The organism is Corallococcus sp. bb12-1 (assembly GCF_026626765.1).
Lineage (GTDB): Bacteria > Myxococcota > Myxococcia > Myxococcales > Myxococcaceae > Corallococcus > Corallococcus terminator.
This window is the reverse complement of the sequence record NZ_JAPNJZ010000016.1, coordinates 228,745-286,415: the sequence shown is the minus strand read 5'-3', so window position 1 is coordinate 286,415 and position 57,671 is coordinate 228,745. Positions and strand designations below refer to the sequence as shown.

Annotated in this window: 43 protein-coding genes (2 of these 43 only partly in view); 16 read left to right on the top strand and 27 right to left on the bottom strand. The window is 69.2% G+C overall.

The window, feature by feature from the left end:
• From OV208_RS20295 to OV208_RS20280, 4 genes are all read right to left on the bottom strand, one after another.
• Positions 1-316, bottom strand: partial view of a hypothetical protein gene (locus tag OV208_RS20295; RefSeq protein WP_267575496.1) — the 5' portion only. Its footprint begins 245 nt before the window's first position; 316 of the gene's 561 nt are visible here — the first part of the coding sequence; it begins with the start codon at positions 314-316; the stop codon falls past the left edge of the window.
• 156 nt (positions 317-472) lie between these two features.
• On the bottom strand, positions 473-2,275 hold the full coding sequence (locus OV208_RS20290; protein ID WP_267575495.1) for a tetratricopeptide repeat protein: 1,803 nt from the start codon (positions 2,273-2,275) through the stop codon (positions 473-475).
• Between the two features lie 523 nt (positions 2,276-2,798).
• A complete protein-coding gene (locus tag OV208_RS20285; protein ID WP_267575494.1) occupies positions 2,799-3,398 on the bottom strand; it encodes a hypothetical protein in 600 nt (199 codons plus the stop codon).
• On the bottom strand, positions 3,395-4,042 hold the full coding sequence (locus tag OV208_RS20280; protein ID WP_267575493.1) for an RNA polymerase sigma factor: 648 nt from the start codon (positions 4,040-4,042) through the stop codon (positions 3,395-3,397). The genes OV208_RS20285 and OV208_RS20280 overlap by 4 nt, the downstream gene beginning before the upstream one ends.
• A 130-nt stretch (positions 4,043-4,172) precedes the next feature.
• Here OV208_RS20280 and OV208_RS20275 point away from each other — a divergent pair, with 130 nt between their 5' ends.
• Complete coding sequence (locus OV208_RS20275; RefSeq protein WP_267575492.1) at positions 4,173-5,213, top strand: hypothetical protein; 1,041 nt, start codon at positions 4,173-4,175, stop codon at positions 5,211-5,213.
• Between the two features lie 64 nt (positions 5,214-5,277).
• Here OV208_RS20275 and OV208_RS20270 read toward each other — a convergent pair whose 3' ends face one another.
• Together OV208_RS20270 and OV208_RS20265 are read right to left on the bottom strand one after the other, a co-directional pair.
• The gene (locus tag OV208_RS20270; RefSeq protein ID WP_267575491.1) at positions 5,278-6,036 is read right to left on the bottom strand and encodes a DUF1338 domain-containing protein; all 759 of its coding nucleotides are present in this window, start codon (positions 6,034-6,036) and stop codon (positions 5,278-5,280) included.
• Positions 6,037-6,102: 66 nt separating this feature from the next.
• Positions 6,103-7,656, bottom strand: coding sequence for a hypothetical protein (locus OV208_RS20265; RefSeq protein ID WP_267575490.1), 1,554 nt, complete (start codon positions 7,654-7,656; stop codon positions 6,103-6,105).
• Positions 7,657-7,852: 196 nt separating this feature from the next.
• Here OV208_RS20265 and OV208_RS20260 point away from each other — a divergent pair, with 196 nt between their 5' ends.
• A complete protein-coding gene (locus OV208_RS20260) occupies positions 7,853-8,773 on the top strand; it encodes a PAS domain-containing protein (RefSeq protein ID WP_267575489.1) in 921 nt (306 codons plus the stop codon).
• Positions 8,770-9,036 carry a hypothetical protein gene (locus OV208_RS20255; protein ID WP_267575488.1) on the top strand — a complete coding sequence of 89 codons (267 nt, stop codon included), beginning with the start codon at positions 8,770-8,772 and terminating at the stop codon, positions 9,034-9,036. The genes OV208_RS20260 and OV208_RS20255 overlap by 4 nt, the downstream gene beginning before the upstream one ends.
• 80 nt (positions 9,037-9,116) lie before the next feature.
• Here the strand turns inward: OV208_RS20255 and OV208_RS20250 are convergent, their stop codons facing one another.
• Positions 9,117-11,756 (bottom strand): M16 family metallopeptidase, encoded by a 2,640-nt coding sequence (locus tag OV208_RS20250; RefSeq protein ID WP_267575487.1) that lies wholly within the window; start codon positions 11,754-11,756, stop codon positions 9,117-9,119.
• Positions 11,757-12,407: 651 nt separating this feature from the next.
• Between OV208_RS20250 and OV208_RS20245 the strand changes: the two genes are divergently transcribed.
• On the top strand, positions 12,408-12,983 hold the full coding sequence (locus OV208_RS20245; protein ID WP_267575486.1) for a hypothetical protein: 576 nt from the start codon (positions 12,408-12,410) through the stop codon (positions 12,981-12,983).
• Here the strand turns inward: OV208_RS20245 and OV208_RS20240 are convergent.
• The gene (locus tag OV208_RS20240; protein ID WP_267575485.1) at positions 12,980-13,735 is read right to left on the bottom strand and encodes a ferritin-like domain-containing protein; all 756 of its coding nucleotides are present in this window, start codon (positions 13,733-13,735) and stop codon (positions 12,980-12,982) included. The genes OV208_RS20245 and OV208_RS20240 overlap by 4 nt on opposite strands.
• Before the next feature lie 184 nt (positions 13,736-13,919).
• A complete protein-coding gene (locus OV208_RS20235; protein ID WP_267575484.1) occupies positions 13,920-14,846 on the bottom strand; it encodes an AraC family transcriptional regulator in 927 nt (308 codons plus the stop codon).
• A 155-nt stretch (positions 14,847-15,001) separates the two neighbouring features.
• Here OV208_RS20235 and OV208_RS20230 point away from each other — a divergent pair, with 155 nt between their 5' ends.
• A complete protein-coding gene (locus OV208_RS20230; protein ID WP_267575483.1) occupies positions 15,002-15,742 on the top strand; it encodes an SDR family oxidoreductase in 741 nt (246 codons plus the stop codon).
• Between the two features lie 78 nt (positions 15,743-15,820).
• Positions 15,821-17,464 (top strand): hypothetical protein, encoded by a 1,644-nt coding sequence (locus tag OV208_RS20225; protein ID WP_267575482.1) that lies wholly within the window; start codon positions 15,821-15,823, stop codon positions 17,462-17,464.
• 54 nt (positions 17,465-17,518) lie between these two features.
• Here OV208_RS20225 and OV208_RS20220 read toward each other — a convergent pair whose 3' ends face one another.
• The 12 genes from OV208_RS20220 to OV208_RS20165 form a co-directional block, all read right to left on the bottom strand.
• Positions 17,519-20,986, bottom strand: coding sequence for a methylmalonyl-CoA mutase family protein (locus OV208_RS20220; protein ID WP_267575481.1), 3,468 nt, complete (start codon positions 20,984-20,986; stop codon positions 17,519-17,521).
• A 75-nt stretch (positions 20,987-21,061) separates the two neighbouring features.
• On the bottom strand, positions 21,062-22,045 hold the full coding sequence (meaB, locus tag OV208_RS20215) for a methylmalonyl Co-A mutase-associated GTPase MeaB (RefSeq protein WP_267575480.1): 984 nt from the start codon (positions 22,043-22,045) through the stop codon (positions 21,062-21,064).
• On the bottom strand, positions 22,042-24,231 hold the full coding sequence (gene scpA, locus OV208_RS20210) for a methylmalonyl-CoA mutase (RefSeq protein WP_267575479.1): 2,190 nt from the start codon (positions 24,229-24,231) through the stop codon (positions 22,042-22,044). Before scpA ends, meaB begins: the two co-directional genes overlap by 4 nt.
• A complete protein-coding gene (locus OV208_RS20205) occupies positions 24,231-26,114 on the bottom strand; it encodes a methylmalonyl-CoA mutase family protein (RefSeq protein WP_267575478.1) in 1,884 nt (627 codons plus the stop codon). The genes scpA and OV208_RS20205 overlap by 1 nt, the downstream gene beginning before the upstream one ends.
• A gap of 135 nt (positions 26,115-26,249) precedes the next feature.
• The gene (locus tag OV208_RS20200; RefSeq protein WP_267575477.1) at positions 26,250-27,533 is read right to left on the bottom strand and encodes an agmatine deiminase family protein; all 1,284 of its coding nucleotides are present in this window, start codon (positions 27,531-27,533) and stop codon (positions 26,250-26,252) included.
• 235 nt (positions 27,534-27,768) lie between these two features.
• Positions 27,769-30,186, bottom strand: a complete 2,418-nt coding sequence (locus OV208_RS20195) for an arylsulfatase (protein ID WP_267575476.1) — start codon at positions 30,184-30,186, stop codon at positions 27,769-27,771.
• Between the two features lie 112 nt (positions 30,187-30,298).
• Positions 30,299-31,765, bottom strand: a complete 1,467-nt coding sequence (locus OV208_RS20190; RefSeq protein WP_267575475.1) for an efflux transporter outer membrane subunit — start codon at positions 31,763-31,765, stop codon at positions 30,299-30,301.
• Positions 31,766-31,781: 16 nt separating this feature from the next.
• Positions 31,782-34,883 (bottom strand): multidrug efflux RND transporter permease subunit, encoded by a 3,102-nt coding sequence (locus OV208_RS20185; RefSeq protein WP_267575474.1) that lies wholly within the window; start codon positions 34,881-34,883, stop codon positions 31,782-31,784.
• Positions 34,880-37,978: a multidrug efflux RND transporter permease subunit gene (locus tag OV208_RS20180; RefSeq protein WP_267575473.1), complete on the bottom strand. Its 3,099-nt coding sequence runs from the start codon at positions 37,976-37,978 to the stop codon at positions 34,880-34,882. Before OV208_RS20180 ends, OV208_RS20185 begins: the two co-directional genes overlap by 4 nt.
• Positions 37,979-39,322, bottom strand: a complete 1,344-nt coding sequence (locus tag OV208_RS20175; protein ID WP_267575472.1) for an MdtA/MuxA family multidrug efflux RND transporter periplasmic adaptor subunit — start codon at positions 39,320-39,322, stop codon at positions 37,979-37,981.
• 159 nt (positions 39,323-39,481) lie between these two features.
• Positions 39,482-40,336, bottom strand: coding sequence for an NmrA family NAD(P)-binding protein (locus tag OV208_RS20170; RefSeq protein ID WP_267575471.1), 855 nt, complete (start codon positions 40,334-40,336; stop codon positions 39,482-39,484).
• Positions 40,333-40,761: a nuclear transport factor 2 family protein gene (locus OV208_RS20165; protein ID WP_120582650.1), complete on the bottom strand. Its 429-nt coding sequence runs from the start codon at positions 40,759-40,761 to the stop codon at positions 40,333-40,335. The genes OV208_RS20170 and OV208_RS20165 overlap by 4 nt, the downstream gene beginning before the upstream one ends.
• Positions 40,762-40,876: 115 nt before the next feature.
• On the opposite strand from OV208_RS20165, the gene OV208_RS20160 reads away from it, so the two are divergent.
• The 5 genes from OV208_RS20160 to OV208_RS20140 all read left to right on the top strand — a co-directional run bounded on the left by OV208_RS20160 (position 40,877) and on the right by OV208_RS20140 (position 45,398).
• Positions 40,877-41,821 (top strand): AraC family transcriptional regulator, encoded by a 945-nt coding sequence (locus tag OV208_RS20160; RefSeq protein WP_267575470.1) that lies wholly within the window; start codon positions 40,877-40,879, stop codon positions 41,819-41,821.
• A 318-nt stretch (positions 41,822-42,139) separates the two neighbouring features.
• The gene (locus OV208_RS20155) at positions 42,140-43,144 is read left to right on the top strand and encodes a beta-ketoacyl synthase N-terminal-like domain-containing protein (RefSeq protein ID WP_267575469.1); all 1,005 of its coding nucleotides are present in this window, start codon (positions 42,140-42,142) and stop codon (positions 43,142-43,144) included.
• A gap of 13 nt (positions 43,145-43,157) precedes the next feature.
• Positions 43,158-43,976 carry an AHH domain-containing protein gene (locus OV208_RS20150; RefSeq protein WP_267575468.1) on the top strand — a complete coding sequence of 273 codons (819 nt, stop codon included), beginning with the start codon at positions 43,158-43,160 and terminating at the stop codon, positions 43,974-43,976.
• 7 nt (positions 43,977-43,983) lie between these two features.
• Positions 43,984-44,607 carry an imm11 family protein gene (locus OV208_RS20145; RefSeq protein WP_267575467.1) on the top strand — a complete coding sequence of 208 codons (624 nt, stop codon included), beginning with the start codon at positions 43,984-43,986 and terminating at the stop codon, positions 44,605-44,607.
• Positions 44,604-45,398 (top strand): hypothetical protein, encoded by a 795-nt coding sequence (locus OV208_RS20140; protein ID WP_267575466.1) that lies wholly within the window; start codon positions 44,604-44,606, stop codon positions 45,396-45,398. The genes OV208_RS20145 and OV208_RS20140 overlap by 4 nt, the downstream gene beginning before the upstream one ends.
• A 3-nt stretch (positions 45,399-45,401) precedes the next feature.
• Here the strand turns inward: OV208_RS20140 and OV208_RS20135 are convergent, their stop codons facing one another.
• Both OV208_RS20135 and OV208_RS20130 read right to left on the bottom strand, forming a co-directional pair.
• Complete coding sequence (locus OV208_RS20135; RefSeq protein ID WP_267575465.1) at positions 45,402-45,806, bottom strand: hypothetical protein; 405 nt, start codon at positions 45,804-45,806, stop codon at positions 45,402-45,404.
• A gap of 88 nt (positions 45,807-45,894) precedes the next feature.
• A complete protein-coding gene (locus tag OV208_RS20130; RefSeq protein ID WP_267575464.1) occupies positions 45,895-46,482 on the bottom strand; it encodes a TetR/AcrR family transcriptional regulator in 588 nt (195 codons plus the stop codon).
• Positions 46,483-46,578: 96 nt separating this feature from the next.
• Between OV208_RS20130 and OV208_RS20125 the strand changes: the two genes are divergently transcribed.
• Positions 46,579-47,436, top strand: coding sequence for an oxidoreductase (locus tag OV208_RS20125; RefSeq protein WP_267575463.1), 858 nt, complete (start codon positions 46,579-46,581; stop codon positions 47,434-47,436).
• Between the two features lie 2 nt (positions 47,437-47,438).
• On the opposite strand, the gene OV208_RS20120 is transcribed toward OV208_RS20125, so the two are convergent.
• Positions 47,439-47,813, bottom strand: coding sequence for a GFA family protein (locus tag OV208_RS20120; RefSeq protein ID WP_267575462.1), 375 nt, complete (start codon positions 47,811-47,813; stop codon positions 47,439-47,441).
• A 171-nt stretch (positions 47,814-47,984) separates the two neighbouring features.
• Between OV208_RS20120 and OV208_RS20115 the strand changes: the two genes are divergently transcribed.
• Genes OV208_RS20115 through OV208_RS20105 form a run of 3 tightly spaced genes read left to right on the top strand, consistent with a single transcriptional unit; the run spans position 47,985 to position 50,109 of the window.
• On the top strand, positions 47,985-48,272 hold the full coding sequence (locus OV208_RS20115) for a hypothetical protein (protein ID WP_267575513.1): 288 nt from the start codon (positions 47,985-47,987) through the stop codon (positions 48,270-48,272).
• A complete protein-coding gene (locus OV208_RS20110; protein ID WP_267575461.1) occupies positions 48,269-48,556 on the top strand; it encodes a hypothetical protein in 288 nt (95 codons plus the stop codon). The genes OV208_RS20115 and OV208_RS20110 overlap by 4 nt, the downstream gene beginning before the upstream one ends.
• Positions 48,553-50,109 carry a PepSY-associated TM helix domain-containing protein gene (locus OV208_RS20105; RefSeq protein ID WP_267575460.1) on the top strand — a complete coding sequence of 519 codons (1,557 nt, stop codon included), beginning with the start codon at positions 48,553-48,555 and terminating at the stop codon, positions 50,107-50,109. The genes OV208_RS20110 and OV208_RS20105 overlap by 4 nt, the downstream gene beginning before the upstream one ends.
• Positions 50,110-50,112: 3 nt before the next feature.
• On the opposite strand, the gene OV208_RS20100 is transcribed toward OV208_RS20105, so the two are convergent.
• Together OV208_RS20100 and ileS are read right to left on the bottom strand one after the other, a co-directional pair.
• Positions 50,113-52,368 carry a TonB-dependent siderophore receptor gene (locus OV208_RS20100; protein WP_267575459.1) on the bottom strand — a complete coding sequence of 752 codons (2,256 nt, stop codon included), beginning with the start codon at positions 52,366-52,368 and terminating at the stop codon, positions 50,113-50,115.
• A gap of 195 nt (positions 52,369-52,563) precedes the next feature.
• A complete protein-coding gene (gene ileS, locus OV208_RS20095) occupies positions 52,564-56,307 on the bottom strand; it encodes an isoleucine--tRNA ligase (RefSeq protein WP_267575458.1) in 3,744 nt (1,247 codons plus the stop codon).
• A 165-nt stretch (positions 56,308-56,472) separates the two neighbouring features.
• On the opposite strand from ileS, the gene OV208_RS20090 reads away from it, so the two are divergent.
• Positions 56,473-57,657 (top strand): glycosyl hydrolase, encoded by a 1,185-nt coding sequence (locus tag OV208_RS20090; protein WP_267575457.1) that lies wholly within the window; start codon positions 56,473-56,475, stop codon positions 57,655-57,657.
• A gap of 10 nt (positions 57,658-57,667) precedes the next feature.
• Here OV208_RS20090 and OV208_RS20085 read toward each other — a convergent pair whose 3' ends face one another.
• On the bottom strand, positions 57,668-57,671 hold the 3' portion of the coding sequence (locus OV208_RS20085; RefSeq protein WP_267575456.1) for an SDR family NAD(P)-dependent oxidoreductase. Its footprint extends 1,604 nt past the window's final position; the window shows 4 of its 1,608 coding nt (coding positions 1,605-1,608); its start codon lies beyond the right edge, outside the window — the gene reads right to left on this strand; the stop codon is at positions 57,668-57,670.

Below are 57,671 nucleotides of genomic sequence, written 5' to 3'. Positions count from 1 at the left end.
CCTGCGCCAGGTCCATGGGCGTCTGCGAGCGCGCGTACTGGGCCTGCGTGGCCATCATCTTCCGGCCGCGCATCTGGAGGTCCGTGACCTGTGAGGGATCCGACGTGGTGAAGATGAGCGCCACGCCGTCCGACGTCTCCTGCGAGCGGACCTGGGCGCCCGGCACCGCCATGGGGCAGCTTGAGTCCTTGGACGCGGATTGGGCGGACGCGGAAGTCGCCTTCGTCGATTCGGACTTGTGCATCCCCTGCTTGGAACAACCTGCCGTGAAGCACAGCGCCGCGGATGCGGCGAGGGCCAGCGAAAGTCTGGACATGGGCACGGTGAGCCTCCTCTGTCGTGAGTTATTCGTGCGCAAGGTGGGGATGGGGCTTCCGGCTTCGCAAGCAGGGAACTTCAGGGCCACGCCTGAAGGCCCCACCCCATGGGGTGCTGCCTTCATCCGGCGGCGGACATGCGTGAGCGGCGCGGCTCACCACACGGCTTCGAGTTGGAGCAGCACGCCGTGCTTCTCGTAGTTGCCATTCGTGTAGTCATACACGTGGCACAGGTGCTCCGCGCCCTCGCACGCGGCGGTGTCTTCGTCCGTCAGCCGCATGTCGATGTTGGAGCGGTTCACCAGCAGGTCGTAGCGCGCGGAGAGCCGGAAGTGGTCCGACAGCCGCGCGCTCACGGCGGGGCCCAGCGCGAAGCGCACATCCTGGCGGCGGCGTTCGTTCCACGTCTCCGTGGCTCCGTCGGTCGTCACGACGCGCAGGGAGCTGTCTTCAAGGTAGCGGCGCCACTCCACCTCCGCGTCCAGGCTGGCGGTGAGCCAGGGCAGGGGCCGCCACCGTCCGGAGGCGCCAACAGCGTGGCTCGCGAAGGCGAAGGGAATGACATACGCCTGCGATGCGATGGCGGTGTCCTCGCTCGCGATGGCCTGCTCCAGCGTGCCGATGCGGTCCTGCCGGTAGCGGTACCACGCCGTGAGGCTGGAGGCGTGCAGGCGCCACTCCTCGGACAGCGTCGCATCCAGACGCGGTCCGGTGAGGTAGGCGAACTCCTCTCCCAGGCCGTCCTTGCCGGCGACGCCCAGGTCCAGTCGGGTGCTGGTGTGCTCGGTCGCATCCCACGCGAGCCACGCGTTCGCGCTCACCGACGCCTGCAGCCCGCGGAAGTCCGCGAGGCCGGTGAAGAACAGGTCTCCGCCCGCGAGCAGGCCCACGCGCACGCGGCGCGCGGCCTCCCACTCCACCGCCACCGTCGCCCGGTGGAGCTGGAGCGAGTAGTCCCGGACCGCGCTCTGGGCGTAGGCCCGCTGGCTGCCGCTGTAGGTGAAGGCCGCGAAGAGCCGGTCCGACAGACGCATGCGCGCGGTGATGCCCACGCTCGCTTCCGCGAAGGTGCTCGCGGTCTCCTGATCCGCGCTCGCGCCGGACACGTCGCGGGCGGCGATGCCTACCTGGAGCACGTTGCTGTCGAAGCCCGGCCCCACACTGGCGGAAGCCCAGACGCCGGGCCCGCTCACGCGCAGGCCGGGGGCCAGCAGGTCCAGGTATTGGTGCGCGGTCCTCCGGTCCAGCGGCCCCAGGGGAAGCTTGAGCGCGGACGTGAGGTCCTCGCGGGCCTCGGTGCGTGCGCCCAGGCGATAGGCCGAAGCGCCCGCCATGAGCCGGGCCCTTCCGGAGTCGGGCTGCTGCGTCGCGGCCCTCAGGAAATGGGCGCGGGCTTCCTCGAAGTGGCCGGTGTCGAAGGACGCGAGTCCCTGTTGGTAGGCTTCGTCTGCCTCGTTCGCGGGAGGGGCTGGTGTGAGGAGCGCGCGCAGCTCCTCGACCTGAAGGGCTTCGTCGGTGGAGGCACCGGGCGCGGCGCGCTCCGCCCACATCCTGGCGCGCTCGGGGGCGCCCGCGTCGAGGGCGGCGAAGCCCGCGTTGATCCACGCAAGGCGGGCGAGCGGGGCGTCGGCGCGGACGTTGGCGAAGGCGCGCTCGGCCTCCTCGAAGCGGCCCAGGGCGTAGAGACAGGCACCCCGGTTGAAGTTCCACGCATCGGGTTCCGGGGCATCCGGCGCGCGGCCCGCGGCGTCGAGCGCTTCCAGGGCCTCGGCGGGGCGGCCGGTGCGAAAGCGCGCCAGGCCCACGAGGTAGAGCGCGGCACCCGACGGTGAGGTCGCGGCGGCCTGGAGGGCCTGCTGTTCCGCCTCCGCGTACCGGCCTTCGGCGAAGGACTGGCGCGCATCCTCCAGCGGCTCACCGGCCGCGAGCGCCACCATGAGCAGGAGACCCGTCCACACATTTCCGGACGTACCTCATTCCGTGAATGGGAGCGAGGGCGGGGCTTCCTGCACCACGCTCATCGCCGTGGCTGCTGGTTGGGTGGCTGTGACGGTGGCGGTTGTTGATGGGGCGGCGGTGGCGCGCCGTCGGTCCTCGGTGACGGCGAGCGCATCTGCCCCTGATCCCCTGGGGGACGCGGCGCATTGGGCCGACCCGGAGGACCCCGACCGTCCCCGGGGCCTCGCGTCTCCTGGCCTGGAGGCGGGCGGACCGCCTCACCCCGAGGGGGCGGCGCGGGGCGGTCCACCTTCATGCGTCCCAGGATGGTGTCTACCTTCTCTCCCGGGGCGATGACGTCCACCGTGTGCGAGCTGCGCACGTGCGCCGGTTGCGCACTGGAAGGCGGGGGCGGCACGGGCGCGTCGGGAGGACGCGCGGCCTGCGTTGGCGCGGGCGCCGGGGGCTGCTGCGCGCTCGCGGTGCCCGTCCCCACGCACAGGAGGACGAGGAGCGCCGGTGTCAGGCGTGAGCTACAGGTGTTCATCCGCCCGTGACCTCCAGCACCACATCGTGCTCGATGCGTTGGTCTCCCGCGCGGGCCAGGGCCGTCACCAGATAGCGCCCCGGCCGTTGTCCGCGCACCGCGATGGGTATCACGTTGCTGCCCGCGCTCAGCGCCTGCGTCCACTGGAACGAGCGCAGCGGCAACTCCTCACCGTCCGCCCAGAACGACAGCCCCTCCGGCAGGCTCACCTGGAAGTCCGCCTGCTCCACGGCCACGTCCGCGGTGAAGTCCAACTTGATGACCGCGACCTTGCTCACCGGCACCTGCGTGCCCGGCCTTTCGAGCGCGCTCGCCGCCACCGTCTCCGGAACCGTGGCGCCGGGCATTCCGCGCACCGCGCCCAGCACCCAGAAGGTGGCCACTCCCGCCGCGACGCCCACCACCGGCCAGAGCACCGGCGCGCGCCGTCGCCAGAAGGAACGCACCGCATCCCACCCCGGTGCCGGTGTCGGCGGACCGGCCTCCACCAGCCGCCGGTGGAGCGTGGCCTGGAAGTCGGGCCCGGGCGCGTCGTCTCGCAGCGCCGCCAGACGCTCGCGCAGCGCACGGTCCTCGCTCTCCTCGGGCTCACTCATTTCCCACTCCTTGCAGCATGCGACGAAATGTCCCGACTGGATGTTCCCGCCGGATGTTCATCGGCCGGGGCTCCGGGCCCCTGTCCCCCCGCCAGCAGGACCTTCAGCTGGGCCCGACCGCGCGACAGGCGCGACTTCACCGTGCCCACCGGCACGCCTTCGATGGCCGCCACCTCTTCATAGGTGTGCCCTTCCACATCGAAGAGCACCACCGCCGTGCGGAACTCCTCCGGCAGCGCTCGCAGGGCCCGCCACAGCCGGTCCCGCTCCTGGGCGCGCATCAGCCCTTCGTCCGCGGATTCGGCGTTGGAAGGAGCGCGGATGTGGTCCTGCTCCAGCGGTTCCTCGCGGGAGCGCTCGCGGCCGGCGCGGCTGCGGGTGGCGTCGTAGAACGCGTTGCGCACCACCGTATAGAGCCAGGTCTCGAACGCGGACTGGAAGCGGAACGAGCGCAGGCTCCGGTACACCTTCACCAGCGCTTCCTGCGCCAGGTCGTCCACGTCCGCGTCCGACGCGGCGAAGGCCCGAGCGAAGCGGCGCACGCGGGGCAGGTGCGAGGCGATGAGCAATTCAAAGGCGCGCACGCTGCCGTCCTGGGCTTCGAGGATGAGGGCGCGCAGCGCGTCGGTCACGGTGGAGGGCACTGTAGCCGGCTCCCCGTCGCGCTCAAAAAGCAGCGGGAAAATCCCCGCCGGGAACACGGCGGAATTTCATTTCGTCTCACGGAGGCAACGGGAAGCGGCCGGGCACCGGATGGCAAGGGAGCACGCACACATGAGGCACTGGAGCTGGGGCAGTCAGTGGCTTGGGGCAGTCGCGTTGGTGGTGGGCACCATGACGGTGGGCTGCGGTTCCGAGACCGCCAGCACCGACACCACGTCGGATGTCTCCCAGGCGGTGGAAGCCACCTCGGATTCGAGCGACGCGGTGGAGGTGTCCAGCCTGCTGCACGGCCTGGACAAGCTGCGGCCCCAGGCCGTGGAGGGCTTCCACTGTGACGCGAGCCCCGACATCACCACCGTGGAGGTGTGCGGGAAGAGCCTGCCCGCCACCGTGCACCTGGAATGGACGGACTGCGCGGCCCCCGCACGTCCCGAAGGCCCGGGTGGCGGTGGCGGCGGCGGTGGCGGCGGTGGTGGAGGCGGCCGGCCTCCTCCGGACGGCGATGGTGCGCCGCCCCAGGACGGTGCACCTCCTCGGGTGGGTGGCCAGTCGTTGGATGGCGGTGGAGACGCGGGCAGGCCCGGCGGTCGCGGCCCCAAGGGGCCGTCCAGCGGCACCGTGGACATCGTGAATGCCTATGAGGCGGCGGAGGACTGCACCGGCGCGGTGACGCAAAGCCAGACGGTCACCTTCGAGGTCTCCAGCACGAACTCCGACGGCGAAATCTCCACCGTGAAGGGCCTCACGATGTCCACCGCGGAACTGGTGGACGGCGCGCCGCCCCGGCGCAAGAGCACCACCGCGGACGTGACGCGCACGCGCACGGATGCGTCCGGCGCGGTGGTGAAGTCGGTGCACCTGGCGGGCGAGCTGTCCGTCGCGTTCTCCAGTGACACGCCTCCGGTGCGCACCATCGACGGCGCGTACACGGAGACGCAGCTCGACGGTTCGGAGGGCACCGTGACGTTGGCGGCCATCGTCCGGCCTTCGCGCGACGTATGCCCCTGGCCCACCGGCGGCACGCTCACGCGCACCACCGCGGACGGGGAGAGCCACGTGCTCACCTTCGGACCGGAGTGCGGCGACGGCACGTTGGATGGTGCCGAGGTGAGCCTGCCCGACCGCTGCGAGCGCGGCGGCGGTCGCCACTAGCTTCACGAGGCGTCGCGGTCCGGGGGAACCACCCCTCCCCCGAACCTCCCCCGGGCCGCGAGCCTCAACTCCGCTTCGTCATGTCGAACAGCGCGCGGGCCTGCGGGCCCAGGAAGCCGTCGAAGCCTCCCGTGCGCTGGGCGATTTCGAAGTACGCATAGGGCCACGTGCGCGTGCTCCCGTCCCGAAGTCGCAGGGGCAGGGGGGATGCGTGCGTGGCCGTCTGGCGCAGCGATGTGCCGGGTGCGCCCTCGATGTCTGTCTTCATGGGCACCCCCGCCTCGCGCATGCGCCGCTGCCATGCCTCCACGTCGTCCACCGCGCCGGTGAAGTGGTTCACCTTGCGGCCGAACGCGAGCAGCCACGCGCCGTACTGTGTCTCCTTCTCCAACTCCAGCAGCGCGGCCTCGTCCGGCGGCGACGGAGGTGAGAACCAGGCCGCGAGCGCCTCCATGTCCTCCGGAGGCGGTGGATCCACCGGGAGCGCGGCGAGCAGCTCGCGGGCCCTCGGTGACAGTTCCTCCGACTTCAGCTCGGAGAGGAAGACGCGCGGCAGTCCGTCCGGATGGGCCAGGTAGATGGCGGACAGGTGCGCATCCGGGAAGGTGTACGTCCCCGCCGGACGCCAGCCGAACCGCTCGAACACCCGTGAGAACAGCGCGATGCCGCCCTCGGGCCGCGCGAGCGTGCGGAACGCGACGTGGTCATTGCGGAAGTGTCCCCCCGACAGCGCCACGAAGGTGCGGGCGAAGGGGACTTCGGAGGCGTAGCGCTCCCACAGCAGGTCCAGCAGCCGCGAGGCGTCGGAGGCGGAGGTCGTCATTCGCGCCAGTGTAGTCCGCGCGGTGCCTGGGATTGGAGTGGCATCCGCATGGAGTCCAGGCGTGCTTCAGCGCAGCTCCACGGTGAGCCCCCCGAAGGTCATGGCCGCCGTGTTCCCGCCGTCCCCCGAGTGCGTCATCGGCGCCTCCGCGAGGCCCACGGCCACCAGTGAGTCCCCGTCCGTGTCCACGCCCAGCAGGTGGAAGTGACGGTCCTGACCCTCGGGGCCCGCGTGCTGCGTGCGCACCGTCTGTCCATCGGAGGAGGCCAGCGCGAGGAGCGCGCCCGCGCCGCGTGAGATGCTCATGCCGCCGTACCACCGGTCCCAGCCGGAGCCTCCCACCGCGAGCAGCCCCGCGTCCGTCCAGCGCAGCGCGGAGAAGTGATCCGCGCGGCCCGTGTCCACCCGGTGCTCGAAGCGCAGGGCCCCCGTGTCGAGCGACAGCACGCCCAGATAGCCGTCATACGGTGTCATCAGGGCCGCCTCCCCCGGCGCGGCCGGGTAGTACCCCACCGTGCCGTCCGCTCCTTCCGTCACCACGGTGCCGGCGAGCGCCAGCTCTCCCTCGCGCACCGCCATGTCGAAGACGACGAACTCCGCGGCGCTCGCGGGAACGAAGACGTGCGTTCCCGTGCGTGCACCCGCCGGGGTGAAGGTCGTCACGGCGAAGGGCTGGCGTTCGGTGTCCGCGGTGGAGGTGACGTCGTCGCCCGTCCTGCAGTGCAGGCTGGTGAACTCGTTGAACGTGCGGCTCGCGGCCAGACAGCGGGACGTGTTCCACGTGCGGCCCACCACCAGCCGCCCATCGCCGTCCACCGCGAGCAGCGGTCGCAGCGGGGCCTCGCGCCAGCGGAACTCGTCGTAGGCCCAGGCCGCTGGCTGCGTGGAATGGCCTCCGTCGACGACGCGCGTCCATTGCTCGTGGTAGCGACCGTCCATCCACTGGAGCGTCATGAGTCCCGACGCCAGTTGCGGTGTGTCGGGGGCGCCTTGCTCGGTGGCGACCCGCGACAGGAAGGCCACGGCCACGTCCTCACCACGCGCCTCCGTGCGAAGCCAGCCGTCGGTGAGTGCGTCCACCCATGACGACTTCATGCGGAAGGGGGAGGGGAGCAGCGTGCCCCCCAGGTCGGAGGGCGGCACCGTCGCGGGGCCAGGCAGCGGCTGTCGTGACAGGACCTGCCCTTCGGCCGACAGTCGCACCAGGTCGAACGCGCCGGTCGCAGCGTCGGTGCGTTCGACGCCCAACGTCGTCTCCCCGGACGGATGCACGGTGAAGTCGCTGAAGTGTTCCCCGGCCGCTTCTTCGATGCGCCAGAGGACCGCGCCCTCCGGGGTCCGCAGCGTGAGCCGGCGGCTTGCGCGCCCGTCCGCGTCCCGCGCCGTCTCCAGCACGAGGGGGCGTCCGGCGATCCTCCGGACCTTGAGCCCTCCGAAGTCCGTGCGCGGCTCCACGCGCGATGACAGCGCACAGCGCTCGAACGCCTGCGTGAGTCGCTGCCCGGCAGCCCCGCGGTCCACGCCGTCGCACGGTGTCGGGACGACATCGGTTCCATGGCAGGCGGAGGCTCCCAGCCACCCCAGGGTGCCCAACAGGAAACGGGTCCGACGGAGGCTCATGGCTCGCATGTTCCTCATACGGACGCATGCCTCGAACCGGGTCGTCGCTGGGTGCGGTCGTTCCTACGGCTCCGGACATTCTCCTCTCTTGGGCGGCGGTGGTGTTTCGTGGCCGGCCGCGTACAGTGAGACACCCCCTGTCGTTCGAAGTGAGCTGACCCGAGTGCCCCCCACTCCTCTACGTCCGAGTCCCTCCGTGACCTCCCTGGCCTGGCCGGAGGTGGACGCGGTCGCGCGCACCCTCGCCGAGAGCACTGAACTCGCGCTGTTCATGACGGATGCCCGGCTGCGGTGCACCTACATGAACGCGGCGGCGGAAGCCCTGACGGGTCGCACGCTCGCGGAGGTCGTCGCGCGCGGACCGTCGCTGCTCGACCTGGTGCACCGTCCGTCTCCGGAAGGGCAGCCCACCCCGAGCGTGGACAGCCCCCTTGCCCAGGCGTTGGCGAAGCAGGGGCGCGAGCGGGGCGAGGATGTCTTCGTCCACAAGGACGGCCACGCCCATCCCGTCGGCTTCACTGTCCACCCGCTGCATGACGCGGATGCCGTGGTGGGCGCCATCATCGAGGTCCGCGACCTGACGGCGGAGCGGCAGGCGGTGGCGGCCCTGCGCGTCAGCGAGGCGCGCTACCGCTTCCTGGCGGAGACCATCCCGGTGCAGGTGTGGACCGCGAAGCCGGACGGCCTGCTGGACTACGTGAGCTCCCGCGCGGTCATCGAGTTCGGCGTGCCGCTGGACACCCTCCTCTCCGAGGGCTGGCTCAACGTCCTGCACCCGGAGGACCGGCAGCTGGCCATCGAGCGTTGGACGACCGCGCTGCGCACGGGCGAAGGCTACGAGGTCGAGTTCCGGCTCAAGCTCGCCAATGGTCAGTACGCCTGGTACCTGGCGCGGGCGGTGCCTGAGCGGGACGCGAACGGCCACGTCCTCCAGTGGTTGGGCACCAACACGAACATCCACGAACAGCGCGAAGCGCGTGAGCGCACCGAAGCGCTGCTCCTGGAGGTGGGCAAGCAGGCGCGGGAAACCGAAGCCACGCTGGTGCGCCTGCGCGCGGAGAAGCTCGCCGCCGAACAGCGGACCGCGGAGCTCGAAGCGAAGCCCTCCTCGCGATGAACACCCAGCCCAGAGACTGGCACGGCGTCGCGGTCGCGAAGCTGAGCTCCGTGCTGGGGCCTGCCCGGGGCCCTGTCGTCCTCGAGGAGGCCTTGCGCGCCACGGGCCTCGTCCACATCAACAGCGCGGATGAACTCCATCGCTTCGCGCAGGTCCTCATCACCACCGGAGGCTTCGCGGGCGCCGTGGGAGGCCTGCTCAGCGTGCACGCCGTGATGCACGGGGCGAGCGGAGACGCCTCCGCCCGGCCCGGTTCCCGCTGACGCAGGCGAAGGCGTCGCCCCCCTCCTCGCCAGCGTGACGGGGCCGTGTCACGTGACACGGCCCCACCGCACGCTTGCCGCTACGGCGCCGACACCGCCTGAAGCGCGGCGCGGCTCCGGGCCTCATCGCCCGTGACGCTCACCACGAGGCGCTGGAGGCAGCCGTCGAACTCCTGCTTCAGCTGATCCGTCGTCACCGCCTGGAGGTGCGCGGGACGCTGGGCCACCGCTTCCACCGGGAAGCCCTTCACGCGCGCGGCGAGCAGCGCGTCCACCCACTCGTTCGTGGTGATGAACGACACCGCCTGCTGCGCGAGCAGTCGCGACCGGGCCTGCTCCAGGTCCGCGGTCGAAACGTTCTTCACGAACCCCGCCAGCGTCGAGCGCAGGGCACTGATGCCCTCCTCCAGGCGCTGCGCGTCCAGCATGCCCCGCACAATCAGGTGCGCCGCGCCGCCCCGGGCGATGAACGGCGAGGCCCCGAAGCCGTAGGACGCTCCCGTCCCAGCGCGCGTCTCCTGATACGCCTTCACCTCCAGCAGCTCCGCCATCAGTGCGTACCGCGCCTCCAGCTCCGGCGTCGCCGTGGGCAGACGGCAGGCCAGCTGCACCTGTCCCTGCGTCGCCCCGGGGCGCGGGGTGAAGAGCGTGCTGACGCGCGGGGACGCGGCGGGCAGCGCCGGCGCCGGCGGCACCCCCACGGGCTGGGGCTTGCCCCGGCTCCAGCCGCCCAGGTACTTGCGCACCAGGGGTTCGACCTCCTTCACGTCGAACTCACCCGCCACCACCACCACCGTGTTGCCGGGGCGGTAGACATCCTCCAGCCAGGACTGCGCCTCGGACCAGGACACCTGTCCCCTCTGGGCCCCGGTCGCCTCGCTGGCGTAGGGGTGGACGCCGTAGAGCGCGCGCATCAGCTCCCGGTTCGCCACCACCTCCGGGCGCGTGTCCACCGCTTCGCGCCACGGCAGCACCTGCTCGCGCAGGAAGCGCACGGCGTCCTCCGACGTGCGGGTGGTGGAGAGCTGCTCGGCGAGCATCGCCAGCATGTTGCCCACGTTGCCCGCCGTGCCGGCCAGGTCCACGCGCACGTGGTCCAACCGGCTTCGGGCGCCGCCATGCAGGCCCCAGTCACTCAGGTGGCCCTCGAAGTAGGATTCGCGGAAGGAGCCCCAGTTGGCCAGGTCCGCTACGCCCGGCTTCGCCCCATACGTCAGGCCGCCGCCCATCGCGGCGCCTACCCGCACCACGGGCAGGCCCGGCCGGGGCGCGAGCAGCACCTCCATGCCGTTGTCCAGCTTCAGCACCTGCACCGGGGTGGTGGTGGCCGTGAGCATGGACGGGGTGATGCGCTGGCCCGGCTCCAGGCCGGACTCCTCCCCGGAGACCTTCGCCAGCGGGGCCACCAGCGTGGGGATGCCGCTCTCCCCCGGCTTCACGAAGACAGCGTGCGCCCGGCTGCGCTGGAGCCATTCATAGGCGAAGTCCGTCACCTTGCCGCCGCCCAGCCCCATCAGCGCCTGCTGCCTGCGCGTGTAGGAGCGCACGTCGAGCGTGAAGTGGGTGAGCAGCGCACGCTGCTTCGTGCGCGCCAGCAGACGCTCCGACTCCAGCGCCATGCCTGTCACCACCTGGCGGCGCAGGGACTGGAAGCTGAACTCCTGTCCCAGCACGCCCCCGGCGTTGATCTCCTGGCTCCAGGCCTTGTGCACCTGGTCCAACACCTTCTCCGCCGTGCGCTCCGGGTGGTCGCCATGGGACAGCTGCACGCTCACGATGAGCATGGAGGACCGGGTGCCCGGCACGAGTTCGGTCCGGATGCCCGCGATGTCGCCGTCATTGCGCATCGACTCCCACAGGTTGCTGTCCAGGCCTTCGCCCACGAAGTCGTGCACGGCGCTGGACTCATCGAAGCCGCGCGGCAGCACCCAGGACAGGTACAGCTCCGGCGTCGGCACGGCGGCCGCGTACACCGGCATCGTCTTCGGGACGGGCGCGACGGCGGGCGCCGCGGGATTCGCGGGCAGGCGCGTGTCCGGTGCCAGGGGCAGGCCGGTGCCCACCCACGCGGGCGGCAGGTTCTGCGTGAGGATGGCCTCCACCGCCGCCAGGTCCACGTCGCCGGCGATGACCAGGGTGACGTTCTCCGGACGGTAGTGCGTGCGCGCGAAGCGCTGCGCGTCCGCGAGCGTGAGGGCACTCAGCGAATCATGCGAGCCCACCACCGGCCGCGAGTACGGGTCCCCCTTGGGGTAGGACGCCGCGCTGATCCAACTGAACACCTGCCCCACGTAGCCCGTCTCGTTGCGCTGGCGCAGTTCGTTGCGCACCACCTCGCGCTCCACCGCGAACACCTCCGGGCTGATGCCGGCGATGGGCGCGGACAGCCGCTGCCCTTCCATCTTCACCAGCGTGGCCAGCGCCTCCTTGGGGGCCAGCGTTTCGTAGGCGGTGTAGTCCAGGCTGGTGGAGGCATTGGAGTGGCCCGCGCCCGCGGCCTCCAGTCGCGCCGTCGCGGACGGGGCTCCGGCCGGGTGCGAGCGGAAGGCCAGGTGCTCCACCAGGTGCGCCAGGCCCTCCCGGCCGCCTGGATCGCTGGAGCCGCCCGCGCCCACCACCGCGACCACCGCCACCACGGGCGAGCGCGCGTCGTGCTCCACCACCACGCGCAACCCCGACGCCATGCGGAAATCCCGCAGGGGGAAGGACACGTCGCGCATGACGACCTGCCCTCGCGGCGGAAGCGTGGCGCACCCCCCCAACGTCAGGGAGAGGGAGGTCAGGGCACCCACGGCCAGACGCGGCCAGCGGACGGAACGAAACGGGGACATACGGCTCCAGGCGGCATGCCGGAAGGAGCCCACGAAGGGCACGATGGCCCCACGCCTCCCCCAGGCGGATTGAAAGGTGATGTCGGGACGGCCGGGGAGACACAACGCCTGACGGGACAGACAGGCAGGCCGGTAACGGCAGACAACGCCGGGACTCATAGCACCCTGGCTTGCCTTTCGTCACCTCTCTCCCCGTATCAGGGCGGGTGCCAGCAATTGCGTGGAGCCCCCAGCTCCGGGCGCCCTGGCAGAAGACCGGAAATCGAGGACGGGACGCCGAGCACGTTGATTGACCTGGCCTACACGCCGGACGGCGTCGAGGGCCTCCAGGAGTTCGGGGGGACATCCAACTGGTGCGCGGCGCCTCGGTGGAGGAGGACGCGGCGAAGACCGTGAAGCTGCTGTCCAGGGAGGGCGGACTGCACCCCGAGGAGACGTCGCTGGTGTCCCGGAGCTGGTGCTGGCAGGTGGGGGTGAAGGCGATGGGGACTGGGACGACGACGACTGAAACAAGGGGGAGGGGACTGCTAGCATCCGGGCATGGGCGTTCATGACTACCGGTGCAGTGTCTGCGGTCCTCCCACGTCGTACGCGTGCGGTGAGAAGACGGGCGAGGAGTGCGAGGAGGAGGGGATGGGCGACGACCAAGCCATCCTGGACCTGTTCTTCTTCGCCGAAGGGGAGGCCCCCGAGGACACGGCGTCCTTCGAGCAGAACCGGGGCCGCGCCCGGCGCATGGAGACGCGGCCGTATGGCTATGACTGGGGAGACTGGGAGTTCGTCCCCAGCCTCAACTACCGGGAGATCCTCATGGGCTCCGATGACGAGACCGGCGTCTGGTGCATCGAGCCCCATGAAGAGGGCGTGAGCGACGGCAGCCCCGTCTCCCTGGAGATTCCCGAGGGCGAGCGCGTCTGGGTGGTCAACTACTGTCCCACCTGTCATCCGGTGTTCGTGGAAGGCAGACGCTCCGGCGATGAACCCTGTCTGGAATACCTGCGGGCCGTCGCGGAGAACCTGGGGATGGACTTCAAGGGCGTGCGCACGAGCGCGGACAAGCCGGCCTTCATCGAGGCCGTCCGCGCGAAGGTCGCGCTGCGGCGGCCCCTTCCCTAGTAGCTGACGGGGTGGGGTTCGCTTTCGGGGGCCGGGTCCGCGTACGCCCCGTTCGCGACCCAGAGGGTGACCTCCGCCAGGTGCCGGGACTCCACGTGCAGGACCTCGCGGAACGCCTGCTCCAGGTCGGGCGGGCCCAGCTCCGAGGCCAGGTCGACGAGCATCGCCCAGCCCGCGTTGTTGATGAGCTCCGAGACGAGCGTCACGCGCAGGGCGTCCATGAGCGTGGCGCCCGGCGCGTCGATGGCCTGGATGAGCCCCCGGCACTGCGAGTCCGCGATGTCGCCGGAGGGCGTCCGCACCGAGGGCGGGGCGCCGAGCCGCAGCAGGCCCTCGCGCACCTGGCCCAGATGCTCCAGCTCCTCGTTGTGGAGTTCGAGGAGTCGTTCAGGCGTGGGGCCCCCGTCGTAGGTGCCCAGCGCGTGGGTCTTGATGAGGAGTCCCGCGTAGAGCCGGGAGCTGGTCCGCTCGAAGGCGAGCCGCTCGCACAGCCTGTCGATGAAGAGCGCGGGCGAGCCCCCCTTCAGGACCTGGAGCGCGCTGCTCATCCGCTCCCGGAAGGCGGTGGTGGGCCGCACGTCCGAGGCCTCGGCGATCCGCGACAGGTGGATCCGCAGGGATTGCACGGCGCCTTCCGCGGGCGGCAGGACGGTGTTCCGCACGGGGCCGTGGGTCAGGTGCTCCAACTCCTGCGCGCTGAGCAACATGGCCGTGCGCTTCAGTCCCTGCTTCACGTCTTCATCCCACGACATGGCGGCCCTCCTACCGGGCACTCCCCCCTGTTCGACGGAGAGCATCCGGGGATGGGAGGAGGGCTCAAGCTGGGGACGGGAGGCCAGGGTGTCCATGGGACCTCGGGGCGGCTGGTCAGCCGGACGGGGCCATGACTGTCATTGCGAGGACGGACGGGCCATCCCCGGGGGCCGTGCGGCTTCGCTAGGCCGTGACGGCCAGCGACTCCCGGAGCCGCGCGATGTCGCGCGAAGGCGGCGCCCCGAACAGCCGGCTGTATTCGCGGCTGAACTGGGACGAGCTCTCGTAGCCCACGGAGTGTCCGGCCATCGCCGCGTCCATGGCCTGCGCGAGCATCAGGCGGCGGGCCTCCTGGAGCCGCAGTTGCTTCTGGTATTGCAGCGGGCTCATCGCCGTGACGGATTTGAAATGGTGGTGCAGCGCGGATGGGCTCATGTGGACGGTGCGCGCCAACCGTTCGATGCGCAGCGGCGCGGTGTAGTGCGCCTTGAGCCAGTGGATGGCGCGGGTGACGGACTCCAGGCGGCTGTCGGCCAGGGCGATCTGCCGCAGCCGCGCGGAGTTCTCACCCGACAGCAGGCGGTAGAGGATTTCGCGGATGACGAGCGGCGCCAGCACGGGGATGTCTCGCGGCGTGTCCAACAGCCGCACGAGCCGCGCCGTCGCATCCAGCAGCGGCGCGCCCACCGGGCCCAGCGCGAGTCCCCGGACCCTTCCCCGGGAGGCGGGGGCTTCCAGCCGTGCCTCCATCATCAGGGCGCCCAACTGGCCGGGCTCCAGGTCCAGCCGGAAGCAGAGGTAGGGCCTGGCGGAGGTGGCCTCGACCACCTGTCCCGTGACGGGCAGGTCCACCGACGCGACCAGGCACTGGTCCGGGCCATAGACATACGACTCGCCGGCCAGCAGCACCTGCTTGCGGCCCTGCGCCACGATGCACAGTGCCGGCGCATGCAGCGCGTGCAGCGGCAGGGTGGGCTCCGAGGCGCGGATGAGGACCAGCCGGGGAATGGCCGTGGCGTGCAGGCCGTCCGTGGGCGCGTGGCGCTTCACGAGCGTCGCGAGCTCGGACAGGTGCGGGTTCAGTGCGGGGTCGGGACGGGCGGTGGTCATGCGGCGTCTGTCTTAATCCCGAAGGGGGCTCCGGCGCCCGTGCAGGAATGGGCAAGAGTCCGGGAGCATCCGGATACCGCCTCCGGGGCCTGCCTTGAGAGGGTGTGCATGTTCCCGGCGCACTTCCCGCGCCGGTCAATCCCGAGGACAGGCACATGACGACGAACATCCAGGGCAAGGTGGTGGCCATCACCGGAGCGAGCAGCGGCATCGGAGAGGCGACGGCCCGCCTGCTCGCCCAGCAGGGCGCGAAGGTGGTGCTGGGGGCGCGGCGCGTGGACCGGCTGGAGGCGCTGGCCTCCGAGCTGAAGGCGAAGGAAGGCGAGGCGCGGGTGCGCGCGCTGGACGTGACGAAGCGCGAGGACGTGCAGGGCTTCGTGGACTTCACGCTGAAGGAGTTCGGTCGGCTGGACGTGCTCATCAACAACGCGGGCGTGATGCCGCTGTCGCTGCTGGAGATGCTGAAGGTGGACGAGTGGAACCGGATGGTCGACGTGAACATCCGGGGCGTGTTGCACGGCATCGCGGCGGCGCTTCCGGTGATGAAGCGGCAGAAGGCGGGCCAGTTCATCAACCTGTCGTCCATTGGCGGGCACACGGTGAGCCCGACGGCGGCCGTCTACTGCGCCACGAAGTTCGCGGTGCTGGCCCTCTCCGAAGGCCTGCGCCAGGAGGTGGGCGCGGACATCCGCGTGACGGTCATCTCCCCGGGCGTCACCACGTCGGAGCTGGCGGAGAGCATCTCCGACCCGAACGCCCGCGAGGTGATGCGCGAGTTCAGGAAGGGCGCGATTCCGGCGGAGGCCGTCGCCCGGTCCATCTCCTACGCCATCGCCCAGCCCGCGGACGTGGATGTGAGTGAAATCATCATCCGCCCCACGGCGAGCCCGTACTGAAAGTCAAACGGAGCGGGGGATGGGCAGACAGTCAGGCTTCAGATAGGGTGCGCGTCCGCCGAGGGGGAGGCCCTTTACATGCCTGTGACGAAGCACCCACTGTCTGTCTTCTTGCTCTGTGCCTGTCTGTTCGGCCTGGGCGCCTGTGATTCGACCTCCAACCCCACCCCTGACGCGGGGGCTGTCGTGGACGCGGGCCCTGACGCCGGGCCCGTCGTGGAGCCGGAGCCCACCTGTGATGGCTTCTCCTGTTCCGAGGGGACGTGCTCCATCCAGGACGGGCAGCCGGTGTGTCGGTGCGGGGACGGTAGCGCCCCACCGTGCCCGGCACCTGAAATCCCGGACGGCTACACGCTGGTGACGCCCTCGGAGACGGAGGTCCATTCCGTCCCCTGGGGGAACATGGAGGTTCCGCTCCGGTTCGCCTTCGTCGCCCAGGCCGGGCGGCACTACGACTTCATCGTGGAGGTCGAGACGGAGGGCTATGTCCTGAATCTGCGGGACGCGGCGGGTGTGTCGCTCGATTACGGTGTCATGGAGGACGGGGTGCCGAGCTGGATGCCCTACACCTGGCATTGGTCGGGCTTCGCGGCGAACGCCGTCTACACGCTGGAGATCTCCGCGTACTCTCACGACGGCCGCCGGCCCTTCGCCTTCCGCTTCGTGGACACGGGGCCGGACGACCAGGCGGACCTGTTCGCCTTCGCGGCCCCCTGGGTGCCCTCGGCGCAGCCCCTGACGGGCATCAGTGAGCACTACTATGAGCGGGACCTGCTCTCATTCCAGACCGTGGCAGCCCGGGTCTATGCCTTCACCTGTACCTTCCCGACGCCGTACTGGGAGATGGCCTTCGTCAACCGGAGGGACCAGGAGTATGCGATCGCCGCGTACGACATCTTCTTCGAGGAGATCCGGGAGGGCAGCATCGCCTTCAAGTCACCGGGCGGGATGTTCTATGCCTCCATCAAGGACTTTACGTACCCCACCACGCTGGCTCCCTACAGTTGTCTGCTGAATGACCTGGGGGCCGAGGACCACGGAGACACGATGGAGACCGCGACCGCGCTTCCGGCCGGCACGGCGTCCGTCCAGGGGAAGATGGAGACCTTCATGGACCGGGACGTCTTCTCCCTGCGCGTCGTGCCCCAGCACCACTACCGGGCGTCGTGCACCGAAGACGGCCTGATGTCCTGCGAGATCCTGGATGCCGTCCCGGGTGGAGCCTTCACCCGTTCGACCTCCGAGCGCACGACCACGACCTTCAAGGCCCTCCAGTCCACGCACTACGTGAGCATCAACCTCAACGCCTTCCTGGTGTCGCGGTGGGTGAGGCAGAACTACGCCCTCCAGTTCGAGGACCTGGGCGAGGACGACCACGGAGACACCCTGGCCACGGCGACGCCGCTCACGGGGCCGGTGCAGGCCATCACGGGCCGCATCCCCGACTCCTACGACCACGATTTCTTCTCCTTCCAGGCGATCGCGGGGCGGCGCTACCGGTTCGGCTGCGACTGGAAGGAGACGCCGGGGCAGGTGCAGCTCTACGCGGTCGTGCGTGACGCCCAGGACAACCGGGTGGAGGTGCCCCGCGAGCACGTGGATGCGCGGTGGACCCAGACCTACACGCAGCTCCAGACCGGAACCTACTCCGTCGACCTGATGGCGGAGTCCGAAGTGGCCCTGGGCGACTACGCCTGCCAGTTCGAGGACCTGGGCCCCTGAGGCCGTCCCATCGCGGTCCCGGGCACACGGCCGGGACCGCGACGGCGGCGCGCACTACATGTTGCGCCGGTACTGGCCGCCCACCTCGTACAGCGCGCGGGACAGCTGGCCCAGCGTGCACACCTTGCACGCGTCCATCAGTGCGCCGAACACGTTGCCGTTGTCCAGCGCCGCGCGGCGCACCGCCTCCAGCGCCTGCGCGGACGTCTTCTCATTGCGCTTCCAGAAGGCGTCGCGGGCGGTGATGGCGTAGTCCTTCTCCTCCTTCGTCGCGCGGATGACCTCCGGCGGCGTCACGGTGGGAGAGCCCTTCGGATCCAGGAAGGTGTTCACGCCGATGATGGGCAGCGTCCCGTCGTGCTTCTGCATCTCGTAGTAGAGCGACTCTTCTTGAATCTTGGAGCGCTGGTACATGCGCTCCATGGCGCCCAGCACGCCGCCGCGCTCGGAGATGGCGCGGAACTCCGCCAGCACCGCCGCCTCCACCATGTCCGTCAGCTCCTCGATGATGAACGAGCCCTGGTTGGGGTTTTCGTTCTTCGACAGGCCGAACTCCTTGTTGATGACCAACTGGATGGCCAGCGCCCGCCGCACGCTCTCTTCCGTGGGCGTGGTGATGGCCTCGTCATACGCGTTGGTATGCAAGGAGTTGCAGTTGTCGTTGAGCGCCAGCAGCGCCTGCAACGTGGTGCGGATGTCGTTGAAGGCAATCTCCTGCGCGTGCAGGGACCGGCCAGACGTCTGGATGTGATACTTCAGCTTCTGCGACCGGTCGTTGCCGCCGTACTTGTCCCGGATGGCCTTGGCCCAGATGCGGCGGGCCACGCGCCCCAGCACTGCGTATTCAGGGTCCATGCCGTTGGAGAAGAAGAACGACAGGTTGGGCGCGAAGTCGTCGATGTCCATCCCGCGCGACAGGTAGTACTCGACGAAGGTGAAGCCGTTCGCCAGCGTGAAGGCGAGCTGGGAGATGGGGTTCGCCCCCGCTTCCGCGATGTGGTAGCCGGAAATCGACACCGAGTAGAAGTTCCGCACCTTCTGGTCGATGAAGTACTGCTGGATGTCGCCCATCACCCGGAGCGCGAACTCCGTGGAGAAGATGCAGGTGTTCTGCGCCTGGTCCTCCTTGAGGATGTCCGCCTGCACGGTGCCACGCACCGCCTGGAGCGTCTGCGCGCGGATCTTCGCGTAGACGTCCGGAGGCAGCACTTCATCACCGGACACGCCCAGGAGCAGCAGCCCCAGCCCGTCGTTGCCCTGGGGCAATTCGCCCTGGTAGCGCGGACGCGGCACGCCGCGCGCCTGATAGAGCTCGTGGATGCGCTTCTCGACCTCCTCCACCTTGCCCTGGGCGCGGATCCACTTCTCGCACTGCTGATCCACGGCGGCGTTGAGGAAGAAGCCCAGCAGCATGGGCGCCGGGCCATTGATGGTCATCGACACGGAGGTGGACGGGTCCGCCAGGTCGAAGCCGGAGTAGAGCTTCTTCGCATCGTCCACGTTGGCGATGGAGACACCGGAGTTGCCCACCTTGCCGTAGATGTCCGGCCGGTGGTCCGGGTCCTCGCCGTACAGCGTCACCGAGTCGAACGCCGTGGACAGGCGCTTCGCCGGCAGGCCGCGCGACACGTAGTGGAAGCGCTTGTTGGTGCGCTCCGGGCCGCCTTCGCCCGCGAACATGCGAGCCGGGTCCTCGCCCTCGCGCTTGAGCGGGAAGACGCCCGCGGTGAATGGGAAGGCGCCCGGCGCGTTCTCCCGCAGCAGCCACGTGAGGATGTCGCCCCAGTCTTCATACCGGGGGAGGGAAATCTTCGGGATGCGCAGGTGGGAGAGGGACTCGGAGATGAGGTCCAGCTCGATGACCTTGTCGCGCACCTGGAACTGGTACTTGGACGCGGCGTAGCGCTTCTTCGTCGCTGGCCACTCCGCCAGCAGGCGCCGGCAGTCCGCGTGCAGGCGGCTCTCCAGGTCCTGGTACAGCGCGACCAGGTCGCCCAGGTACGCGGGTTCGCCCTCCACGCGCTCCGTCACCTGCACCACGTCGGAGGCGTCCTTGGGCTCGACAATCTCCAGGCGCTTCTTGCCCACGTTGGTGCGCAGGGCCTGGATGGTGCCGTGCAACTGGTACATGCGCCGGGCGATGGCCGCCTGGGCGCGCACGAAGCCGTCGTAGGACTCGCAGGCTTCGACGATCTCGGCGAGGTAGCGCGTGCGCTCCGGGGGGATGATCCACTTCTTCTCGCTCATGCCCGCCGTGAGCGCGAAGCCGGACGGCAGCGACGCGCCCGTCTTCTTCACCAGCGCGTCCATGATGGCCCGGTAGAGCGTGTTCATGCCCGGGTCGTTGAACTGCGAGGCGATGGTGCCGTGCACGGGCACCGCGTCCTCGGGGAGCGTGAAGGCGTTGTGGTTGCGCCGCCACTGCTTGCGCACGTCGCGCAGCGCGTCCAGCGAGCCGCGCTTGTCGAACTTGTTGATGGCGATGACGTCCGCGAAGTCGAGCATGTCGATCTTCTCGAGCTGCGTCGCCGCGCCGTACTCGGCCGTCATCACGTAGAGCGCCACGTCCGAGTGCTCGGTGATCTCCGTGTCCGACTGCCCGATGCCGGAGGTCTCCACCACGATGAGGTCGAAGCCCGCCGCCTTGCAGACCTCGATGGAGTGGGCCACGTGGCGGGACAGCGCCAGGTTGCTCTGCCGGGTCGCCATCGAGCGCATGTAGACGCGCGGGTTGTCGATGGCGTTCATCCGGATGCGGTCGCCCAGGAGCGCGCCGCCGGACTTGCGCTTGGAGGGGTCCACGGAGAGGACCGCGAGCGTCTTGTCCGGAAAGTCCGCGAGGAAGCGGCGCACCAGCTCATCCACGAGGCTGGACTTGCCGGCGCCGCCGGTGCCGGTGATGCCCAGCACGGGCACGCGCGGGTGCTCCACCCGGGCGTTCGCGAGCGCCGTGCGCAGCTCCTCGCCCGCTTCCGCGAAGTTCTCCGCGATGGTGATGAGCGACGCGATGCGCGCGGGCTCGCGGGGCAGCGGCTCCTTCAAGAGGGGCTTGAAGTCCGCGGGGCGCACCTCGAAGTCACACTGGGAGATGAGGTCGTCGATCATCCCCTGCAGGCCCATGGCCCGGCCGTCGTCCGGCGAGTAGATGCGCGTGACGCCGTACTTGTGCAGCTCCTCGATTTCGGTGGGGAGGATGGTGCCGCCGCCGCCGCCGAACACCTTGATGTTCGCGCCGCGCTCGCGCAGCAGGTCGATCATGTACTTGAGGTATTCGACGTGGCCGCCCTGGTAGGACGTGAGGGCGATGCCCTGGGCGTCCTCCTGGATGGCGCAGTCGACGATCTCCGCCACGGAGCGGTTGTGCCCCAGGTGGATGATCTCCGCGCCCGAGGACTGCATGAGGCGGCGCATCACGTTGATGGCCGCGTCGTGTCCGTCAAAGAGGCTGGCGGCCGTGACGATGCGGACGTGGTGGCGCGGCTTGTAGGGCTGGGGAGCGGTCGTCGGTTGGGGGTGTCGCACGGGCGTACACTAGGAGTGCGATGCGGGCCCGGCAAGCGATTGAGACAGGCGTTGCTGCCTGCACGACGCGGCTCGTCAGGCCTGCGTTTGAGGAAGGAAGGCCCCCAGCACACGCAGTGCGGCCGTGGTCGGCGTCGCGCGCCCTTCGCGTACGTCCTGCTCCAGGGTGGGGATGAGGGCGGACACCTCGGGGTGCGCTCGCAGGGCCGCTCGCAGTCCGTCGTGCACCATGGCCCACATCCAGCCCACCTGCTGCTGGGTCCGCCGACGGGCCAGCTCCCCGGCCGCCTCCCGCTGGGCGACGACCGACTCCACGGACGCCCACAGCGTGTCGATGCCGATGCCCTCCATGGCGCTGCACGTCGTGACGACCGGCTCCGCGCCCGGGCGCATCAGGTGCAGGGCGGCGCGGTACTGGGCGCGAGCCTGCATGGCGCGCGGCGCGTTGTCGCCGTCCGCCTTGTTGATGGCGACCATGTCCGCCACCTCCAGGATGCCGCGCTTGATGCCCTGCAGTTCGTCGCCCGCGCCCGCGAGCATCAGCACCAGGTAGAAGTCCACCATGTCCGCGACCACGGTCTCGGACTGGCCTACGCCCACCGTCTCCACCAGCACCACGTCGAAGCCCGCGGCCTCGCATAGCAGCAGCGTCTCCCGCGTCTTGCGCGCGACACCGCCCAGCGTGCCGCTGGAAGGGCTGGGCCGGATGTACGCCAAGGGCTCGCGCGCGAGCCGAGCCATGCGCGTCTTGTCGCCCAGGATGCTGCCGCCGGACACGCTGCTGGACGGGTCGATGGCGAGCACCGCCACCCGGTGCCCGTTGCCGGCCAGGTGCATGCCCAGCGCGTCGATGAAGGTGCTCTTGCCCACGCCCGGCACGCCGCTGATGCCCACGCGCTTGCTCTTGCCGGTGTGGGGCAACAGCCGCGTGAGGACCTCCTGCGCGAGCGCCGCGTGGCGAGGGTGTTCGCTCTCCACCAGCGTGATGGCCCGCGCGAGCACCGCCCGGTCTCCGGCCCGCACGCCCTCCACGTAGGTGTCCGCGGGCAGCGACTTCACGCCTCTTCCTCCAGCGCGGCGGAGAGCTTGTCGAGCAGCTCGATGGCCGCCTTCGCGATGACGGTGCCGGGGCCGAAGATGGCGGCGGCGCCCGCGGCCTTGAGCTGGTCGTAGTCCTGGGCGGGGATGACGCCGCCCACCACCACCATGATGTCCTCGCGGCCCAGGGCCTTCAGGGCCTGCTTCAACTGGGGCACGAGCGTGAGGTGGCCGGCCGCCAGGGAGCTGGCGCCCACGACGTGCACGTCGTTCTCCACCGCCTGCTTCGCGGACTCCTCGGGCGTCTGGAACAGCGGCCCGATGTCCACGTCGAAGCCCAGGTCCGCGAACGCGGTGGCGATGACCTTCTGTCCCCGGTCATGGCCATCCTGGCCCATCTTCGCGATGAGGATGCGCGGCCGGCGGCCGAAGCTCGCGAGGAACGAATCCGCCTTCGCCCGCGCCTCCGCGATGCCCTGCGCCCCACCGGCTTCCGCCGAATACACCCCGGACACGCTGCGCACGGTGGCCTCGTAGCGCCCGTAGACCTTCTCGAGCGCGTCGCTGATTTCTCCCACGGTGGCCTTCGCCCGCGCCGCGTCGATGGCGAGCGCGAGCAGGTTGCCCTCGTTGCGGCGTCCGGCCTCGGTGAGCGCGTCCAGGCGGCGGCGCACTTCCTCCGCGTTGCGTTCGGCGCGCAGCTCGCGCAGGCGGGCGATTTGGGACTCGCGCACCGCGGAGTTGTCCACCTTGAGGATCTCGATGCGGTCCTCGCGCTCCGGTGGGTACTTGTTCACGCCGATGATGGCCTGACGTCCGGAGTCGATTCGCGCCTGGGTGCGCGCGGCGGCTTCTTCGATGCGCAGCTTGGGCAGGCCCGCTTCGATGGCCTTGGTCATGCCGCCCAGCGCTTCGACTTCCTGGATGTGGCCCCAGGCCTTCTGGGCCAGCTCGTGGGTGAGGCGCTCCACGTAGTAGCTGCCGCCCCACGGGTCGATGACGCGCGTGGTGCCGCTCTCCAACTGGAGGTAGAGCTGGGTGTTGCGGGCGATGCGCGCGCTGAAGTCGGTGGGCAGCGCGATGGCCTCATCCAGCGAGTTGGTGTGCAGGCTCTGGGTGTGGCCCTGCGTCGCGGCCATGGCCTCCACGCAGGTGCGCACGACGTTGTTGTAGACGTCCTGCGCGGTGAGGCTCCAGCCGGACGTCTGGCAATGGGTGCGCAGCGCCAGGCTCTTGTCGCTCTTGGGGTTGAAGCCCTTGATGAGGCGGGCCCAGAGGAGGCGGGCGGCGCGCATCTTCGCCACCTCCATGAAGAAGTTCATCCCGATGGCCCAGAAGAACGACAGGCGCGGGGCGAACGCATCCACGCCCAGGCCGGATGCGAGGCCCGCGCGCACGTACTCCACGCCGTCCGCGAGCGTGTAGCCCAGCTCCAGGTCCTGCGTCGCGCCGGCTTCCTGCATGTGGTAGCCGCTGATGCTGATGCTGTTGAAGCGCGGCATCTTCTCCGCCGTGAACTTGAAGATGTCCCCGATGATCCGCATCGAGGGTCCAGGCGGATAGATGTACGTGTTGCGGACCATGAACTCCTTGAGGATGTCGTTCTGGATGGTCCCGCTGAGCTGCTCGGGCTTCACGCCCTGTTCCTCGGCCGCGACCACGTAGAGCGCGAGCACGGGGAGGACGGCGCCGTTCATCGTCATCGACACGCTCATCTGATCGAGCGGGATGCGGTCGAACAGGATGCGCATGTCCTTGATGGAGTCGATGGCCACGCCCGCCATACCCACGTCGCCCGCGACGCGCGGATGGTCGCTGTCGTAGCCCCGGTGCGTGGCCAGGTCGAACGCGATGGACAGGCCCTTCTGCCCGGCCGCCAGGTTGCGCCGGTAGAAGGCGTTGGACGCCTCCGCGGTGGAGAAGCCCGCGTACTGGCGCACCGTCCACGGCTGCTGCACGTACATGGTGGCGTACGGGCCTCGCACGAACGGGGGCAGGCCGGGCAGGGAGCCCAGGTGCTCCACGCCCTCCAGGTCCTCGCGGGTGTAGAGCGGCTTGACGGGGATGCCCTCGGGCGTGTCCCAGCGCTCGGCGGCGCGCGTGGCCTCGCTCGCGTGGGCGCGCTGCGTGTCGACCCCGGCGGGCGCGGCCTGGGTTTCAGGGGCGTCGAACGCGACGCGGGAGAAGTCCGGAACGGAGGGGCGCATCAGGCGACTCCCAACTGCTGGTGCAGCGTCTTCAGGAGCTGGAACAGGTCCGCTCCCGCGTAGAGGAAGAGGTCGACACCGGCCGCGCGGAAGGCGGCTTCGTGTTCACCGGGACGGCCCGCGAGAGCGACCGTGCGCGCGCCCTTCGACTTCAAGGCCGCGACGAGCGCGGGCACGGCTTCCGGATAGAGCGCGTCCGGACCGGAGATGACGGCCAGCGACGTGCCCGACTTCGCGAAGAGCTCAGCGCCAGCGGCCGCATCCGCGAAGCCCCGGTGTTCGTCCGCTTCGATGCCGCCCACGGCCAGCACGTTGGAGATCCACGTCGAGCGCGCGGTGTGCTCCGCCACCGTGCCCAGGTTCGCCATGAAGGCGCGGGGACGGACGCCGTGCGCCGCGTGGTGCCGGTCGCTCGCGTCGCGCAGGGATTCAAACGGCTCCGAGAAGCGGAAGGGGCGCGGCGGCGCGACGACTCCCTCGCCCTGCGCGGGCGCGACGGCGTGGGCCTCGCGCTGCACGGGGGCCTCGGTCAGGTGGGGGAACTCGCTGACGCCCACGATGGGCTGCCGGCGGGTGCGCACGGCCTTGTCGCGCGCGGCGCGCGTCTCGGTGAGGACGCGGGCCACGTCCCCCTGCACGAGCGCCTGGGTGATGCCGCCCAGCGCTTCGATGCGCTGCAACTCCGCCCAGGCCGCGCGGGCGATGTCGCCGGTGAGCTGCTCCAGGTAGTAGCTGCCGCCCGCGGGGTCCGCGACGCGGTTGAGGCTGGACTCGTCGCGCAGGATGAGCTGCGTGTTGCGCGCGAGCCGCCGGCCCTGTTCGTCGGGCGTGCCCAGGGGCTCGTCGTAGGGGGACGTGCTCACGCTGTCCGCGCCCGCGAGGACGGCGGCGAAGGACTCCGCGGTGGCGCGCAGGATGTTCACCCACGGGTCGCGCTGTGTCTTGGTTGCGCTGGCGGTGCGCGCGTGCAGCGCCATGGCCTGCGACTCCGGCGCGCCTCCAGAGGCGGCGACGACCTTGGACCAGAGCAGCCGCGCCGCGCGCAGCCGGGCGATCTCCGGGAAGAACTGCCCGCCCACGGATAGGGCGAACTGCATCGAGCGTGCGGTGTCCCCGGGCGAAACCCCCGCGCGCTCCAACTCGCGCAGGTACTCCACGCCGGTGGCGAGGGTCCACGCCAGCTCATGCACGGAGGTGGCGCCCGCATCCGCCCAGGACCGCGACGACACGAGCAGCGCGCGCAGGCCCGGTGCATCCTTGAGCAGGGACGTCACCAGCGGCGCGGCCTTCGCCAGGGTCGCGGCCACGTCCACCTTCGCCGAACCCAGCCGCGCGAGGGCGCCCACGGGATCGATGCCCAGGCTGCCCTTCAGGGCCTGCTTCGAAACACTGGCCTTCTGGGCGACCTGGAACAGGAAGGTGGAGGGCGCGAGCAGGTCGGTGGTCGGCTCGAAGTGCACGGGCGTGCGATCCAACGGCACGTGCGCGAGCAGGCGCTCCAGGGCCGCCATGTCTTTCACGTCGACGCCGTGTGGCGCGTCGAGCAGCAGCCAGACGCCCTGGCCACCGCGCTCCAGGTCGGTGCGGAGGGCTTCGGCCGTCTGCGTCAGGTCCGGTCCGGCGTACTCCTGGCAGACCAGCCATCCGCCTTCGGTGTGGCCCAACGGCTGCGTACCGCGCACATAGGGCGCGACGCCGGGAGGCTCGGAGGGCGCGCCAGCGTCCTGGGCCGTGTAGAGGGGCTGGAGGGACAGGCCGCCTTCGAGGGGCGACTGGAGCGACGTGAAGGGCTTGCCCTTCAAGTCCTTGTCCACGAGCCGGCGCCATTCCTCGACGGAAGGGGGCGGGAACGCCGTGGCGATGGGGAGAGGCTCTGACGACATGCGGCGTCCTCGTAGGGAAGAGGGAGCGCCGGGCCCCAGGGGTACGGCGCCTTCCCCTCCCCATAGGCGCAATGCCAGCCCGGGGCAATGGGATGGTGGAGGGGTGGCTCCCGAGTGCCCGGGAGTCCCCACGCGTCAGCGCAACGTCTTCGCGAGCCGGTGCAGGGCGCCCTGGCAGGGAATGACGGTGTCGGAGGGGATGGGGTGCACCTTCACCGCGCCCGGGCCGAACTCGCGGTCCAGCGCCCACTGGTAGGTGGCCAGGGCCTCCTGTTCCTGGCGCTGGTGGCGGTACGCCTGGGAGCCCGGGACCCAGCGGTACACGGGCACGGCCATCACGTCCCCCAGGCGGAGGGAGTTGAGGTACGTGGCCCAGACGCGGGTGTTGGTGCCGTCGCACTCGCGGATGCGCTCGGGAGCCCCCAGGCAGGAGTCACCGGCGTCCTGGCAGTAGGGCGTGGGCATGGGAATGCGCACGACGTCGTAGCCCAGGTCCGCCAGCCGCCGCGCGTTGCGGTCCAGGATGGCCGCGTTGATGGCGTCGTCGTGGACGTCGTAGCGGCCCACGAGCACGGTCTTGGAGGACAGCATCGCCATCCACATGTCGATGTGGTCGACGACGCCTCCCTCCAGCGACTCCAGGGTGACGACGTCGCAGCCGTGCGCGCGGCCAATGACTTCATTCGTCTCCTCCTCCGAATAGCACCAGACGGGGAAGCAGTTGCGCGCGTGGGTCTCCCGCTGGGCGCGGAAGCACCGTCCCGCGCCGTCCGTCAGCAGGTTGCCACCCGACAGCACCACGGCCGGACGATCCACCGGGACACCCCACCACTCGCCCAGCAAGGTGGGGATGCGATCGGAAAGCTCGTAGAAGTCGAAGCTGCTGCACTGGACGGCCTGCAGGGGACGGAGGACCGTGTCCACGAAGCGCCGCTTCCCATCCGCGCCAACGACGACGTCCGGCCCGTAATCGCGGATCCATTCATTGTCCACCCTGCGGGGAAGCAGATCGAACTCCCGCAGTTGCTGCCGGGTCATGCCCGCATCGGACAGGCATTGGCGAATCTCCGTGTGGAGCGATTCCGCCGCGAGCATGTGGATCGGGATGCGTCCCTCCAGTGCGGCGAAGATGAGCGCGAGCTGTTCGGGATGGTCGCACCCCGGCCGACTCCAGCTCAACAGCAGCTCTCCCTGGGGCTCGTGCTCGGCGGGGAAGCGCACGACCTCCGAGGGCGGGGTGAAGCCATAACGCTCCGGAAAGCATTGCCATTGGTACTGGGCCGCGAGTGAGGCCATCGCTTCATCCTGGCCGTGCAGGGCCGGGTCCACGGGGGGAATGGGTGCCTCCTCCTCGACCTGCCCACAGCCGACGCCCAGCCCCAATCCCATGCAGAGCATCCAGACGTTCCGCTTCGTCATGTGCGGCCCCCGCTACGTAGGGAGGCATCGCCCATGAACCCTCATGGTCCCGGGGCCTCCCCGCGCAAGGGCTTCGTAATGAGGCGTCCGGGCGGGTCGGCGAAGGCGCGAACTGGTTGCCTGGCGCAAGCATCTCCCCCGGAACGCGCTTCCCGGGGGGCCCGGACGGGAGGTTGGCGCCCGGGATGCAATGGCATCCTGGGCGCTCAGGGCTTTGGGGGACGCCTACCCCGGCCTACTGCCGCAGCATCTCGTGCTGGAATCGCGCCTCGGCCTTCTTGGCCGGGTCGTCGTGGTCGGGGTGGAAGTCCGGCTTGAGGTCGAAGTCCACGCGCAGGACGCGGCCGTTGAAGCTGGCATTGGACGGGTACTCGGGGCTCACCGCCGTGCCCTTGTCCCAGCCCACGTCGAAGGTCTCATCCATCGAGTAGCCCACGGACACGGTCCTGGGAATCTTCCCTTCTGCCACCTGCTTGCCGTCGACGGAGAGCCGCCCGGTGCCACCCGCTCCGAAGGGCTCTGGTCCGGTCTTCTCGAACTCGTAGCGCAGCAGGTGCCTGCCGGGCGTCAGTGCGGTGGTGCCCCGGATGTATGTGTATTCAGGGCCGGGGAAGTTGTAGCAGAACATCGGGACGCCCTTCAGGAGGTACAGCGTCCACCCGGCGGAGGCGCCGCCCAGTGCGACGACGGGCCCCTGCGCCTCGCCCGTGGGCACCACCACCTCGGCCGTCATCTCCCAGGAACGGTTCTTGGTTTCCGGGCCCGCGAACTCCTGGATGCGCACGCTGCCTTCGTAGAAGGTCATCCGCTCCCGCTGCGAGTAGAGGCCCTGCCGTCCCAGGGCCCGCACCTGGAACCGGTCGTCCAGCGGCAGCACCTGGTAGCGCCCCGCCTCCGCCCACCACATGCCCACCAGTTCGATGAGCTTCTTCACCATCGGGTCGTCCAACTTCGCCCGGTCGCGTCCCTTCATCAGGTCGTTGGACTCGGTGGGATCCTCCGCGAGGTTGTAGAGTTCCCAGTGGTCTTCGTCGAAGCTCCAGTGCGCCGTGTTCTCCCACGGCTTGCGCCCGTGGTACGTCACGATCTTCCAGCCGTCATGGTACAGGCCCCGGTTGCCCAGCATCTCGAAGTATTGGGTGTGGTGGTTCGACGGCGCCTTCGCATCATCGAAGGAGTAGTTCATCGTGTAGCCCTCGACGGGCTCCTGCTGCACCGAGTTGAGGGTGCGCGGCGCCTCCACGCCAATCGCTTCCAGGATGGTCGGCACGATGTCGATGACGTGGTGGTACTGCGTTCGCAACTCGCCCTTCGCCTGGATGCCGCGCGGCCAGTGGACGATGAGGGGGTTGCGGACCCCACCGAAGTGGGTGAACTGCTTGCAGAGCTGGAACGGCGCGTTCCCCGCGATGGCCCAGCCCACCGGGTAGTGATTGTAGGAGTTGGGCTGGCCGAATTGATCCAATCGCGCCAGGTTCTGTTCCACCGTCTCCGTGGCGTTGTTGGCCACCGATTGCTCGTTGAAGACGCCCGTGAGCGTCCCCTCTCCGGACGAGCCATTGTCCCCGATGAAGGCGAAGACGAGGGTGTTCTCCAACTGCCCCGTCCGCTCCAGGAACTCCATCAGGCGGCCAATCTGCGCGTCGGCGTGTTCGATGAAGCCCGCGTAGATCTCCGCCATCCGCGCGAACAGGCGTTTCTCATCCTTGGACAGGGATGCCCACTCCTGGACGCCCTCCAGCATGGGGGCGAGTTTCGCGTCCTGGGGGAGGACGCCCATCTCCTTCTGCCGCGCCAGCACCTGCTCACGGTACACATCCCAGCCCATGTCGAACTGGCCCTTGTACTTGTCTGCCCATTCGGGCGCGACGTGGTGGGGCGCGTGCGCGCACCCCAGCGCGAGCCAGGTCAGCCAGGGTTTCTCTGGCTGCACGGAGTGGTGCTGGGAAATCCAACTGATGGCCCGGTCCACCAGGTCCTCGGACAGGTGGTAGCCCTGTTCCGGCGAGCGCGGCGGTTCCACCGCTTCGCGGTCCAGGAAGAGCTTCGGGTTCCACTGGTCGCAATCCCCGCCCAGGAAGCCGTAGAAGCGGTCGAACCCGAAGACGGGCCCCGTGGGCCAGCGGTCATACGGGCCGGCGATGGTCGTCTCCTCCGACGGCGTGTTGTGCCACTTGCCCACGCAGTAACTGGTGTAGCCGTGAGGGTGGAGCATGGCGGGCACGCCGGCCTTGTCCTGCGGCTGACGGCCGTTGTAGCCGGGGAAGCCCGTGGCCAGCTCGGTGATGTTGGCCATGCCCACGGAGTGGTGGTTGCGGCCGGTGATGAGGCAGGAGCGCGTGGGCGAGCAGAGCGCCGTGGTGGTGAAGTGCGTGTAGCGCAGGCCCTGCTGCGCGAGCCGCATCAGGTGCGGCGTGCGAATCAGGCCGCCGAAGGGTTCGCACCAACCGAAGCCGACGTCATCCAGGATGACATAGAGGATGTTGGGCGCGTCCTTCGGTGCGGTGGGGGGAACGGGGAAGGCGGGCTCCGACTCCGCCCAGGTCCTGCCGACGCGGCCCGGGAAGCGCTCACCTTCCTGGTAGGTCTTCATCGGCGCCGGTTTCTGGCCCTGGTTGTTCCCGTTCTGCTTCTTGCGACCGTCCTTGCCCATGGCAACCCCCCGTGTGTGATTTGGGGGGAAGGTGGGGGGACGAAGCGTGCCTGACATCCGGCGGTCGGGTGGGGCGGTCGGGTGGGCTTGCTGCTGGTGGCATCAATGAAGCTCATTCGCGACGCGGGGGCGCCACCTCCCAGTCGCCGCCCAACGCCTTGACGAGCCCGACGGCGGACACCATGCGCTGGCCGGCGATGGCCGCCAGCTTCTGTTCGGAGGAGTAGAGCGTGGCCTGCGCGGTGATGACCTCCAGGTACGTCACCGTGCCGGCCTTGTACTGGTTCGTCACCACCTCCAGCGCCTGCCGGGCGTAGCCCACCGCCTCCTGCTGCATGCCGACCTCCTGTTCGAGCACGCGCAGGGAGACGAGGTTGTCCTCCACGTCCTGGAACGCGGCCAGCACTGTCTGCCGGTAGTTGGCGACGCCCTGGTCATAGGCGGCGCGGGCCTGCTCCGTCTGCGAGGCGCGAAGCCCCCCATCGAAGAGGGTGGCCACGAGCTGGGGGCCCAGTGCCCAGACCAGATGGGGCGCGGTGAGCCATTGGGCCAGGGTGGAGCTGGTGAAGCCTCCGGAGGCGGACAGATTGAGGGAGGGGAACCACGCGGAGATGGCGACGCCAATCTGTTCGTTCGCCGCGGCGGCCCGGCGTTCAGCGGCGGCGATGTCCGGCCGGCGCTCCAGGAGCATGGAGGGAAGTTCGGCGGGAAGGGGAGGGGGGACGGCGGCGAGCGGCACGCGCGGCAGGGAGAAGCTGGACGCGGGTTCGCCCACGAGGACCGCGATGGCGTGCTCGTAGGTCGCACGGCTGATTTCATTCTCCGTCGCGGCCGCCTGCGCGAGCGCGAGCTGCGTCTGGGCCTGGAGCACGTCGGGCCGGGCCACGACGCCCTGCACATAGCGGTTCTGGGTGAGTTGCAGTGACTTCTGGTAGCCGACGACGGCGTCGTCCAGCAGCCGCTGGGTCGCATCCAGCGCACGGAGCTGGAAGTAGCTCTGCGCGAGCATCGCCTGGGCGGACAGCTTCGCGTTGTCGAGGTCGGAGCCGGCCGCCTGCGCGGAGGCCTTCGCGCCGGAGACCTGCCGTCGCACGCGGCCCCAGAGGTCCGGCTCCCATGACGCGTCCAACGACAAATCAAAGATGTTGCCGAGGGTGCTGGTGCCCGCGTTGATGCCGCCCGGGGCCGTGGTGCTGCGCCCCGCGCCCCGGGCCCGTGACGCCGACCCGGAGGCCCCCAGCGTGGGGAAGAGCGAGGCGCGGGCCTCGGCCACCATCGCCCTCGCGCGGCGGTAGGCGGCCTCGTAGCTCGCCACCGTCTGGTTCGAGCGGGCGACCCGTGCCTCCAGCGCGTCCAGCTCCGGGTCTCCGAAGCGCTTCCACCAAGCACCCCGGTCGTGTCTGTCATTGGGCTGGGCAGGCTTCCAGCCGTCCCCTGCCTCCTTGAAGTGCGCGGGCACCACGACGGTGGGACGCTTGTAGTCGGGGCCCACCGCGCACGCGCTGAGCAGTCCCGCGCCCAGGAGCGCGACAGGTGCGCGAAGGGCCGTGATTCGTGGAGGGAAGCGGAAACGCATCATCGGCTCCATGTCCTTCTCAAGCCCGGCTGGCGCCGCGAGGGGCGAAGCGGCGCGTGCGCCACTGGCGGACGCGCCGGCCCAGCCGGTCCAGGGTCATGTAGATGACCGGGGTGGTGTAGAGCGTGAGCAACTGGCTGACACACAGCCCTCCCGCGATGGCGATGCCCAGGGGACGGCGCAGCTCGGAGCCCACGCCCGTGCCCAGCGCCAGCGGCAGCGCGCCCAGCAGCGCCGCCATGGTCGTCATCAGGATGGGACGCAGGCGCAGCTGCGCGGCGCGGAAGATGGCCTCGCGGGAGCCGAGCTGTTCCTCGCGCTCCGACACCAGCGCGAAGTCGATCATCATGATGGCGTTCTTCTTCACGATGCCGATGAGCAGGATGATGCCGATGAGCGCGATGATGGACAGGTCCAGCTTGAACAGCAGCAGTGCGAGCAGCGCCCCCACGCCCGCGGATGGCAGCGTGGACAGGATGGTGATGGGGTGGATGAGGCTCTCGTAGAGGATGCCCAGCACGATGTAGACGGCGAACAACGCCGCGGCGATGAGCATGGGCTCGGACGCCAGCGAGGCCTGGAACGCCTGGGCGGTGCCGCTGAAGCTGCCCTGCACGCCCGCGGGAAGGCCCAGCTCGCGCACGCTCGCGTTGATGCTTTCGACGACGGGGCCCAGTGAGGCTCCCGGTCCCAGGTTGAAGGACACCGTCGCGGACGGGAACTGGCCCTGGTGATTGACCGACAGCAGCGTATTCGCGGGCGCGAAGCTCGCGAACGCGGACAGGGGCACCTGCATGCCGGCCGCGCTCGTCACGTAGATGTCGTTCAGGCTCTCCGGCCGCTGCCAGAAGGGCGTCTGGACCACCATCACCACGTGGTACTGGTTGCGCCCGGTGTACATCGTGGACACCTGGCGCTGGCCGAAGGCGTCGTACAACACGCTGTCGACCTGCGCCGCCGTGAGGCCGAAGCGGGCCGCCGTGTCGTAGTCGATGACCACCTGGACCTGGAGCCCGCGGTCGCGTTGGTCGCTGTTGACGTCCAGCAGGCCGGGCAGCCGCTGCATCCGCTCCAGCACGCGCGGCGCCCACTGGTTCAGCACCGGCAGCGTGTCCGAGGACAGCGTGTACTGGTATTGCCCGCTGCCCTGCCGCCCGCCAATCACCAGGTCCTGCGCGGACTGGAGGTAGACCATGGAGCCAGGGACGGCCAGCAGTTTGCCCCGGAGCCTGGCGATGACCGCGTCCGCCGTCAGCTTGCGCTCCTCCAGCGGCTTGAGCGTGATGAAGAGCGTGCCCGCGTTGGAGGAGCCGCTGGGGCCGGAGCCACCAATGGAGCCCGCCACGGCCTGGACGGCCGGGTCCTCGCCAATGATTCGCACGTACGCGATGAACTTCTCGCGCATCGCCGCGAAGGAGATGTCCTGCTCCGCCTGGATGCTGGCGCTGAGCCGGCCGGTGTCCTGCTGCGGGAAGAAGCCCTTGGGGATGACGACGAACAGCCAGGCGCTGAGCGCGATGGCCGCGAAGGTGAGCAGCAGCAGCAACCCCGGATGTCCCAGCGACCACCCGAGGCTGCGCGCATAGCCCGCGCGCAGCCTTTCGAAGGGGCGGACGGAGAAGCGCGAGCGCTTCGTCACATGCGGGCGCAGGAGCCGGGAGCACATCACCGGCGTCACCGTCAGGGACACCACCAGGGACATGAGGATGGCCACCGACAGCGTGACGGCGAATTCGCGGAACAGCCGGCCCACGATGCCCTGCATGAACAGCAGGGGAATGAAGACGGCGATGAGGGAGATGCTCATCGACAGCACGGTGAAGCCGACCTCGCGCGCGCCCTTCAGCGCGGCCTCCATGGGAGACAGGCCCTCCTCGATGTGCCGTTCGATGTCCTCCAGCACCACGATGGCGTCGTCCACGACGAAGCCGGTGGAGATGGTGAGCGCCATCATGGACAGGTTGTCCAGGCTGTAGCCGAGCAGCTTCATCACCGCGAAGGTGCCCAGCAGCGACAGCGGCACCGCCACGCTGGGAATCAGCGTGGCGCGCGCGTTGCCCAGGAAGGCGAACACCACCAGGATGACCAGGCCAATGGACAACAGGAGCGTCCTCTCCACGTCGTGGAGCGAGGCGCGGATGGTGGTGGTGCGGTCCATCACCACCGTCAGGTCCACGTCCGCCGGCAGGATGGCCTGGAACGCCGGCAGCCGGGCCTGGAGCGCGTCCACGGTGTCGATGACGTTGGCGCCCGGCTCCTTGAAGATGATGAGGATGATGCCCTCCTTGCCATTGGAGAGGCCCAGGCTGTGCACGTCCTCCACGTTGTCGTCGGTGACGTGGGCGACGTCCTCCAGGCGCACCGCCGCGCCGTTGGACCAGGCGATGACGATGGGGCGGTATTGCTCCGCGCGGACAATCTGATCCGTGGCGGTGAGCGTGTAGGCGCGGGGGCCGTCCTCCAGCTGGCCCTTGGGGCGGTTGGCGTTCTGCGCGCCCAGCGCGACGCGGACCGCCTCCAGCCCCAGGCCGTACTTCACCAGCGCGGTGGGGTTCACCTCCGCGCGCACGGCTGGCAGCGCGCCTCCTCCGACGATGACCTGGCCCACGCCCTTCACCTGGGACACCTGCTGCTGGAGGACGGTGGACGCGAGGTCGTAGAGCTGGCCGCGGCCCCGGTGGGCCGACGTGAGCGCCAGCAGCATGATGGGCGCGTCCGCAGGGTTCACCTTCCGGTAGGTGGGGTTGTTGGGCAGGTTCGCGGGGAGGTTGCTCCGGGCGGCGTTGATGGCGGCCTGGACGTCGCGCGCCGCGCCGTCGATGTTCCGCGACAGGTCGAACTGCACGACGATGCTCGTCGCGCCCAGGTTGCTGGCGGACGTCATCTGGGTGATGCCCGCGATGCGGCCCAGCTGGCGCTCCAGCGGCGTGGCGACCGAGGTGGCCATGATTTGAGGGCTCGCGCCCGGCAGGGCCGCCTGCACGCTGATGGTGGGGAACTCCACCTGCGGCAGTGGCGCGACGGGGAGCAGTTTGAAGGACAGGGCCCCTACCAGCGCGATGCCCACCGCCAGCAGCGAGGTGGCGACGGGGCGTCGGATGAAGAGGGCGGAGGGATTCACGCCGGCCTCCGCGCGGGGGCGGGGCGACGGCGCAGGGCCTGGACGCGGCGGGAGAGTCCGGCGAAGCCCAGGTAGATGACCGGCGTGGTGAAGAGGGTCAGCAACTGGCTGACCATGAGACCCCCGATGATGGCGATGCCCAGGGGCTGGCGCAGCTCCGCGCCAATGCCACCGCCCAGCGCCAGGGGCACGGCGCCCAGCATGGACGCCATCGTCGTCATCAGGATGGGCCGGAAGCGCAGCAGGCACGCCTCGTGGATGGCGTCCCGGGGCGCCTTGCCCTCCACGCGTTCGGCCTCCAGCGCGAAGTCGATCATCATGATGGCGTTCTTCATCACGATGCCGATGAGCAGGATGATGCCGATGAGCGCGATCATCCCCAGCTCCATCCCACACACGATGAGCGCCAGCAGCGCGCCCATGGCCGCGGACGGGAGCGTGGACAGGATGGTGAGGGGGTGGACGTAGGACTCGTACAACACGCCCAGCACCAGATAGACGGCCATGACGGCCGCGAGCACGAGGAAGCCCTCGTTGGCGAGCGAGTCCTGGAACGTCCGCGCGGTGCCTTCGAAGGCCGTCTGCACGGAGGCCGGGATCCGGAGCCGTTCGCGCACCCCGTCGAAGGCGCCTACCGCCTGGGACAGCGACACGTCCCGCGCGGGATTGAACGACACGATGGCGACGGGGAACTGGTCCTGCCGGCTGACGGTGAGCGGCCCCAGGCCCCGGGACACGTGGACGATGGAGGCCAGGGGCACCGAACCGCCGCTCGCGGAGCGCAGGTAGACGGCGTCGAGCGCGGTGTCCACGCGCTGGAGCGAGGGCGGCACCTCCAGCACCACGCGGTACTGGTTGAGCTGGGTGAAGATGGTGGACACCTGGCGCTGGCCGAAGGCGTCATAGAGGGCATCGTCAACCTGCTGGGGCGTGATGCCCAGGCGCGAGGCCGTGTCCCGGTCGATGGTGAGATTGAGCCGCAGGCCGCCGTTCTGCATGTCGCTGGAGACGTCCGTCAGCGACGGTTGCGTGCGCAGGTGGTTGACGAGCTGGTCGGTCCAGGACGCCAGCGCCGCGTCGTCGGGCGAGCTGAGGCTGTACTGGTACTGGGTGCGGCTCACTCGGCTGTCCAGCGTGAGGTCCTGCACCGGCGACAGGGAGAGGGAGATGCCCGGCACGCGGTCCAGCGCGGGCTGGAGCCGGCGGATGACCTCCGTGGCGGAGGCGTGGCGGTCGGAGGGCGGCTTGAGGGTGATGAGCATCCGGCCGCTGTTGGGCGAGGTGTTGGTGCCATCCACGCCGATGAACGACGACAGCCCCTCCACTGCGGGGTCTTCCAGTACCACGCGGGCCAGGGCCTGCTGGCGCTCGGACATGGCGGAGAAGGAGATGGACGGGGGCGCCTGGGAGATGCCCTGGAGCACCCCGGTGTCCTGCACCGGGAAGAGGCCCTTGGGGATGCCGTGGAGCATCAGGCCGGTGAGCAGGAGCGTCACGCCCGCGACGAGCATCGTCAGCGCGCGGTGGCCCAGCACCCACGTCAGCGCGACGTCGTAGCGCTGGACCAGCCGGGTGAACGCGCCGCCCACGACGCGCTCGAAGCGGTTGGCTTCCTCCGGCGGGTGGCGGCGAAGCAGGCGCGAGCACAGCATGGGGGTGAGCGTCAGGGAGATGACCGCGGACAGCAGGATGGTCACCGCCAGGGTGATGGCGAACTCTCGGAACAGGCGTCCCACCACGTCCCCCATGAAGAGCAGGGGGATGAGCACGGCGATGAGCGACACCGTGAGGGAGATGATGGTGAAGCCGATCTGCTTGGAGCCCTTGAGCGCCGCCTCCATCGGGGGCATGCCGCCTTCGATGTAGCGGCTGATGTTCTCGATCATCACGATGGCGTCGTCCACGACGAAGCCGGCCGCGATGGTGAGCGCCATCAGGGTGAGGTTGTTGAGGGAGAAGCCCAACAGCGACATCGCCGCGAAGGTGCCTACGAGGGACAGCGGCACGGCGATGCTGGGGATGAAGGTCGCGGAGGCGTTGCGCAGGAACAGGAAGATGACCGCCACGACGAGCGCGATGGAGAACAGCAGGTCGTGCTGCACGTCGCGCACGGAGGCGCGGATGGTGGTGGTCCGGTCGCTGAGCACGGCCACCTTCACGGTGGCGGGCAGGGTCTCCTGGAGCTGGGGCAGCAGCTTGCGGACGCTGTCCACGACGGCGATGACGTTGGCGCCCGGCTGCCGCTGCACGTTGAGGATGACGGCAGGGGTCGCTCCGGCCCAGGCGGCCTGTCGCACGTTCTCCGCGCCGTCGAAGACGTGCGCCACGTCGGACAGCCTCAAGGGGGCGCCGTCGCGGTACGCGATGATCAACGGGGCGTAGTCGGTGCTCGACAGGCGCTGGTCGTTGGCGTTGATGGTGAGCGCCTGACGAGGACCGTCGAAGCTGCCCTTGGGGCTGTTCACGTTGGCGTTGGCGACGGCGGTGCGCACGTCCTCCAGCGTCAGGCCGTGGGCCGCGAGCGCGAGCCCGTTGGCCTGGATGCGCACGGCGGGACGCTGGCCGCCGCTGATGCTCACGAGCCCGACGCCCGGGAGCTGGGAGAGCTTCTGGGCGATGCGCGTGTCCGCCAGGTCCTCCACCTGGGTGAGCGGCACGGTGTCGGAGGTGAGGGCCAGGGTGATGACCGGCGTGTCCGCGGGATTCACCTTGTTGTAGATGGGCGGATTGGGCAGGTCCGGGGGCAGCAGGTTGTTGGCGGCGTTGATGGCGGCCTGGACCTGCTGCTCGGCGATGTCCAGGCTCATCTCCAGGGTGAACTGGAGCGTGATGACGGACGCGCCGCTGGAACTGGACGACGTCATCTGATTCAGCCCGGGCATCTGTCCGAACTGCCGCTCCAGCGGGGCTGTCACCCCGGAGGCCATCACGTCGGGGCTCGCGCCCGGCTGGAACGTGAGGACCTGGATGGTGGGGTAGTCCACCTCCGGCAGCGCGGAGACGGGCAGCAGGCGGTAGGACAGCACGCCGCCCAGCAGCAGGGCCACCATCAGCAGGGACGTGGCGATGGGCCGCAGGATGAAGGGTTCGGACATTCAGCGCCCACCATCTGGCGTGCCCATGCCGCCGTCTGTTCCGCTGCTTCCACTGCCGCCCACGCCGGGCCCGGAGGACAGGGCGCGCTGGCGTCGGACGGAGGCTCCTTGCGTGAGCTTGTCGGCGCCCTCCACGACCACCGCTTCACCGGGATGCACGCCCTGGGTGAGGACGGTGTCGTCGCCCTCCGTGGGGCCGGTCTTCACCGGGCGCAGGTGGGCCGTGTTGTCGGGCTGCACGACGTAGACGAACGTGCCCTGCACCCCGTGCTGGAGGGCGGCGGTGGGCACGACGGTGGCGCCAGGCAGGGTGTCGATGCGCAGGCGTGCGTTGACGAACTGCTGGGGAAACAGCCGCGAGTCGCGGTTGGGGAACGTCGCCTTGAGCCGCACGGTGCCGGTGTTGGGGTCGATCTGGTTGTCCACCGTGAGCAGCGTGCCGGTGGCCAGCAGCTGTTGCCGGGCGCGGTCGAAGGCATCCACCGTGAGGGTTTCGTGCGCCCCCAGCTTCGCCATGACCTGCGGCACGCGATCCTCCGGGATGGAGAAGATCATCGTGATGGGTTGCAGGGTGTTGACGATGACGAGGCCGGTCGTGTCCGTGGCGTGGATGATGTTGCCCGGGTCCACGAGCCGCAGGCCGACGCGGCCGGAGACGGGCGAGGTGATGCGCGTATAGGTCAGGTTGAGTTTCGCGGCGGCGACCGCGCCCCTGTCTGCCTTCACGATGCCCTGGTACTGGCGCACGAGGGCCCGCTGGGTGTCGAGCGTCTGCCGAGCGACGGAGTCCTGTTCCAGCAGGGCGGTGTAGCGACGCAGGTCGAGCCGCGCGTTCTCCAGCACGGCTTCGTCACGGGCCAGCTGCCCCCGCACCTGTTCCAGCTGACTGAGGTAGGGGCGGGGGTCGATCTCCGCCAGCAGGTCGCCCTCGTTGACGTGCTGGCCTTCCTGGAAGGTCACGCGCATGAGCTGTCCGTCCACGCGTGAATGCACCGCGACCGAGGCGGTGGGAGTTACCGCGCCCAGTCCCACGATGAAGACCGGCACGTCGCGCATCGTCGCCTGCGCTGTCACCACGGGCTGCGGGCCCCGTGCTCCCCCATGTCCCCCGGCCCCACCGTCCGCGCCGCCCGCCGCCGTCATCGCGGAGGTGGCGGGCGGATGACGTCGCATGAAGACGACGGCCACGAGGACGAGGCCCGCGAGGAGCAGGAGCCAGCCCCAGCGGATGCGGCGGTGATGCGGGGCGCCCTCCGCTGGAACCTGCGCGGAGGTGTCGTCGTCGGACGGCGAGCGTGATGCCTCGGCGGCGGGATCCGGACCGGAAGGAGGGGGCGTGCTCATGCGAAGGGGCCGCCGTGACGTCACGGTGGAGCGGGGCCTCCAACGTGCGTCCGGGTGCGCCTCTGCTCAACCCGTCTGGAGGTAAGGGCTCCTGCCCTCCAGCGGACATCCCCGCGTGGGCGGAGGTGGGCATACGCCGCGACGCAAGGAGGGGTGTGCTCAACGCCAGACGTCGGCGTGGGCCCGGGCGAAGGCTTCGAAGGTGCGCGGTGCCCGGCCGGTGACGCGCAGCACGGTGTCCGTCACGCGGTCCTCGGCCCCATCCCGGATTGTCACGTCCAGGCCCGCGAGCAGGCTTGCGTAGGCCTCCGGCATGCCAGCCTTCTCCTGCAGGTGCCGGCTCACCTCCTCCCGGCTCGCATGCACATGCCGGATGGGGCGGCCCGACACCCGGGACATCACCGCCGCGATGTCGTCGTAGCTCATCGCCTGGGGGCCGGTGATGACGTGCGCGGTGTCATGCGAGGGCTCATCCGCGAGCGCCCGGAGGCCGACCGCCGCGATGTCCGCCGCGTCCACGAACCCGACGCGCCCCTTGTCCGTGGAGGTCGTCAGCGTGCCGTCGCGCCGGACGCTGGCCCCGTGCTGGTTCTGGGGGTTGGAGACGTTCTGCATGAACCACGACGGCTGCAGCACGCTCCACTCCGGTGCGTGTTCGCGCACGAAGCGGTGCACCTGTCCCAGTCCCGGGCTTCCCTCCGGAATGGCGGAGGCGCTGAGCAGGACGATGCGCCGCACGCCCCTGGCCAGCGCGCGTTCGATGAACGGATTCATGAGGAGGGACGGGTCCGCATCCAGAGGCGGCAGCAGCAGGTACATCCGGTCCACGCCGTCCACCGCGGGTTCGTGCGTGGTGGGGTCCGCCCAGTCGAAGCGGACGTGGTCGGCGGAGGGGAACGGTGGCGTCGTGCTCCGCGTGGCGGTCCGCACCCGGAACCCTTCCAAAGCCAGCCCCTCCGCGATGGGACGTCCCGTGTTGCCAGAGGCGCCGGTGACGAGGATGCGCGGCTTCATGCCTGCTCCTTGCCGAAGCTTCCCGCCGGAGCGGCCAGGGGGTTCCAGTACTCGCGGTAGCGGACGATGCGCCCCTCGCGCAGGTGCAGGCGCATCACGTAGTCCTGTTCGTAGTGGAAGTGTGACGGCAGCAGCGTCGCTGAGCCGTGGACCTCCATCCATCCGACGTTCGGGTCGGTGGTCGGGTAGCGCTGGACGTCCGCGAAGGCGAGCCCCTGGAAGCGCTGGGTGATGGGCACGAAGTAAGCCCGGATGGCTTCGATGCCCTCCAGTCGGGAAGGCATTCCGAGCGAGGGGGCGTAGGGGAATTCAACGACGGCATCGTCGGCGAACAGGCTCAGCCAGCGTTCAATGTCGGTGCCGATGAGCGCGAGGTGCGCGTCCATCAGGCGGGTCAGGTCGGAGGTGGGGGCGGCGAGGTCCATGGGAAACTCCATCAACGAGGTGGACCTAGGATGTGACCGCCGCTATGGACGCTCAATGTCACTGCGTCCAAAAGAACTGTCAGCGCGTCCAGCGATGCAAGACGAAAAGACCGACGTGGTCTCCGATGTTCTGGAGACGCTGCGGTTCAAGACGCTGCTCTTCGGTCGCTTCGAAATGGGTGCGCCGTGGGCGCTGCGCCTGCCCCGCAAGGTCAATGCCTCCTTCTATGTGGTGACGCGGGGAGGACTGCGCCTCCAGGTGGAGGGCCTGGCGCAACCGGTGTTCCTGTCCGCGGGTGACGTGGTGCTGCTGCCTCGTGCCACCGCCCACGTGTTGGATGACGGCACCCGGAAGGTTCCCCGCGACTTCATCTCCCCCCAGCAGCTCCGGGCCGCGGCGGGGACGGACGTCCGGCTGGGAGGGCCGGGCGCGACCACCACGTTGATCACCGGCTGCTTCCAGTTTGGCGTGGACCCCACGCACCCGCTGCTGCGGGCCTTCCCGCCCATCATCCACCTGTCCACGCAGGATGCCGGCAGGGCGTCGTCGCTCGCCGCCACCGTGCAACTCCTCTCCGCGGAGACCGCCGCGCCGGGCCCGGGGAGTGCCCTCGTGGTCGGCCGTCTGGCGGACGTGCTGCTGGTGCAGGCGCTGCGGGCCCAGGCGCTGGTCGCGCAGTCGGGGGAGGCGGGGTGGAAGGCGCTGGCGGATCCGGCCATCGGCAACGCGCTGGCCCTGATGCACGAACAGCCCGGCGCGCCCTGGACGGTGGAGCGACTGGCCGCGGCCGTGGGCCTGTCGCGCTCCGGGTTCGCTGCGCGCTTCCATTCGCTGGTGGGGGAGACGCCCCTGCACTACCTGTCGAACTGGCGGATGACTCGCTCCGCGCGGTGGCTGCATGAGTCCGACGACAGCCTGGAGGCCATCGCCGAACGCGCGGGGTACGAAAGCGCGCCCGCCTTCAGCAAGGCCTTCAAGCGTCGCTGGGGCATGGGACCCGGTGCGTACCGTCGGACGCCCGCGCCGCGTGTAACGCTTCCGAAATCGATTGACACATAGGTCTTTAAATCAAGATTTTCTGGAAATACCTCCTTTCTCCTCCAGGAGTCTTCCAGCATGCATTGCTGTACCGCAACGACACGACGTTCACCGCGAACTGAGCCGGTGACCCACGGGCCGCTGGAGGATGCGGTCTCCAGCGGTCCGGGGCGCTGTCGTGCCTGCATGTTAGGGTGGGCTCATGCCGCTGGGGGCTGGAAGGCATGAAAGGACGCGCTCGTGCTCGCGGTCACTGGCATGGGGATGGTGTCAGCGCTGGGGCTGGACGTGGAAGGCAGCTGCGCCGCCAGCCGCGCGGGCATCCTGCGCATTTCGACAGTGGATGAAGTCCCGGTCTATGACGAACAGGCCCAACAGACCGAGCCCGCGCGGGGGCACACGGTGCCCATGGTATCGGAGGGGTTCACCGGACTCGGCCGACTGACCGCGCTGGCGTGCGCAGGCTTGAGGGACCTTGGACGACATACGCCTTGGGAGGGGGGGTCGCGCTGCGGGCTCCAGCTCGCGCTCTCCAATGACTTCCATCGGAGGCTGCTCGAGGAGAAGGGCCAGCTGCCTTCCCGGCACGGGGCCCGACTCGCGGAGTACACGCAGCGACTGATTCCCAACCTCTTCAAAACAATAGGCGTGCGGGAATCACCCGGGGAGTGCCACGTCTTGTTTGGCGAGTCCGGATTGCTCCAGGCCCTGAAGGCGGCCGTCATCCAGATCGAGACGGGTCGGCTGGACCGGTGCATCGTCGGAGCCGTGGACAGTCTCGTGGAACCGCAGGTCGTGACAGCCCTGGGGCAGCTCGGCCTTCTGCGGACGCCCGCGAACCCCGTGGGCATCCTCCCGGGGGAGGCTGCGGCCTTCGTCATGCTGGAACGTCCAGAGGCCGCGTCGCGCCGTGGCGCCGTCGTCGACGCGCTGCTGGAAGCGCCGAGTCTAAAGGCGGAGCCCTTCCACAGGCGCTCCGGGCAGCATGCTCAGGGACGGGCGCTCTCCCAGAGCATTTTCGAGACGCTTGATGCGGTGCGCGACCGGGGCGCGCATACCGGACTCATCGTTGGGGCCCTGAATGGGGATGCGTACAGGGCGCAGGACTGGGGGAATGCGCTCGTCCAGCTCCGGATGGCCGGAAGGCTCACGGACCTTCGTGAGTGGCATCCCGCAGCGAGTTTCGGCGAACTCGGCGCTGCCACGGGGCTGGTGGGGTTATGCATGGCGGCACGCGGCTTCTCGCGCGGGTATGCCAGGACGGACCATGTCCTGGTGTGGACCGCAGGGGATGATGGGGCCCGAGGGGCCTTCTACGTCCACGCTCCAGGTTCTCGAGCATGAAGGAAGGGTCGAGATGGCCAGCAAACACATCACGCTCACGAAGTACGAGGACCACAAGAAGCAAGAGGGCTGCGTGTGCAGGCACGAGTTTGCCTTCGATGGCCCTACCTATCCGAAATGTGCCCACCGGCCCAACGGTTACAACGAGACGCTGTCTGGCTTCGTTCCCGGCATGCCGCAGCTCGTGTCAAAACGCTCTCTCTATGAGATCGATTTCACCCAGAGCAAGCATGAGAGCACTCCCATCCAGGATCATTCCCGAGCCAGACTCCCAGCGGCGCTGGCGCTATTCAAGCAAACGGGTCGGCAGTCCAATGCAGACAGGGAGACGGGAAAGGCGCGGGACGAATACAAAAGCTCTGATCCCCGCAACGATCCGATGGCTTGGCACTTCGTTGGCCGGAACTACAAGGATTGGCACCTCCCCTTCGCGCATGAATACCACCACATCATGCCCGACGAGGCGTTCTCCGCTGCGCTGGAGCCGAAGGAAGCCGAATTCCTGATGGCGGTCGGCTATAATATGAACCATGGCAAGAACATCATCATCCTGCCTATCATGAGGGACGTCGCGTACGCCCTGATGCTTCCCAAGCATAAGGGGTGGCATCGCTCCTACAGTATGGAGTGCTTCACAGCGCTTAACTCGTTCAAGCAGGACCTTAGCGAAAAAAACGAGGGCCATGGCATCACGGCGGACAACGCGGGGGATTTGAAGAAAGACTTGGAAAGCTGGCAGGAGAATCAGTTCTTTCTTCTGGTTCAATTCGGACGGACGACAGCGATGACGAAGAGGATGGCGGCGGAACTCAATAAAAGGAGCGGAGCATGACCCAGCCATGAATACTGAAATTGGGCGGTCTGTATATTCAGTGAAGAGCAGCTACTTCATTCTCAGGAGTGAAGTTCTGGATGGGTACTGCGCCATTTTCCTGACGCCAACTGGCATGCTTGACATCCACAAGCCCGCGACTGGCGTGCGCATGGGGGATGCCTATCCCCAGGGGCTACGCTTCCAAATGGCCAAGGAGGAGAAGGGGCTGAAGATTGCGGACATCATTCCGAATGCCCTCGGGTATTTCATGGTCTCCGCGAGGATGAAGGCCCTTTTGGAGCAGCACGCTGGCGTGGAAATTGAATTTCTCCGCTTCACGCTGCTTAATCATCGTGGACGCGTTGCCGGTGAGGATTGCTACATCGCCAATGTCATTGGCGTCCAGGACTGGGTGGACGCGGAGAAGAGCGATGGGACGCGGAAGGCAAGCAATCCCAATCGATTCCTCTTCTTGAGGCGCCTCGTGCTTGATAATGACAAGCTGGACCCAGAAATTCGACTCTTTCGCACAGTGACGGTGCCGCGACTTCCCATCGTACGGCAGGACTTCAAGGAGCTTCTTGAACGGGAGGGCATGACCGGGCCGACCTTCTATCCCGTGGGAGCCGAAGTGGCCTTCACTCCATGAGTCACGATTACGTCGAGATCGCACGCCACAATCAGTCCCTGATTCTCGCCGAAACGCTGGAGGCCCTCGCGCAATCCCAGGAGTCTCCCGCCGGACTCTTCTCGAACGCGGCCGTGTGCTACCGGGTGCTGGCGCTCTGCACCCTGCTTCAAGGTGCGGACACGGAAGGCTTCGCTGGCCTCCTGTGCAAGGCCGGGCAGGCACGGCTCGCCTTCCTGGAACTCGCATCGCAAGGGGCGCGGCGCTACGAGCCGGAGTTCCTGCTCGCCAGTGACAATTGCGGCTTCAGTGATGCGCTGGCCTCCGGTGACCTGGACACGGCTCGCGCCATCGCCCGCCTTTCCCCGACGCGGCATGCGCAGGACCTCGAATACGAGGAGGATTATCTCTTCTCTCGCTTCCTGCACCTATGGGTCCTCGCACCCCGCGACACCGCCGGGTTGGAGTTGGCGCTGGAGCGCTGGGCATCCGTGGTGGAGGAGGGTGACCCTGACATGCGATTGCACGCATGCCGTGAACTCATGGAGAAGAATCCGGATCGCTTCTCGCAGGCGCTCCAGACGCTCGTGACCGAACGCAAGCGTGAGTATCGCGCCTATCGCAAGCAGCTCGACTTCGACGAGGAGGTCGCGGCGACGACGGGGAAGGTCTACCTCGACGGACTGGCGCTCCTGCGGCTCGCCGAGCTGGAAGGTCTGGGACCCCTGCCTGCGTACGAGCTGCTCCCGGAACTTGCGAGGATTCCACTCGGGACACCGCTGCCTCGACCGCAGGCCTGGCGGGCGGGATGAGTCTCAGTTCGGGAACGACACGGCCTGATCCAGGCTTTCGCTCCACTCCAGCAGGCACGAGGCGTCCACCAGGAATGTGACCTCGATGCGGTTGCTCGGGCAGGAGTAGTAGAGGGTGAAGGCGGGCTTCCAGAGGCTGGCGCTCATGTCGGTGCGGTGCGCGACTTCGAAGGTGAGGGTGACGTCGCCCCAGTCCAGGTCCACGCTGAACTCCTCCTGGTCGACCTGCCATTGCCGGAGGGCCCTCCGCAGCGCATCGAAATGCTCCCGGCGCACGACGACCTGCGGCAGTCGGATGTCGAAGTCCTCGACCATCCTCGAGTCATTGAAGGTGGAGACATCCCTCCGGAACATCGTCCCCGTGCTTCGCAACTCCATGAGCAGGCAGGGTTCTGCGTTGAGAACCATGCTCCGCCGGATGCTTCCTATCAGGGCGTTGTAGCCAGCGTTCGAGGGAAGGCGGAAGGCCATGCGTGGGTGCATGCCATGACGGGCCTCACGGACCGGGACTGACGGGCGTCACCAGCAGGCGCACCGCTTCGACAACCGACCGGCGGCGCCTGCGGATCTCCGCCGGGCTCGGCGTCGTGGGCCCAGCGCAGTAGGAGAGCGGGAAGGACCACGTCTTGGCGAGCGCCAGCACGAGCGCCAGCAGCTCGTCCGCCGCGAAGTGCTTCGTGACCATGCCCTCGCGCTGGGCCCGGGTGATGGCCGCCACCTTGTGCTGGTTGTTCTTGAGCACCCGTTCGGGGATTCCTGTCTCGGGGCTGTGCTCCAACTCGTACCAGGTGGCCAGGCGCAGCACCTGGGGCCGGACCTGGAAGCCGTCGAACAGCTTGCCTGCATAGGCCGGCAGGTCGCTCGCGTCGATGGGCGTCTCCTGCGCCACCTCCGCCACGTGCGCTTCGAAGACGGCGTCGAAGAGCTGCTCCTTGCTGCCGAAGTACGAATAGATGAGCGCCTTGTTGCAGCCCGCGGACGCAGCGATGCGATCCACGCGCGCGCCCGCGATGCCCCGCTCCGAGAACTCCGCCGCGGCCGCCTCCAACAGGCGCTGCCGGGTCTTCTGTGCGTCACCCGCCATACCTTCCCAACATGCCCCACCCCACTCCGGGTTGCACCCCGTCGCGTCCCCGTTATAACCATGTAACCAACCAGTTAGTTGAAAAGGAGTTCCACCATGGGTGCTTCCCCTGAGTCGTCCCGCGTCTGGCTCATCACTGGTTCTTCCCGAGGGCTGGGGCGCAGCTTCGCGGAAGCCGTGCTGGCGGCCGGGCACCGGCTGGTCGCCACCGCGCGCAAGCCGGAGCAACTGGCCTCACTGGTGGAGCGCTACGGCGACCGGGTCCGGGCCGTCGCCTTGGACGTCACGATGCCCGAACAGGCCCAGGCCGCGGTGAAGACCGCCGTGGAGACGTTCGGCCGCCTGGACGTGGTGGTGAACAACGCGGGCTACGGCGACCTCGCGTCCATCGAGGAGATGACGGACGACGCGTTCCGCGCGCAGCTCGACACCAACCTGTTCGGGGTGGTGAACGTCACTCGCGCCGCGCTGCCAGTGCTCCGGGCCCAGCGCTCTGGACACATCATCCAGGTGTCGTCCGTGGGAGGCCGCCTCTCCACGCCAGGCCTGGGCGCGTACCAGGCCGCGAAGTGGGCCGTGGGCGGCTTCTCGGAGGTGCTGTCCAAGGAGGTGGCCCCCTTCGGCGTGAAGGTGACCATCGTGGAGCCGGGCGGCTTCCGCACCGACTGGGCGGGCGCTTCCATGACCATCCCCGCCATCGGGCCGGACTACGCGCCCACGGTGGGCGCGGTCGCGGAGAGGATGCGGGAGAGTTCCGGCAATCAGCCGGGCGACCCGGACCGCGCGGCCCAGGTGCTGCTCCAGGTGGTCGCGCTGGAGTCGCCGCCGCTGCACCTGCTGCTGGGCAGCGACGCCTTCGGACTCGCGAGCGCGCGGCTCGATGCGCTCAAGGCCGAGGACGCGCAGTGGAAGCACCTGTCGCTGTCCACCGACTTCCCGTCACCGGCGAAGTAGCGCTACCAGAGGTTGCGCCCGTCCAGGAACACCACGCGCACGGCGTCCAGGTTGAAGTCGTCGAACAGCCGCGAGTTGATGCCGACCTTGGCCCTGCCGGGCACGACGGCGTTGTTCTCCCAGACGGGGGTGTCCGTCCACGTGCCGCAACCACAGGTTTGACAGTGGTGGTGGGCGACGGGCGCGTTGCGGTCGTACGTGCCCACCTGTTCGCGGCTCGTGAACTTCACCTGCTCCGGGTCGTAGTAGGCCCAGAGCGGGCCCCGCTTCGAGCAGAACGTGCAGTTGCAGCGGGTGACCTCCTTCGGCGGCGCCGCGACCTCGAACGTCGTCGCACCGCAGTGACAGCTTCCCTTCAGGGGCGTGGTTTCGCTCATCCCGCCATCATCTGGGAGCGCGCCCGCGCGGGGAGCGTGGGATGGCCACTCTGTCCGTGCTTCGACGCTCGGCGCCCGCGCCCGTCCGCCTTGACAGGGGCGGTGGGGGCTGATGAGGATGCAAGTCATTATCAACTTTAAATCAGGAAGCCGGGACGTCGGGTGCCCACGATGTTGAATCTCGCGGCGCTGGCGTTCTGCGTGTCGGCGGTGTCGTGGCTGGGGTCGGGACGTCGTGAGCGGTGGCTCGCGGCGGTGCCGGGGTTCGCGTGCCTGGCGTGCTGCCTGGGCGGCTTCGGTCCGGTGGCGGGGCTGCTGGTGCTGTCGGTGCTCGCGATGACGGTGGCCTCGGTGCTGGTGTTGCTGCTGGCGCCCCGCCCCGCGAGGGCCCGCACCGTCGCGTGGGTGAGCGGGGCCGTGGGGCTTCTTCCCGTGGTGCTGACGGGCTTCGGATCATGAAGGAGCCTCGCGAGGACAAGGCCGCGAACCACTCCGCCGCGCGGACGCTGGCGACGGTGGTAGGGGCGCCGCTCGCGGCGTTCGCGGTGGGCGCGGCGGTGATGGCCTTCCTTCCGGTGTCGGGGCCGTTGGCGTTCGCGGTGGGCTTCCACGCGGTGTTGCCCGTGTGGGTGGGGCTTGCGTGCGCGCTGCCCCTGGCGAGGAGCGGCCGGGTTGCCTGGAGCGTGTGTCTGGCGGTGGTGGTGCCGGTGGTGCTCGCGCTGTTCGTGCGGGGGCCGGGATGAAGCTGTCGCCTCGCACCTTCCGCATCCAGTTCGACCTGCACGCGTGGGCGGGCGTCATCGCCAGCCTCTTCCTGTTCGTCATCTTCTTCTGTGGCGTCTTCGCGATGTTCCGCGAGGACCTGGAGTTCTGGCAGGAGCCCGCGCTCCACATCGCCCCGGCTTCGGAGGCCCCGCCGTCCTTCGACGCGATGCTCGCGCGGGTGAAGGAGCAGGGGCCGTTTCCGGTGGGCTCGCACGTGGGCCTGCTCACGCACGAGGACACGCGGTTCATCACCGCGTACCTCTTCGAGCCCTCGGGGCTCCGCGTGCTGTGGCTGGACCCCGCCACCGGCACCGCGCTGCCGGAGCGCAGCCGGTTGGCCAGCGAGCTGTATTGGATGCACTTCTTCTACCGCGTGCCGTGGGGCATGGAGTTCACGGGCGTGGTGTCCGTCGCGCTGCTCATGGCGTTGGTGAGCGGCCTGTGGATCCACCTGAAGGACCTGCGCGCGCAGTGGTGGCGCTTCCGGCCCACCGTGAAGCCGCGCTTCTCCGCGTCGGATGCGCACAAGGTGCTGGGCGTCTTCGGGCTGCCCTTCACCGCGATGCTGGCGTGGTCGGGCGCGGTGCTTTGTCTGTCGGCGCTCGCGGCCCAGGGCTTCGGCTCCACGGTGTATCGAGGCCAGGCGGACCGGGTGACGCGGCTTCGCGGACACGAGCAACCGTTGCGTGACGCCACTGGACGCGAGGCGTCCATGCTGTCGCTGGACACGGTCGTGGCGCGTGCTCGCCAGTCGGTCCCTGGCGCGGAGGGGGTTCCCCGCTACGTGGAGCTCCACCACGCCGGTGATGCCAGGGCGTGGGCGGGTGTGTACTTCCAGCTCGCGCCGCTGGGGCCGGATCACTTCGCCCATGTGGATGCGGTGAGCGGCGAGACGTTCGGGTCCAGCGTCGGGTCCCGCACGCCGGCCTTCACCTTCGAGCGGCTCCTCTTCGATCTGCATGCGGGCCGGTTCGCGGAGGCGCTGATGAAGCCGCTCTACGCGTTGCTCGCGTTGGCGATGTGCGCGGTGCTCGTCACCGGCAACCTCGTGTGGCTGGAGCGCCGGGACCCTTCGCGCAAGCACCGGGGCAACCGGGTACTGGAGCGGCTGACGGTGGGTGTGTCGTCGGGGCTCGCCTTCGGGACGGCGGTCTACTTCGCCGCGAACCGCGTGCTGCCGTGGACGCTGGCGCGGCGGGCGGATTGGGAGTTCGGCCTGTACGTGGGCGCGTGGGCGCTCGCGGTCGTCGTCGCGCTCGTGCCGCGGTGGGCGCCCCGGCAGGTGGCCAGCGTGCTGTGCGCGATGGCCGCGGTGCTGTTCGGCGGGGTGGTGGTGGGCGACGTGGCGCTCCGCGACGCGAACCTGTTCACGGCGCTGGCGAGGGGACTGCCGCCGGTGTTCCTGTCGGAGCTGCTGCTGTGCTGCATGGCCCTGTGCTGTGGGGGGCTCGCCTGGGGGCTGCGCAGGCGGCGGACGGTGGAGGCCCTTCCGGGCGGTGATGCTCCGGAAGGACCCCTCCTCAACGCGTGACGGCTACCAGGTGTAGCCGACGTTGGCGGACGCGCGGCGGCGCTCGCCGTAGAAGCAGGCCGACGCGGAGCTGCACGAGGACACGTAGGTCTTGTCCCCGACGTTGGAGGCGTTGAGCGCCGCCTTCCACGGGCCGCGCTCGTAGTGCACGCCGACGTCCACCAGCGTGAAGCCCGGCACCTCCAGCGTGTTCTCTCGGTCCGCGTAGGACGCCCCTACGCCGCGCACGCCCGCCGCCGCGCCGAAGCCTCGCAGCGCGCCGTCCTGGAAGGTGTAGTCCAGCCACAGCGACGCCATCACCTCCGGCACACCCACCGGCCGCTTGCCCAGCTCCAGCTCCGTGCCCTCCGTGATTTCGAGCGAGTACAGCGACGCGGAGCCGATGAGGCTCAGGCCGCGCAGCAGCGTGGCGTTGGCCTCCACCTCGAAGCCGCGCGAGCGCACCTCGCCAATCTGGAGCTGGTTGAAGGCGCCGTCGGTGGTGACGAAGTTCTGGCGCTTCAATTCGAAGAGCGACAGGCCCACCATCAGGCGCGTGTTCTCCGGCTGGAACTTCACGCCCGCTTCCAATTGCTGCCCCGTCTCCGGCTCGAACAGCGTGCCGTCCGTCTTCGTGCCGGCCACCGGGTTGAAGGAGCGCGAAATGCTCACGTACGGCGCGACGCCGCTGTCGAAGCGGTAGAGCAGGCCCGCGCGGCCGCTCAGCGCGCTCTCGCTGCCGTCATAGCTGGCCGCGGGCGTCAGCGCGTTGTCCACCGCCAGGCCCACCCAGTCGTGGCGCCCGCTCACCACGAGGTCCAGGTGCTCTCCGAAGCGCACCTGGTCCTGGAGGTAGACGCCCAACTGGTCCTGCGTGGAGCGGTTGTCCGTGTAGCGCGTCGTGGTGGGCGTGAAGTCGCCGCGCACGGGGTTGAGCAGGTCCAGCGGCACGCCCGCCTCGTAGCCCTGCTCGTCTTCCAGCCGGTAGTGCTTGAAGTCCACGCCGACCAGCACCGTGTGGTGCACGGGGCCGGTGGTGAAGCGCGCCTCGCCCTGGGTGTCCACGGTGAAGAGGTTCGCGCTCGGCAGCGTCACGAAGTTGCCGCGCGCAAGCTGCGCTTCGGCCGGGTCGCCCGCGTAGCCCACGCCGTAGAGCGTCTGGAAGTCCAGGTCCAGGAGGGCGTAGCGCAGGTTCTGGCGCACCGTGAAGGTGTCGCCGAAGCGGTGGGCGAACTCATAGCCCCACCAGCGCTGGTCGCGCTTGAAGCGGTCCAGGCTCTTGTCGCTGGTGTAGAAGTCCGTGGGGATGCGGCCATACGGCGCGTCCACCACGGTGCCCACGTAGGGCAGGAAGTTCTGTCCCCGGGTGCGGTCCGCCAGCAGGCTCGCGTAGAGCGTCAGCGACGTGCGCTCCGTGGGCGCCCAGGTGAGCGCCGGCGCGAGGAAGAGCCGGTTGTTGTCGATGTCGTCCACCTGCGTGCCGCCACCGCGCGCCAGCGCCGTCACCCGGTAGCGCCAGTGATTGCCCGCGTCGATGGCGCCGCCCAGGTCCACGCCCGCGTAGCCGTTGGCGAACTCGTTGACGCCCACCTCCACGTGGCGCACCGGCCCGTCCGTGGGCGGACGCTTGCCCACCAGGTTGATGAGACCGCCCGGAGACGTGCCGCCGTAGAGCACCGACGCGGGGCCGCGCACGACCTCCACGCGCTCCAGGCCGAAGGTTTCGATGCGCCAGGTGGCGAAGCTGCTGGAGTACAATTGGAGCCCGTCCTGGAAGTAGCCGCCTTCCTGCGACGTGAAGCCCCGGATGAGGAACCAGTCGTTGCGCGAATCCGCGCCGAAGGTCTCCGAGCGCACGCCGGGCGTGTACCGCGTGGCCTCCACCACGGACTGCACCTGCTGCGCATCCATCTGCGCCCGGCCCACCACCGACACCGACTGCGGCGTCTCCAGCAGCGACGTGTCCGTCTTCGTGCCGCTGCCACTGCGGCGCGCGGTGAAGCCCTTCACTGGCCCGGTGGCGCGCTCCCGCTCCGCCTCCACGTTCACCGTGGGCAGCGTGAAGGTCTCCTCTGGATCCGTGGAGGTCGCCGGAGCCGGGGTCGGAGCCGGGGCAGGGGCCTCGGACGGGGACACGACGGGGGACGACTCCGAGGGCGCCGGGGACTCCGGCGGCGCGACGGGCTCCTGGGCCAGGGCCGACGAGGACAGGACGACCGAAGCGCCGAACAGCGCTCCCGGGACGAGGAGGCGCGCGCGGCTTCGAGACAGGATGGGCATGTTGAGAATGATTTGCGAAATCAAGGGGAGGCCCGTCGCGTAGCACGGCCCCCGCTGACGCGGCAAGGCGGGAGTAGGGCGGGACGGCGGTGACGCCCTCCCGGTCCTTCCCGCTGCCACACGGCCTGTCTGTGTTTGGCGCCCCGGGTGGGTTGCTACCCCGGAGCGCTCGCGCCCGTTTGGGGCGTCAACGACTCAGGCGCGCTCGACGCGGATGCGCGCGGGCAGGCCGTTGAGGCTGTCCTCTTCCTCGGTGCCCTTGAGGCCTTCGGGGCCCACGTGGATCTCCGCGGCCAGCGTCTCGCGGGACACTTCCTCGCGGGCCGCGTCGACGACGCGCTTCACCCGGTCATCGCCGTCCACCCACAGGCGGATGCGGTCGGTGTAGCCCAGGTTCATGTCCTTGCGAGCGCCCTGCACGCGCGCCAGCAGCTCGCGCACCAGACCCTCGTCCACCAGGGACTCCGTGAGCTGCGTGTGGAGCACCACCACGCCCACGCCCGCTCCAGCGGCGGCGTAGCCGGGCTGCGCCTCCACCAGCGTCTCCAGCTCCTCGGCAGGGAAGACCATGTCCTCGCCGCCCACGTTGAGGGCGACCTTGCCCGTCTGGAGCAGCTCGTGGTGCAGCGCGCGGCCGTCGCCGGAGTCGAACGCCTTGCGCACCGGCGCGAGCTTGGGTCCCAGCCGGCTGCCCATGGCGCGCAGGTTGGGACGCACGCGGTAGCGCACCACGTCCGCCTCCGGGCTGCCCGGCTCCACCAGCTTCACGGTGTGCACGTTCAGCTCGTCGGAGATGAGCTCCTGGTACACGGCCACGCGCTCGGACAGCTCGCGGCGCGACAGGATGACGTCCGCGCGGGACAGCGGCTGGCGCACCTTGAGCTGCTTCTCCGTGCGCACCTTGAGGCCCAGCGACACCAGCTCGCGCACCGCGCCCATCTCCGCGGCCAGCCCCTCGTCGATGAGGCTCGCGTCCACGTCCGGGAAGCGCGCCAGGTGCACGCTCTCCGGCTGCGTCTTGGGCCACGGCTTCACCACCAGGTTGCCCCACATCTCATCCGTGAAGAACGGGATGAACGGCGCGGACAGCGCGGTGATGGTGGTGAGCGCTTCGTACAGCGTGAAGTACGCGTCCTGCTTGTCCTGTTCGAAGCCCGGCGCCCAGAAGCGCTCGCGGCTGCGGCGCAGGTACCAGTTGGACAGCGCGTCCACCAGCGCCACCATCCGCTGGGCCGCGTCGTACACCTGATATGTGTCCAGCGCCTTCGCCACGTCGCGCAGGGTGAGCTGCACCTCGGAGAGGATCCACCGGTCCAACACGGGCCGGTCCTTCACCGCGCGCCAGCCCTCGCTCTTGCGGATGGCAATCCACGGCGCCTCCGTCGCGCCCGCGTTGCCCTTCGCCGGGTTGAAGCCGTCGATGTTCGCGTAGATGGTGAAGAACGAGTAGACGTTGCGCAGCTTGACCTGGAAGTCCTTCTGCAACAGCCGCACGTTCGCCAGCGAGTGGCGCGTGTTGGACCACGTCGGGCTCGCCGCGTAGAAGAACCACCGGAACGCGTCCGCGCCCGGGGCCTTCGTCGCCGGGTCCTTGAGCACCACGCGCTCGCCCGGGGCCAACCGGGGCACCTCCACCGGCATCACGTCCACGCCGCGCGCGGACGGCTTCACGTCCAGCGCCTGTAGCTCCGCCGGGGCCAGCAGGATGACGCGGCGCTTGAGCTTCTTGTGCACCTTCACCGTCACGGTGACAGCGGTGTCCGGCCGGTCCGGGCGGAAGAGCTGCACGCGGGCGCCCTCCTGCGTGTCCAGGCCCTCCAGGTCCTCGCGCGCGATGAGCGCTACGCCGGGCTCCGCGGGGACGCCGGCCTCCGTGGCGGTGAGCACCGCGAAGTCCATGCGCACCTCGTCCAGGATGATCTCCGGCGGGGTGTAGTTGCCCTTGGACTTGGACTCCTTCTTGCCCTCCTTGTCGGAAACGTGGCCCAACACGATGCAGCTCTTGTACGGCATGGGCCATTCACGCTTCGGCGTGAGGCCCATGCGCTTCTGGGTCTCCTCGTCGAAGATGAGCGTGCTCACCATCAGCAGCGAATAGAACCAGCCGCGCGTCTGGTCGATGGCCTCCGAGATGAAGTCCGCCGGGAACGCACGGTTGAAGGTCTCCTTGGAGCCCTCCGCGTGCGGGAAGCCCCACTGCGCGAAGGGCATGCAGCCGGAGTCGAACCACACGTCCACCACTTCGGGGACGCGCTGGAACTTCCCGCCGGTGCCGGCCTTCTCGTAGGTGACCTTGTCGATCCACGGCTTGTGGACCAGCAGGTGCTCCGCGTTGGATTCGTGCGGCTTGCCGGCGAGGAACGCCTTGAGCTCCGCCTCCACGGCGGCCACGTTGTTGCCCGGCTTCTGGCGCAGCTCCGCGATGGACGGCACCGCCTCCGTCTCACCCGTCTCCGAGTGGATCCACAGCGGCAGCGGCGTGCCCCAGTAGCGCTCGCGCGACAGGGCCCAGTCCACGTTGTTGGCCAGGAAGTCGCCGAAGCGGCCGTCCTTGATGTGCTCCGGCACCCAGTTGACGTTCTGGTTGTTGGCCTTGGCCTGCTCGATGACGGACGTGGTGCGGATGTACCAGGCGGGACGGGCGTACTGGATGAGCGGGTCCTCGTCCGCGCGCCAGCAGAAGGGGTACTCGTGGCGGTACTGCTCCGTGTGGATGAGCAGCCCGCGCTCCTTCAGGTTGCGCTGGAGGTCCTTGTCCGCGTCCTTCACGAAGCGGCCGGTGACGAGCGGCACCTCTTCGGAGAACGTGCCGTCCGGCTTCACCGCGCAGCGCATCTCCAGCGCGTCCGGGTTCTTGAAGCGCAGCCGGTCCTTGCGGAAGGCGTCGTAGTCGTCCTCACCGAAGGCAGGCGCGGTGTGCACGATGCCCGTGCCGCTGTCCAACGTGACGAAGTCCGCGGCCAGCACGCGCCAGCCCACGGAGTCCTCGCCGCCGTCCTTGAGGGGCAGCGTCGCGTCGGCGTCCTTCGCGAAGTACGTGTCGAAGGGCGGCGTGTAACGCTTGCCGACCAGCTCCTTGCCCTTCTGCGTGGACAGGACCGGGAGGTCCTTCTTGAGCTTCTTCGCCAGCTCCTCGCGCAGCGCGGCGGCGATGATGAGCTTGCGGTCCCCGGCGTCCACGGTGACGTAGTCCACCGACGGGTTGACGGCCGCGTACATGTTGGACGGCAGCGTCCAGGGGGTCGTCGTCCAGATGAGCAGCGCGGTGTCCGGAGCCTCGCGCAGCGGGAAGGCCACGTAGACGCTGGGGTCGTCCACCGTCTTGTAGCCCAGGCCCACTTCCGCGGCGGACAGCGCGGTGCCGCCGCGCGGCCACCACCACACCACCTTGTGGCCCTGGTACAGCAGGCCCTTCTTGAACAGCTCCGAGAGCGCCCACCACACGCTCTGCACGAAGCCCCGGTGGTAGGTGACGTAGGCCTCGTTCAGGTCCACCCAGAAGCCGATGCGCTGGGTGAGCCGCTCCCATTCTGCCGTGTAGCGGAAGACGGATTCGATGCAGCGCTCGGTGAAGGGCTCGACGCCGTAGCGCTCGATCTCGGCCTTGCCGTGGATGCGCAGCTCCTTCTCGACCTCCACCTCCACCGGCAGGCCGTGCGTGTCCCAGCCCGCCTTGCGCGGCACGTAGTGGCCCCGCATCGTCTGGTAGCGGGGGAACAGGTCCTTGATGACGCGCGTGAGGACGTGGCCGTTGTGGGGCAGGCCGTTCGCGGTGGGCGGCCCTTCGTAGAAGACGAAGCTCTTGGCCCCTTCGTTCGCCTTGAGCGATTTCTCGAAGATGCCGCGTTCCTTCCAGAATGCCAGGACGCGGCGCTCCTCGGCCGGGAAGTCCATCTCCACGGGGACCGCGTCGAACAGGGACGAAGGCTTTTCAGACATGGTCGCTTGATACCACCGGACAGGCCCGCTGGCAGTGAATCCGGGCCCTTGGGACCCGCCCCGACCGTGGGTGGACAAATCAGGTTTTGCTGAAATTCATGTAATCCCGGGTGGACTGGTGGCACCTTGCCCGCTTCCCGGGCAGCCCCTGGAGGTCCCCACGTGATGGATGTCCCCCGTTCCACCCCCTCTTCCTTCCCGTCCGCCCTGGCGCTCCTGGCGGCGCTGGTGCTGTGCCTGGGCGCGGGCCCGGCGCGGGCGCAGGTGTCCCGGACGCTGAGCACGCCGGGCCCTACGGCGCAGGCGCAGAAGGTCTACAACCTGCTGACGGACCTGGAGAACAACAGCCGCAACGGTGGGACGAAGCAGACCATCATGGGTCAGCACTGCGAGGCCCAGAAGGAGTCCTACGCGGGCGAGTACTGGGTGAAGGTGGGAGACATCTCCGGCCGGCGTCCGGGCTTCGTGGAGTTCGACTTCGGGCCGGGCAACAACCGCGCGACCTACAGCGAGTCGTACGTGGACTACGCGGTGGGCTTCGCGCGCGACCGGTTCGTCTACGGGGAGGGCATCGTCGGCTTCAGCTTCCACCAGTCCTACCCGGGCGCGCCGGTGAAGAGCTGGCCGAACAACTTCCGGCAGTCGTGGATGGATTACAACTGGATGGGCCGGGTCATCAACTGGCAGGCCAACACGGCGGAGTACCAGGCGCTGCTGCGCGACCTGTCCTTCGCGGCGGACAAGCTCACCCTCCTGCGGGACGCGGGCGTGCCGGTGCTGTACCGCCCCTTCCACGAGATGAACAAGAAGGGGAGCGCGTCACCGTTCTGGTGGGCGAACCAGGATCCGTACCAGTACAAGCAGCTTTGGAACATCGCGCACGACTACCTGGTGAAGACGCGCGGGCTGAAGAACCTCATCTTCGTCTGGTCGCCGTATGAGTGGGACGGGACGTACGGAGGGGACGCGGCGGCCTACTACCCGGGCAGCGACCGCGTGGACGTGGTGGCGGTGGACATCTACCACGGCAATCCCTACTTCCCGGCCCAGTTCTACACGGGGCTTGCGGGCTACAACAAACCGCGCATGGTGGCGGAGACGGACAAGCTGCCGGTGCGCTGGGGAGACAGCCGCTACGGGACGGTGTCGGTGCTCGACTCCCATCCGTGGACCATCTACTCCGTGTGGGGCGATTCGCTCATCTACAACCTGGGCACGACGAGCCCGAACGACTGGAACGTGTCCAGCAACTACAAGGCCATCAAGGACACGTATGGGTATCAAGGCACGTACTGGCGGGTGCTGACCGGCGGCGGCAACGCGACCTACAACTGGGGCGCGTTGCGCTGACGGGACGCGGTCAC

Coding starts and splice junctions, on each gene's coding strand:
- OV208_RS20285 (WP_267575494.1), bottom strand. CDS start 3,398: ATGAGTGAGCCCGAGGAGAGCGAGGACCGTGCGCTGCGCGAGCGTCTG.
- OV208_RS20275 (WP_267575492.1), top strand. CDS start 4,173: ATGAGGCACTGGAGCTGGGGCAGTCAGTGGCTTGGGGCAGTCGCGTTG.
- OV208_RS20270 (WP_267575491.1), bottom strand. CDS start 6,036: ATGACGACCTCCGCCTCCGACGCCTCGCGGCTGCTGGACCTGCTGTGG.
- OV208_RS20265 (WP_267575490.1), bottom strand. CDS start 7,656: ATGAGCCTCCGTCGGACCCGTTTCCTGTTGGGCACCCTGGGGTGGCTG.
- OV208_RS20255 (WP_267575488.1), top strand. CDS start 8,770: ATGAACACCCAGCCCAGAGACTGGCACGGCGTCGCGGTCGCGAAGCTG.
- OV208_RS20250 (WP_267575487.1), bottom strand. CDS start 11,756: ATGCGCGACGTGTCCTTCCCCCTGCGGGATTTCCGCATGGCGTCGGGG.
- OV208_RS20245 (WP_267575486.1), top strand. CDS start 12,408: ATGGGCGTTCATGACTACCGGTGCAGTGTCTGCGGTCCTCCCACGTCG.
- OV208_RS20240 (WP_267575485.1), bottom strand. CDS start 13,735: ATGTCGTGGGATGAAGACGTGAAGCAGGGACTGAAGCGCACGGCCATG.
- OV208_RS20235 (WP_267575484.1), bottom strand. CDS start 14,846: ATGACCACCGCCCGTCCCGACCCCGCACTGAACCCGCACCTGTCCGAG.
- OV208_RS20230 (WP_267575483.1), top strand. CDS start 15,002: ATGACGACGAACATCCAGGGCAAGGTGGTGGCCATCACCGGAGCGAGC.
- OV208_RS20225 (WP_267575482.1), top strand. CDS start 15,821: ATGCCTGTGACGAAGCACCCACTGTCTGTCTTCTTGCTCTGTGCCTGT.
- scpA (WP_267575479.1), bottom strand. CDS start 24,231: ATGCGCCCCTCCGTTCCGGACTTCTCCCGCGTCGCGTTCGACGCCCCT.
- OV208_RS20205 (WP_267575478.1), bottom strand. CDS start 26,114: ATGTCGTCAGAGCCTCTCCCCATCGCCACGGCGTTCCCGCCCCCTTCC.
- OV208_RS20200 (WP_267575477.1), bottom strand. CDS start 27,533: ATGACGAAGCGGAACGTCTGGATGCTCTGCATGGGATTGGGGCTGGGC.
- OV208_RS20195 (WP_267575476.1), bottom strand. CDS start 30,186: ATGGGCAAGGACGGTCGCAAGAAGCAGAACGGGAACAACCAGGGCCAG.
- OV208_RS20190 (WP_267575475.1), bottom strand. CDS start 31,765: ATGATGCGTTTCCGCTTCCCTCCACGAATCACGGCCCTTCGCGCACCT.
- OV208_RS20180 (WP_267575473.1), bottom strand. CDS start 37,978: ATGTCCGAACCCTTCATCCTGCGGCCCATCGCCACGTCCCTGCTGATG.
- OV208_RS20175 (WP_267575472.1), bottom strand. CDS start 39,322: ATGAGCACGCCCCCTCCTTCCGGTCCGGATCCCGCCGCCGAGGCATCA.
- OV208_RS20170 (WP_267575471.1), bottom strand. CDS start 40,336: ATGAAGCCGCGCATCCTCGTCACCGGCGCCTCTGGCAACACGGGACGT.
- OV208_RS20165 (WP_120582650.1), bottom strand. CDS start 40,761: ATGGACCTCGCCGCCCCCACCTCCGACCTGACCCGCCTGATGGACGCG.
- OV208_RS20150 (WP_267575468.1), top strand. CDS start 43,158: ATGGCCAGCAAACACATCACGCTCACGAAGTACGAGGACCACAAGAAG.
- OV208_RS20145 (WP_267575467.1), top strand. CDS start 43,984: ATGAATACTGAAATTGGGCGGTCTGTATATTCAGTGAAGAGCAGCTAC.
- OV208_RS20140 (WP_267575466.1), top strand. CDS start 44,604: ATGAGTCACGATTACGTCGAGATCGCACGCCACAATCAGTCCCTGATT.
- OV208_RS20135 (WP_267575465.1), bottom strand. CDS start 45,806: ATGGTTCTCAACGCAGAACCCTGCCTGCTCATGGAGTTGCGAAGCACG.
- OV208_RS20130 (WP_267575464.1), bottom strand. CDS start 46,482: ATGGCGGGTGACGCACAGAAGACCCGGCAGCGCCTGTTGGAGGCGGCC.
- OV208_RS20125 (WP_267575463.1), top strand. CDS start 46,579: ATGGGTGCTTCCCCTGAGTCGTCCCGCGTCTGGCTCATCACTGGTTCT.
- OV208_RS20120 (WP_267575462.1), bottom strand. CDS start 47,813: ATGAGCGAAACCACGCCCCTGAAGGGAAGCTGTCACTGCGGTGCGACG.
- OV208_RS20115 (WP_267575513.1), top strand. CDS start 47,985: ATGTTGAATCTCGCGGCGCTGGCGTTCTGCGTGTCGGCGGTGTCGTGG.
- OV208_RS20110 (WP_267575461.1), top strand. CDS start 48,269: ATGAAGGAGCCTCGCGAGGACAAGGCCGCGAACCACTCCGCCGCGCGG.
- OV208_RS20105 (WP_267575460.1), top strand. CDS start 48,553: ATGAAGCTGTCGCCTCGCACCTTCCGCATCCAGTTCGACCTGCACGCG.
- OV208_RS20100 (WP_267575459.1), bottom strand. CDS start 52,368: ATGCCCATCCTGTCTCGAAGCCGCGCGCGCCTCCTCGTCCCGGGAGCG.
- ileS (WP_267575458.1), bottom strand. CDS start 56,307: ATGTCTGAAAAGCCTTCGTCCCTGTTCGACGCGGTCCCCGTGGAGATG.
- OV208_RS20090 (WP_267575457.1), top strand. CDS start 56,473: ATGGATGTCCCCCGTTCCACCCCCTCTTCCTTCCCGTCCGCCCTGGCG.